The following is a 57671-nucleotide window of genomic DNA, read 5'->3' as shown; positions in this document are numbered from 1 at the left end:
CGGGTGCGCCGCTGGCTCGACGGCGAGCAGCCCCGGGAGCCCATCCCCAAGATCATGTCGGAGCTCTTCTCCGAGCGCTTCGGCTCGGTGGTCTCCATCGAGGACCTCGGCCTGCGCGCGGCGATCCCGGTCTCGACCGTGGGCGGCGGCGTCGACCTGCCGTGGAGCGCGCCGCAGACCGTCCAGCTGATCAGCGACTACTCCCGCAGCGACCTGATGCTCAACCGCCGGGGCTTCCTCGGCACCTCGCTCGCGCTGACCGCCGGCGCCGCCCTGATCGAGCCGATGCAGCGCTGGCTCGCCCCCGGCCCGACCGGCACCCCCACCCCGATCCTCGCCGCGGCCAACGGCGGCGACCCCTTCACCGGCCGGCTCTCCGAGCCGGAGCTCGAACTGCTCGAGCAGACCACCGTGATGTTCCGCCAGTGGGACGCCCAGAACGGCGGCGGGTTGCGCCGCAAGGCCGTCGTGGGCCAGCTGCACGAGGTCACCGACCTCCTCCAGGAGACGTACAACGAGAACACCACTCGGCGGCTGTTCCGGCTCACCGCGGAGCTCGCCCACCTGGCCGGGTGGATGTCCTACGACGTCGGGATGCACCCGAGCGCGCAGAAGTACTACGTGCTGGCCCTGCACGCCGCCAAGGAGGCGGGCGACCGCCCGTTCGGCGCACTGATCCTCACCGACATGAGCCGCCAGATGATCCACCTCAACCGGGGCGAGGACGCCCTGGAGCTGATCCACCTGGCGCAGTACGGCAGCCGGGACACCGCCACCGCGCGCCAGCAGTCCCTGCTGTACGCGATGGAGGCGCGCGCCTACGCCACCATCGGCGAGGTGAACCGCTGCGCCCGGGCGGTCCGGCTGTCCGAGGACACCTTCACCGACATCCGCGAGGGGGACGAGGAGCCGGACTGGCTGAAGTTCTTCTCGCCCGCCGAGCTGAACGCCGAGAACGCGCACTCCTTCCGCGACCTCGCCTACCACTCCGACAACGCCGAGCTGTACGCCTCGATGTCCGCGCCGGTGATGGAGCGGGCCGTCGACCTCTTCCGCCAGGACGGCGACCACGTGCGCTCGTACGCCTTCAACCTGATCGGCATGGCCAGCGTGCACCTGCTGCAGAAGGAGGCCGAGCAGGCCGCGGTGATGGCCGAGCAGGCCGTGGACATCGCCGCCAAGGTGCGCTCGGAGCGGCTGAACTCCCGGGTGCGCAAGACCACCGAGGCCGCCGCCGCCCGCTTCAGGGGCGTGGACGCGGTGAGCCGGCTCAAGGAGCGCGTGGTCCAGGACATCCCGGAGTACGTCTCGGTGGTCTGAGGGCTCCGCCGCCGGGCCCCCGCCGACCGTGCCGGCCCCCGCCGGCACGGTCGGCGGCGCTTTCGCGACCGGCCGTGCCGTGCGGCGGCACGGTAAGCCGTCCGGCCCGGTGACGGGGCCGTGGTTCACGCAGGTGTAACCCGCGCGTCGTATGCGTCACGGCCGCGAAACAACGGGCCGCACTGGCCGAAACCAGCCTTCGGCACGCTCCTCTGCATCGCCGACACCCCGGGGTGGCACGGGACAGGTAACCCGGGTGTGGATCGGCTTTCACGCAGAGGAGACGCCGATGCCGGACGGCTTCAGCGCGGGCGACACCGCCTTCGTGCTCATCAGTGCGGCCCTGGTCATGGTGATGACCCCGGGCCTGGCCTTCTTCTACGGGGGCATGGTCCGGGCCAAGAGCACACTGAACATGCTGGCGATGAGCTTCCTCTCGCTCGGCATCGTCAGCGTGCTCTGGGTCCTCTACGGGTACTCGCTCAGCTTCGGACCGGACTCCTTCGGCGGGCTGATCGGCAACCTGGACTTCATCGGGATGCGCGGCATCGGCCTGAACGACCTCACCGGGACCATTCCGGTCACCGCGTTCTCCGCCTTCCAGCTGATGTTCGCGATCATCACCCCGGCGCTGATCAGCGGCGCCATCGCGGACCGGGCGAGATTCGCCGCCTGGGGCCTGTTCATCGCCCTCTGGGTGAGCATCGTCTACTTCCCGGTCGCGCACTGGGTCTTCTTCTTCGACGGCGGCAACGGCGGCTGGCTGGGCGACCGCAACGGCGTGATCGACTTCGCCGGCGGGACGGCCGTCCACATCAACGCGGGCGTCGCGGGCCTCGCGCTCTGCCTGGTGCTCGGCAAGCGGGTCGGCTTCAGGAAGGACCCGATGCGCCCGCACAGCCTGCCGCTGGTGATGCTCGGCTCCGGACTGCTCTGGTTCGGCTGGTTCGGCTTCAACGCGGGCTCGGCGCTGGCCGCCAACGGCGTCGCCGCGATGGCGCTGGTCAACACCCAGGTGGCCACCGGCGCCGCGCTGGTCGGCTGGCTGGTCTTCGAGAAGTTCAAGCACGGCGCGTTCACCACGCTGGGCGCCGCCTCCGGCGCGGTGGCCGGTCTGGTCGCGATCACCCCGGCCTGCGGCTCGGTCAGCCCGCTCGGCGCGGTGGCGATCGGCCTGGTCGCCGGGGCCGTCTGCGCCGCCGCGGTCAGCCTCAAGTACCGCCTCGGCTTCGACGACTCGCTCGACGTGGTGGGCGTGCACGCGGTGGGCGGCGCGATCGGCTCGCTGCTGATCGGCCTGTTCGCCACCGGCGGTGTCGGCCAGACCGCCAAGGGCCTGTTCTACGGCGGCGGGCTCGGGCAGCTCGGCAAGCAGGCGATGGGCGTGGCCGTGGTCGCCGCGTACTCCTTCGTGCTCTCCTGGCTGCTGGCGAAGGCCGTCGACCGGACGGTCGGCTTCCGGGTCGCCGAGGAGGTCGAGGTGGCCGGCATCGACCAGGCCGAGCACGCCGAGTCGGCCTACGATTTCAGCGCCGTGGGCGGGGGCCTGGCCCGGGCCGTCACGGGTCTGGTCGGCGCCGCTCAGGCCGCTCAGGCCGCCAGGGCCGTCGAGGGCTCCGGTGACGGGCCGGCGGCCGGGTCCGCCGGGCAGCCCCCGGAGAAGTCCGCCGAGAAGTCCCCGAAGACCGCCGAGAAGACCGCCGAGAAGACCGAGGTCGACGCCTGATGAAGCTCATCACCGCCGTGATCAAGCCGTACCGCCTGGACGAGGTGAAGGCCGCCCTGCAGGCCTTCGGGGTCCACGGCCTGACCGTCACCGAGGCCAGCGGCTACGGCCGCCAGCGCGGCCACACCGAGGTCTACCGGGGCGCCGAGTACACCGTCGACCTGGTGCCCAAGATCAGGATCGAGGTGCTGGTCGAGGACGAGGACGCCGACGACCTGATCGACGTCCTGGTGAAGGCCGCCCGCACCGGCAAGATCGGCGACGGCAAGGTGTGGAGCATCCCGGTCGACACCGCCGTCCGGGTCCGCACCGGCGAGCGCGGCCCCGACGCCCTCTGAGCCCGCTCCGGGGCCACCTCCGGGGCCCCGGCCCCGACTCCCCCCGAAGGCCCTGACACGCACCGCGGGCGGGCCTGCGACCCCTCCGGGCGCAGGCCCGCCGGCGGCGTATCGGCGCCCGGCCCCGCGGGCCCTCCGGCGCCACCCGCTCAACCGCACGACGGACGGGACCACGCGATGACCACCGAGACCAGCCCGCCCTCCCCGACCGGCGACGACCGGGACGGGACCGCCCCCCACGCCGCCGCCCGGGCCGCCCTGCTCGCCGACCCCGGCCGGTCCGGCCGCCCCCGCCGCACCGCGCTCGCCCGGCTCACCGACGACTGGCTGGCCGGCCTGTTCACCGCCGCCGGCCGGCCGCCCGGCGTCGCACTCGTCGCGGTCGGCGGCTACGGGCGCGGCGAGCTCTCCCCGCGCAGCGACCTCGACGTCCTGCTGCTGCACGACGGCCGGATCGCCCGCGACCTGCCCGAGCGGATCTGGTACCCGGTCTGGGACTCGGGCTCCGCGCTCGACCACTCGGTACGCACCCTCGCCGAGGCCCGGGCGGTGGCCGCCGCCGACCTCAAGGCCCAGCTCGGCCTGCTGGACGCCCGCCACCTCGCCGGGGACCAGGCGCTCACCGCCACCCTGCGCTCGGTGGTGCTGACCGACTGGCGCGCGAGCGCCCCCGCCCGCCTGCCCGAGCTGCGCGAACTCTGCCGCGAGCGGGCCGAGCGGCACGGCGAGCTCTCCTTCCTGCTGGAGCCCGACCTCAAGGAGGCCCGCGGCGGTCTGCGCGACGTCGTCGCCCTGGACGCAGTGGCCGCCACCTGGCTCGCCGACGCCCCCCGGGACGGTCTGGACGCCGCCGCGCTGCGGCTCGCCGACGTCCGCGACGCGCTGCACCTGGCCACCGGCCGGGCCACCGAGCGGCTCAGCCTCCAGGACCAGGACCAGGTCGCCGAACGGCTCGGCGTGCTCGACGCCGACACCCTGCTGCGCGAGGTCTACGAGGCCGCCCGCACCATCGCCTACGCGAGCGACGTCACCTGGCGGGCGGTGGACCGGGTGCTCGCCGCCCGCTCCGGCCGGGGCCGCCGGAGCGCCCGGTCGGCCTTCCGCTTCGCCGGCGCCGGGCGCGGCGCCGGCGCGGTGGCCCGGGGCGCGGTCGAGCGCCGCCCGCTCGCCGAGGGCGTGGTCGAGCAGGACGGCGAGGCGGTGCTGGCCCAGGGGGCCCGCCCGGCCGCCGACCCGGTGCTGCCGCTGCGTGCCGCGGCCGCCGCCGCCCAGAACGGCCTCACCGTCTCGTACGCGACGGTGCGCCGGCTGGCCGCCGAGTGCCGGCCGCTGCCGACGCCCTGGCCGGACGAGGCCCGCGAGCAGCTGGTCACCCTGCTGGGCGCGGGCGAGGCGGCCGTCCCGGTCTGGGAGGCGCTGGAGGCGGAGGGCCTGGTCACCCGGTTGCTGCCGGACTGGGAGCGGGTGCGCTGCCGTCCGCAGCGCAACGCCGTGCACCGCTGGACGGTCGACCGGCACCTGGTGGAGACGGCGGTGCGGGCGGCCGCGATGACCCGCCGGGTGGCCCGGCCGGACCTCCTGCTGGTCGCCGCGCTGCTGCACGACATCGGCAAGGGCTGGCCCGGCGACCACAGCGAGGCCGGTGAGGTGATCGTCCGCGACGTCGCCGTCCGGATGGGCTTCGGCCCCGAGGACACCGAGACCCTGGCGGTGCTGGTCCGCCACCACCTGACCCTGGTCGACACCGCGACCCGGCGCGACCCGGACGACCCGGCCACCGTCGAGGCGGTCACCAAGGTGGTCGGCACCCCGCAGCAGCTGGAGCTGCTGCACGCGCTCACCGAGGCCGACGCGCTCGCCACCGGGCCGGCGGCCTGGAGCGCCTGGCGGGCCTCGCTGGTGGACGGCCTGGTGGCCCGGGCCGCCGCCCGGCTGGCCGGCGCCGCGACCGCCCTCGTGGAGGCCGCGCCGACCGCAGAGCAGGAGCGGCTCGCGGTCGAGGCCGCCCGGACCGGGGGGCCCGCGCTGTCGCTGCTGGCCCAGTCCGACGGGGCGGACCCGGCCACCGAGCCGATGGGCGTCGAACTGACCCTGGCCGTCCCGGACCGGCCCGGGCTGCTGGGCACCGTCGCCGGGGTGCTCGCGCTGCACCGGCTCACCGTCCGCTCGGCGGGCCTGCGCGAGCTGGACCCGATCGGCGCGGGCCCGGTGCTGCTGCTGTCCTGGCGGGTGGCCGCCGAGTTCGGCGAGCTGCCGGAGGCCGCCCGGCTCCGGGCCGACCTGCGGCGGGCCCTGGACGGCTCGCTGGACGTCGCGCGCCGACTGGCCGAGCGGGACGCCGCCGCCCCGCGCCGCCGGGGCATCCCCACCCCGCCGCCGCTCGTCGCGGTGGCGCCCGCGGTGGCCTCGGCCACCGCGACCGTGCTGGAGGTGCGCGCGCACGACGCCCCGGGGCTGCTGCACCGGATCGGCCGGGCGCTCGACGGGGCCGGCGTCCGGGTGCGCACGGCGCACGTCTCGACGCTGGGCGCGGAGGCCGTGGACTCCTTCTACCTGACCGACGAGGAGGGCCGTCCACTGGCCGCCGGGCGGGCCGCGGAGGTGGCCGCGGAGGTCCGGGCGGCCCTGGGTTGAGACCCCCGGGCACGGGGGTGGAGACCTCACCCGGGGCGGCCGGATACCCTGGGGGGCGACGACCGTACCGATACCGATGCCGCAGAGGACCCGCGACGACGTGTTCGACACCCTTTCCGATCGCCTCGCAGCGACGTTCAAGAACCTCCGGGGCAAGGGCCGCCTGAGCGAGGCGGACATCGACGCCACCGCCCGCGAGATCCGCATCGCACTGCTGGAGGCGGACGTCGCGCTGCCGGTCGTGCGGGCCTTCATCAAGCAGGTGAAGGAGCGGGCACTCGGCGTCGAGGTCTCGGGCGCGCTGAACCCGGCGCAGCAGATCATCAAGATCGTCAACGAGGAGCTCATCGCGATCCTCGGCGGCCAGACCCGACGGGTGCGGTTCGCCAAGAACGGCCCGACGGTCATCATGCTCGCCGGCCTCCAGGGCGCCGGAAAGACCACCCTCGCGGGCAAGCTCGGCCACTGGCTGAAGCAGCAGAAGCACACCCCGCTGCTGGTGGCCTGCGACCTCCAGCGCCCCAACGCGGTCAACCAGCTCCAGGTGGTCGCCGAGCGCGCCGGCGTGGCCTTCTACGGCCCGCAGCCGGGCAACGGCGTCGGCGACCCGGTGCAGGTGGCCAGGGACTCGATCGAGTACGCCAAGCAGAAGCAGTACGACGTCGTCGTCGTCGACACCGCCGGCCGTCTCGGCATCGACGCCGAGCTGATGCAGCAGGCCGCGGACATCCGCGCCGCGGTCAACCCGGACGAGGTCCTGTTCGTGGTCGACGCGATGATCGGCCAGGACGCGGTCACCACCGCGCAGGCCTTCCTCGAGGGCGTCGACTTCACCGGTGTGGTGCTCTCCAAGCTCGACGGCGACGCCCGCGGCGGCGCCGCGCTCTCGGTCGCGCACGTCACCGGCCGGCAGATCATGTTCGCCTCCAACGGCGAGAAGGTCGACGACTTCGACGCCTTCCACCCGGACCGGATGGCCTCGCGCATCCTCGGCATGGGTGACGTCCTCTCGCTGATCGAGAAGGCCGAGCAGACCTTCTCGCAGGCCGAGGCCGAGAAGATCGCCGCCAAGCTGCGCGGCGGCCCGAAGGCGTTCACCCTGGACGACTTCCTGTCGCAGCTGGAGCAGGTCCAGAAGATGGGCTCGATCTCCAAGCTGCTGGGGATGCTGCCCGGGATGGGCCAGATCCGCGAGCAGATCAACAACATCGACGACAAGGACGTCAACCGGGTCGGCGCGATCATCAAGTCGATGACCCCGACCGAGCGTGCCGAGCCGGAGCTGATCAACGGCTCCCGCCGGGCCCGCATCGCCAAGGGTTCCGGCGTCCAGGTCGGCGAGGTGAAGAACCTCGTCGAGCGGTTCTTCGAGGCCCGCAAGATGATGTCCGCGATGGCCTCCGGCAAGGGCGTGCCCGGCATGCCGGGGATCCCCGGCATGGGCGGCGGCGGCAAGAAGTCCGCCAAGAAGGCCCCGCAGGCCAAGGGCAAGCGCAAGAGCGGCAACCCGCTGAAGCGCGCGCAGGAGGAGGCCGCGGCCGCCGAGCGCCGCGCGCTCGGCCCGGGCGGTGCCCAGGGCCCGGCCGACGGCGGCGCGTTCGGCCTCGGCGCGGGCAAGGGCCCGGCCGACTTCGAGCTGCCCAAGGAGTTCAAGGACCTGCTGTAGGCCCCGGTCCGCCTCCCGACGGCCCGCCGCCCGGCACACCCCGGGCGGCGGGCCGTCGGCATGTCCGATGATGGTGGCGTGCGAGTGACGATCAGGGCCCCGCGGGGCGAGGACAAGGACCTGTACGCCGCGGCGGTCCGGCGCTCCGCCGACCACATCGGGCGGTGGAACCCGGTCGAGCCGGACGGACTGGCCGAGCTGCTGGAACGCCAGGGGCCGGGCCTGCGCACCTTCCTGATCGTCGACCGGGAGAGCGGCGGGCTGGTCGGCAAGGTCAACGTGGCCAACATCGTGATGGGCCGGTTCTGCAACGCCGCGCTGGGCTACGACTCGTACCTGCCGTTCGCCGGGACGGGGCGGATGACCGAGGGCATGCGGCTGGTCCTGGACCGCTGCTTCGCCGCCCAGACGGCCGGCGGGCTGGGGCTGCACCGGCTGGAGATCAACGTGCAGCCGGGCAACGCGCGTTCGATCGCACTGGCCGAGCGGCTGGGGTTCCGGCACGAGGGCTTCACGCCGCGGATGCTGTTCCTGAACGGGGGGTGGCGCGACCACGAGCGGTTCGCGCTGACCGCCGAGGAGTGGCCGGGCGCCGGGGCGTAGCCGGCCGCCGGGGGCGGTGGCCGGGGGCGGTGGCCGGGGGCGTCCGCGGCGCGGCGTTGCGCGTGGCCCGCCCGAGCGGCGGTCCGTATCGTCCGACGGGTGACCGAACCCGTGCCGCCGCGCCAGACCCCCGACCAGCCCTGGCGGTCCGAGGGTGCACCGCCCCCGTCGCCACCCCGCCGCCGGATGCCCGGCGGCTGGACGGGCCTCGTCCTCACCGCGCTCGTGGTGTTCCTGGTCTCCGACCTGCTGCTGTCCTTCTTCGGCAACGGCGGCGCCACCACGATCTCCTACACCGAGTTCAACGACCAGCTGAACAAGGGCAACATCACCAAGATCTACTCCAAGGGCGACGCGATCGAGGGCACCCTCAAGAGCGCCCGGCCCAAACCCGACGGCGGCGAGGGCGACTACACGGAGTTCGCCACCCAGCGGCCCTCCTTCGCCAACGACGACCTGTGGACCACCCTCCAGAAGCAGGGCGTCGAGGTCACCGCGACCTCCCCGGTGGTCCCGCAGCGCAGCTTCCTCGCCAACCTGCTGCTCTCGCTCGCCCCGATGGTGCTGCTGATCCTCATCTGGGTGCTGGTCGCCCGCCGGATGGGCGGCGGCCTCGGCGCCGGCGCGCTCGGCCGCAAGGCCCCGCCCAAGCCGGTCAGCGCCGAGCAGGGCAGGCGCACCACCTTCGCCGACGTGGCCGGCATCGACGAGGTGGAGGCCGAACTCACCGAGGTCGTCGACTTCCTGAAGAACCCGGACCGGTACCGCAGGCTCGGCGCCAAGATGCCGCGCGGCGTCCTGCTCAGCGGCCCGCCCGGGACCGGCAAGACGCTCCTCGCCCGGGCCGTCGCCGGCGAGGCGGACGTGCCGTTCTTCTCCGCCTCCGCCTCCGAGTTCATCGAGATGATCGTCGGGGTCGGCGCCAGCCGGGTCCGCGAACTGTTCGCCGAGGCCCGCAAGGTGGCCCCGGCGATCGTCTTCATCGACGAGATCGACACCATCGGGCGCCAGCGCGGCGCGGGCGGCGGCATGGGCGGGCACGACGAGCGCGAGCAGACGCTCAACCAGATCCTCACCGAGATGGACGGCTTCACCGGCTCCGAGGGCGTCATCGTGATCGCCGCGACCAACCGGGCGGACGTGCTCGACCCGGCGCTCCTGCGCCCCGGCCGCTTCGACCGGCGGATCACCGTCAGCCCGCCGGACCGGGACGGCCGCGCCGCGATCCTGGGCATCCACGCCCGGACCGTCCCGCTGTCCGGCGACGCCGACCTCGGCCGGCTGGCCAGGGCCACCCCCGGGATGACCGGCGCCGAACTCGCCAACCTGGTCAACGAGGCCGCCCTGCTGGCCGTCCGGCGCCAGCAGGACGCGGTCGGCGAGCGGGACCTCTCGGACGCCCTGGAGAAGGTCCAGCTGGGCGCCGTCCGGCCGCTGGTGATGCCCCGGGAGGAACGCGAGCGGACGGCCCACCACGAGAGCGGGCACGCGCTGCTGGGCATGCTGCAGCCCGGCGCCGACCCGGTCCGCAAGATCACCATCGTGCCGCGGGGCCGGGCGCTCGGCGTCACCCTCTCCACCCCGGAGGACGACCGCTACTCGTACACCGAGCCCTACCTGCGCGGCCGGATCATCGGTGCGCTCGGCGGGATGGCGGCCGAGCAGGTGGTCTACGGGGTGGTCACCACCGGTGCGGAGAGCGATCTGGAACAGGTCACCAACATCGCCCGGGGGATGGCCGGCCGCTGGGGGATGAGCGAACGGGTCGGACGGCTGACCGCGGTGCCCGCCGATCCGCAGGGGGCCTACGGGCTGTCCGCCGCGCCGACCACCCTCGACGCGGTCGACGAGGAGGCCCGGCGGATCGTCGCCGAGTGCTACGAGGAGGCGGTCCGGCTGCTGACCGAGCAGCGGTCCCGGCTGGACGCGCTGGCGGCGGCGCTGCTGGAGGCGGAGACGCTGGACGAGGAGGCGGCGTACCGGGCGGCGGGGGTGCCGCGCAAACCCGTCGGGGGGAAGTCGCTCGACCAGGCGTGAGGCGGCCGGCCGGGGGCGCTCGCCATGGCGGCGGGCGCCCCCGGTTTCGGTGCTCGGCGGTCCGGGCGGTCCCGGCGGTCCCGGCGGGCTCGATGGTCCCGCGGGTCCCGGCGGTCCGGCCCGCTCCGGCCGGGCCCGGCGGTCCTGCCGGTGTCCGTCGGCGGGGTCGGCGCCGTCCCCGCCGCCTCCCGGCCGTCGTCGCGTCCCCGCCGCGGTGTCCCTTCCGTCGCGTCCCCGTCGTCGCCTCCCCGTCAGCGCGGGCGCTCGGCGATCAGGTAGCGGAAGACGTTCTCCATCCGGACCGAGCCGTCGGCGCGCAGGTACGGCTGCAGCGCCTCCTCCAGCTCCTTGGCCACCAGCGAGGCGCCGGAGAACTCCTCGGCCGCCTCGAACAGGCCCGTGGAGAGCAGGCCGCGCACCGCGCTGTCCAGGTCCGCGTAGGCGAACGGGCAGCTCACCCGCCCGCTGCCGGCCGGGCGCAGGCCGGCCGGGGCCAGCAGGTCCTCCAGCGCGCCGGGCGCGCTCAGCTCGAACGGGTCGCGGGCGGTGGTCCGGCCCGCCATCCGGCGCGCCACGTCCAGCACCGGGGCGCTCGCGCAGCGCTCCGGCGGGCCCCAGGCGGCGAGCACCACGTGTCCGCCCGGGAGGGTCAGCCGGGCGGCCTCGGCCACCACCGGGCGCGGCTCGGCGCAGCCGGGCAACTGCTCGAAGACGGTCACCAGGGAATGGGCCGAGCGGGGGACGGCGGCGGCCGGCCGGGCCCCCGCGCACACCCGCAGCCGGCGGCCGCGGGCCAGCTCGCGCAGCTCGTCCCGCGGCTCCTGGCCGGAGACCTGGGCGCCCCTCCCGGCCGCGAGCAGCAGGGCCAGTCCGGACCGGCAGCCCAGTCCCAGCACGCTGGACGCCGGGCCGACCTCCAGCCGGTCGTAGACCGCCTCGTAGAGCGGTACCAGCATGCGTTCCTGGATCTCCGCCCAGTCGCGCGCCCGCGCGGGCCGGGCGGTCCCGTGCTGCGCGCGGTGTGGTCGTGCGCCTGTTGGTCGTTCGGTCGTGCCGGTCGTCCGAGCTGAAGCCATCGCGGCCTCCCATCCGGTCCTTCGGTGTCCTGCTACGGCTCCCCCAAAGTCCCGCCCCACTCCAGCGAACAGCGGGTCGGGCCCGGCGTCCAGAGGGGTGCAGGGTGGTGCGCGCGTGTCGCGGTCGTGCGCCCCCTGCTCCCGGCGGGGGCGCCGCACGGTCCGGGCCGTGCTCCGGGCCGCGCCCCGGGGCGTCCTCCGGGGCGCCTCCGGACCGCCCACCGGCCCTTCGGCGGCGCCCCGCGGCGCGGCGCGCGGGGCGGCCCCGGGAGGCGCACGAGCCGTGCGGGCGGCGGCCACGGGTGTGATACCGATTCGAAGTCAGGGGGCCGCTCCCCGTACCATTCGGGCCATGGCTAAGGCACCCGTTCTCACCCCTCAGGCGGAAGACTTCCCGCGCTGGTACCAGGACCTCATCAACAAGGCCGAGCTGGCCGACAACGGTCCGGTGCGCGGCACCATGGTCATCCGACCGTACGGCTACGGCCTGTGGGAGCGGATGCAGCAGGAGATGGACGCGCGGATCAAGAAGGCCGGCGCGCAGAACGCCTACTTCCCGATGTTCATCCCGCAGTCCTACCTGACCAAGGAAGCCGAGCACGTCGAGGGCTTCGCCCCCGAGCTCGCGGTCGTCACCCACGGCGGCGGCAAGCAGCTGGAGGAGCCGGTCGTCGTCCGGCCGACCTCCGAGACGATCATCAACGAGTACTTCTCCAAGTGGGTGCAGAGCCACCGCGACCTGCCCCTGCTGATCAACCAGTGGGCCAACGTGGTCCGTTGGGAGCTCCGCCCGCGCGTCTTCCTGCGCACCACCGAGTTCCTCTGGCAGGAGGGCCACACCGCCCACGCCACGTACGAGGACGCCCGCGAGTACGCGTCGATGATCCACACCCAGGTCTACGGCGACTTCATGACCAACGTGCTCGGCATCGACGTCGTGCTCGGCCGCAAGACCGCCAAGGAGCGCTTCGCCGGCGCCATCAACACCCTCACCCTCGAGGGCATGATGGGCGACGGCAAGGCGCTGCAGATGGGCACCAGCCACGAGCTGGGCCAGAACTTCGCCAAGGCGTTCAACACCACGTACCAGCTGCAGGGCGCCGAGCGCGAGCACGTCTGGCAGACCTCCTGGGGCGTCTCGACCCGCATGGTCGGCGGCCTGATCATGTCCCACGGCGACGACAACGGTCTGCGGGTCCCGCCGCGCCTGGCCGCCGTCCAGGCCGTCGTGCTCGCCATCAAGGGCGACGACGCGGTCATCGCCAAGGTGCGCGAGATCGGCGCCGCCCTGGAGGCCGCCGGCATCCGGGTGGTCGTCGACGACCGCACCGACACCCCGTTCGGCCGTCGTGCGGTGGACTGGGAGCTCAAGGGCGTGCCGCTGCGCATCGAGGTCGGCCCGCGCGACCTGGAGAACGGCACCGCGATGCTGGCCCGCCGCATCCCGGGCGGCAAGGAGCCGGTCTCCATCGACGGCCTGGCCGCGCTGCTCCCGGGCGTCCTGGAGGAGGACCAGGCGCTGCTGCTGCGCCAGTCCCGCGAGCGCCGCGAGGCCCGCACGGTGGACGTCAAGACCATCGACGAGGCCATCGAGGCCGCCGCCACCGGCTGGGGCCGGATCTCCTGGGCCGAGCTCGGTCCGGAGGGCGAGGCCAAGCTGGCCGAGCAGGGCGTCTCGGTGCGCTGCATCATCGCGGCCGACGGCTCCGTTCCGCAGGCGGACGACCAGGACGGCAATATCGCGATCGTCGCCCGCGCGTACTGATGCGTCTTACCGACGGGTAATGACCGTTCCCGGCGACATTTGCCCGGAATGCGGATGGGTAAGAATGCGGTAACTCTCCGCGGGGTCTCCGAACCGGTGACATCCCTACTGGCCGGTCAACTGCCGGTATTAACGGAATAGCGGTACGGTGTACGGCCCGTGGCCCTGTCAACTCGACGGGACCACGGGCCGTACGTCCTGGGTGCGACAGCCCGCCCCCGGACGGAATTCACGAGGCCCACCGACCTGCGGGGGGCCGAAACCGGCAGGGGGTTGGTCTTGCACCGCATCCGGAACGCGCAATTCGCGCGCGACCATGCATTCCTGGGAGTTCCCTGGGAATTCCCGGAGAACGGGAACACGCGGAACATCGGCTCGCACTCCATCGTTGGTCTAGCGTGAGCACGACACAGCCCCTCGTCCTCGCGGCCGAACTGGCCGCCGCCTGGAGTGACATCCAGGCCTACCACCAGGACCTCCCCGACCTGGCCTCGCCCGAGGCCCTGATCGGCGAATCCTCCTCGGCCTGTGGCACGCGGCTCGGTTTCGAGCGGCTCCTCCACGAGGCTGCCCACGGTCTGGCCGCGGCCCGGGACATCCGGGACACCTCGCGGGCCGGCCGCTACCACAACCGGCGCTTCCTGATGCTCGCCTCCGAGCTCGGTCTGGCCCACCCGGTCGAGCCGCACGCCAGCAGCGGCTTCTCCCAGGTGACCATGCTCAAGGAGACGCAGGAGCGCTACGCGGACACCATCGAACGCCTGGACCGCGCTCTCGGCGCGCACCAGGAGGCGGTGGCCGGAGACGGCGCCACGCGCGCCTTCCGCGGCCCTGCGGCCCGGCACGGCTCCTCCGGGGGCGGCGTCCGGGTCAAGGCGGTCTGCGGCTGCGGTCGCAACGTCCGGGTCGTGCCGTCGGTGCTCGCGCAGGCGTCCATCGTCTGCGGCGCGTGCCAGCAACCGTTCAAGATCGCGTAACCACTCGCTCTACCGGTTCGCCGGTTCACCGGGACCACGGGTCACGGGGTCGCGGGAACGGAACATCGGAAGACGGGGAAGTCCGGCTGGCAGCTGTGCGGGCAGCGGGTCCGGCCGGAACGAGCAGGACATCGGTGAGCGTGTGGGCTGACCGGGAGCGGGGGCTCCCGGTCGAGCCTCGCGAGCGGGTCCGAGGGGCCGCGGGGAGCGCCCCCCGGGCGGCCGGGTGAAGGCGGTTCGCGCCGGTATGGCAGAATGGACAGCTGAGTACTCGGCAGCCGGGTCAGGACCCCTCTCTCCTACGGCTGGCGTGTCCCTTGAACGGTCCACCTCGCAACCCCACGCGACGGCGAGGCCGCTCACCCACGTCAACACCAGGAGAATCCACTCCCGTGGCAGTCAAGATCAAGCTGAAGCGTCTCGGCAAGATTCGCTCCCCGCACTACCGCATCGTCGTCGCCGACTCGCGCACCAAGCGTGACGGTCGCGCCATCGAGGAGATCGGCATCTACCAGCCGACCTACAACCCCTCGAAGATCGAGGTCGACAGCGACCGCGCCCAGTACTGGCTGTCCGTCGGCGCCCAGCCGACCGAGCCCGTGCTCGCCATCCTGAAGCTGACCGGCGACTGGCAGAAGTACAAGGGCCTGCCGGCCCCCGCGCCGCTCAAGGTCGCGGAGCCGAAGGTCCAGGACTTCTCGCACCTGTTCGCGAAGGCCGTCGCCGGCTTCGAGGACGCCACCACCGGTGTCGCCATCACCCCGAAGGCCAAGAAGTCGGACAAGGTCGAGGCTGAGGCCGACGCCGCCGCCGAGGCCTGAGCGTGATCGAGGACGCCCTCGACCACCTGGTGAAGGGCATCGTCGAGCACCCCGACGAGGTGCAGGTGCGTTCGCGCAACCTGCGTCGGGGCAACACCATCGAGGTGCGAGTGCACCCCGATGACCTCGGCAAGGTGATCGGCCGGGGCGGCCGCACGGCGCGCGCTCTGCGCACCGTGGTCGGTGCCCTCGGCGGTCGCAACGTCCGGGTCGACCTGGTCGACGTGGACAACATCCGCTGACGCTGCTCGTTCAGCAGTCAGGGCTTGTGAGGCCGGTCGGGACGCACGTCGTCCCGGCCGGCCTTTCGCATTCCCCGTGCCGGTCGCAGGACCGGCACCGAACCGCAGTGCCGGCAGCCGCGCGCAGCGCCGGCAGCACGGGCAGTGCCGGCACCACCGGCAGTGCCGGCACCGCTCGCGGTGTCGGGGCCCGGCGCCACCGGCACTCCCGCACTTCCCGCATCCCGTCCCGCTCAGGAACTCCAGGAGAACGATCACCGTGCAGCTCGTCGTCGGCAAGATCGGCCGCGCCCACGGCATCAGGGGGGACGTCAGTGTCGAGGTCCGCACCGACGAGCCGGAGCTCCGGCTCGGCCCCGGTGCCGTCCTGCTCACCGACCCCGCGTCGGCGGGCCCGCTGACCGTCGAGTCCGGCAAGGTGCACAGCGGTCGGCTGCTGCTGCGCTTCGCCGGCGTGAAGGACCGCAACGCGGCGGAGGCGCTGCGGGGCACCGTGCTCATCGCCGAGGTCGACCCGGAGGAGCGCCCGGACGATCCGGAGGAGTACTACGACCACCAGCTGATCGGCCTGGACGTGGTGCTGCTCGACGGCACCCTGGTCGGTGAGCTGACCGAGGTCGTCCACCTGCCCTACCAGGACCTGCTCACGGTGAAGAAGCCCGACGGGACGGAGGTGCTGGTGCCCTTCGTCACCCAGATCGTGCCGACCATCGACCTGGAGAACCAGCGCGCCGTGATCACCCCGCCGGGCGGGCTGATCGACCCCGAGCAGGCCGAGGTCGACCGTGACGACTCCGCCGCCGAGGACGAGGGCGCGGAGGGAGCGAAGTGACCTCGCTCGAGGGCCTCGCGCCCGGTACGCCGACCGGGGCGACCGAGTCGGCTGCGGTGGCCGAGCCGGCCTCCGGGGCGCCCGCGTCCGTGGTGCAGAGCGGGATGCGGATCGACGTCGTCTCGATCTTCCCCGAGTACCTGGAACCGCTGAACATCTCCCTGGTCGGCAAGGCCCGTGCCCGCGGCCAGCTGGACGTGCACGTCCACGACCTGCGCGAGTGGACCCACGACGTGCACCGGACCGTGGACGACAGCCCGTACGGCGGCGGCCCCGGCATGGTGATGAAGCCCGAGCCGTGGGGCGAGGCGCTGGACGCCGTGGTCGCCGGCGGGCCCGAGGGCCTGCTTCCGACCCTGGTGGTGCCCACCCCGAGCGGCCGGCCGTTCACCCAGGAGCTGGCCCAGGAACTGGCGGGCCGCCCCTGGCTGGCGTTCACCCCCGCCCGGTACGAGGGCATCGACCGGCGGGTGATCGAGGAGGCGGCCACCCGGATGCCGGTGGTCGAGGCCTCCATCGGCGACTACGTGCTGGCCGGCGGCGAGGTCGCCGTCCTGGTGATGGTCGAGGCGATCGCCCGGCTGCTCCCCGGCGTGCTCGGCAACGCCGAGTCCCACCGCGACGACTCCTTCGCGCCCGGTGCGATGGCCGACCTGCTGGAGGGCCCGGTCTACACCAAGCCCGCCGAATGGCGCGGGCGCACCGTGCCGGACGTGCTGCTCAGCGGCAACCACGGCCGGATCGCCCGCTGGCGGCGGGAGCAGGCCTTCGCCCGCACCCTCGCGAACCGCCCCGACCTGGTCGAGCGCTGGCGCCACGGCTCCTTCGACAAGAAGGACCGGGAGGCGCTGAGCATCCTCGGTCTGGCCTGGGACGAGGAGCTCGGCCGATTTCGGTCCACGGCCGCCGGTGTGGAAGAATAGGCCGCTGCTGTCTGTCGCTGGATCCCTCCCGTAGGGCTCACGTGGACCGGCGCCCCCGCCACGGGGGGATCGTCGTCAGCCGATGCGGCCCGCAGCTCACCCCATTGTGACGAACTTCCGTGGGCGGCCCGTGGCGCCTGCGATGGAGAGCAACATGAGCAACAAGCTCGCTGCTGTCGACGCGGCCTCGCTGCGTAGCGACATCCCGGCCTTCCGCGCCGGTGACACCCTGAAGGTCCACGTCCGGGTCATCGAGGGCAACCGCTCCCGTGTCCAGGTCTTCCAGGGCGTCGTCATCCGCCGCCACGGCGCCGGCATCGGTGAGACCTTCACCGTTCGCAAGGTCAGCTTCAACGTCGGCGTGGAGCGCACCTTCCCGGTGCACACCCCGGTCGTCGAGAAGATCGAGGTCGTGACCCGCGGTGCGGTTCGCCGCGCCAAGCTGTACTACCTGCGTGACCTCCGCGGCAAGGCCGCGAAGATCAAGGAGAAGCGCGACCGCTGATCCACCGGCCCCCGGCGTCGCCGGGGGATCGGATCGCTCTGGGGGGCCGGGCTGCCGCAAGGTAAGCTCACCCCCCGATGAGCACGCACGAACCACCCGCGGACCGCGACGGCAGTCCCGCACCCACCGGTGCGGACCTGCTGTCGCGGTCCGCGGTCGTTTCCGCGGAGGCGGCGGGCGGTGCCGTACCGGACGGTCCGACGGTGGACCGACGGGCGTCGGAGGGCGCGGCTCAGGAGCGTGTGACGCGGGGCGGCGCCGCCTCGGCGGCAGCGGCGCACCGGCCCGAGGGCGATGCGGAGGGCGCGCTCGACGACGCGTCCCAGGGTGTCTCCGAGGACGCATCCGAGGACGCATCCGAGGGCGATGCGGAGGGCGCGCCGGAGGGCGAGGACGAAGGCCACTCGCGCTCGCGGGACCTGCTGCTGCTCGCGGGGATCTGCCTGCTGGCGCTGTTGCTGGTGAACGCCTTTGTCGCCCGGCCGTACTCGGTGCCGTCCGGGTCGATGGAGGACACCCTCCGCCCCGGCGACCGGCTGATCGCCAACCAGCTCGCCTACGCGTTCGGCGGCCACCCCCGGCGGGGCGACGTCGTGGTGTTCGACGGGACGGGCTCCTTCCTCCCGGAGGCGACCGGACCGGCCGACGCCTGGGACGGGCTGCGCTCGCTCGGCCGCGACCTCGGGCTGGTCCCGGCCGGGAACACGGTCTACGTCAAGCGGGTGATCGGCGTGGGCGGGGACCGGGTGACCAGCACCGGCCCCGGCGGGCGGATCACCGTCAACGGCGTGCCGGTGGACGAGTCCTCCTACCTCGCCCCGGGCGACCAGCCGTCGAGCGTGGCCTTCGACGTGGTCGTGCCGGCCGGGAAGCTGTGGGTGATGGGCGACCACCGCAGCGCCTCCCGCGACTCCCGCGACCACCTCGGTGAGCCCGGGGGCGGCTTCGTGCCCGAGCGCCGGGTGATCGGCCGGGCGGACTGGGTGGTCTACCCGTTCTCCCGCTGGACGAGCCTGGACCGGCCCGCGGCCTTCGCCGCGACTGCGGGGACGGGCGGTCATGGGGACCAGAGGTAGGGGACGGGTGGCCGACCGCCCGGCTCCGGAGCCGGGCGGCGGGGGAGCCGTCGGCGACGTGCCCGCGGGCCGGCGGTCCAGGAGGGGGGCGCCGGGCGGGGCCGATTCGGCCGGTTCCGGCGCGGACCGACCGCCGCGCGGCCGGGCCGAGCGCCGCCGCAGTGCCCGGAAGGCGGCCCGGCGCCGTCGGCGCTCACTGCTGCGCGAGTTCCCCCTGATCATCGTGGTGGCGCTGCTGGTCGCGTTGGTGCTGAAGACCTTCCTGATCCAGGTGTTCGTGATCCCCTCGGGCTCGATGGAGCAGACCATCCAGGTCGGGGACCGGGTGCTGGTGGACAAACTGACCCCCTGGTTCGGCAGCGAGCCGCAGCGCGGCGACGTGGTGGTGTTCAAGGATCCGGGCGGCTGGCTGGAGAGCGACCACAAGCCGTCCGACGACGGTCCGGTGCTGGGGGCGGCCAAGGACGTCCTCACCTTCGTCGGGCTGCTGCCGTCCGACAGCGAGCAGGACCTGATCAAGCGGGTGATCGGCGTCGGCGGGGACACCGTGGAGTGCTGCGACGCGCAGGGCCGGCTGAGCGTCAACGGCACGCCGGTGGACGAGTCCTCCTACCTCGCCCCGGGCAACCCGCCGTCCCAGCGGCCGTTCAAGGTGAAGGTCCCGCAGGGCCGGCTCTGGGTCATGGGCGACCACCGGGACGTGTCCGCCGACTCCCGCTTCCACATGGGGAATCCGGGGCAGGGCACCATCCCGCTGAGCGGTGTGGTCGGCCGGGCGTTCGCGATCGCCTGGCCGCTGGACCGCTTCCATCAACTCGACGCCCCGGGTTCACTCTCCTCCCTGGCACGGGCTCCGCGGGCGGACGGAACTGCGCCGGAATCGGTGGCTGTTGGGCCGGTTCCGATGGAACCTCCGCTCGTTATGGGTGTGTTGGGCATCCTTCCGATCGCCGTTCGTCGGCCCGGCCGGCCACCGAAGTGACCCGGGTCGGCCGTCGGTCGCCGGGCCGCGCGCGTGGGACCACGAGCCGGATGCCTTGGAGTGATAGAGAAGTGCAGGTGCGGCCGGGGATCGGCCCCGGTCGTGCGCCGGGGCTGTGCCGGAGTCACGGGAGCCCCGGGTGGGCGGCCCGGACCCTTGTTCACGGTCGCGGTAAGCGTGGTGCCCGCTGTGCGGCACTTTGAGCGCGGACGCGCAGGCGTCCGCACAGCAGGGAGGAGACGTTGTGGGGGATGTGGTGATCGGCGCCCGCTCCGGTGCCGGCGAGCCCGAGGGCTCCGGCGGTCGAGCGGCCCGGTCCGCTGATTCCGGTGCGTCCTCGGCCTCGGTCGAGGACGCCGCGGCCCAGACCGCCGACGGCCAGGGCGACGGGCCGGAGGACTCCGCGGGGAGCTCTCCGGAGTCCGGTCGGCCGGGGTCCGAGTCGACGGACCAGCCGGAGTCGGAGACCCCCGGCAAGCAGCGCAAGCAGCGTTCCTTCTGGAAGGAACTGCCGATCCTGGTCGGCATCGCGCTGGTCCTGGCACTGGTGATCAAGACCTTCTTCGTCCAGGCCTTCTCCATTCCGTCGGAGTCGATGCAGAACACGTTGCAGGTCGGGGACCGCGTCCTGGTGGACAAGCTGACCCCCTGGTTCGGTGCGGAGCCCGAGCGGGGCGACGTGGTGGTGTTCCACGACCCGGGCGGCTGGCTGAACGACGAGCCCACCCAGCAGAGCTCCAACTCCTTCGTCCGGGGTGTCCAGGACGTGCTGAGCTTCGTCGGTCTGATGCCCTCGGCCAACGAGAAGGACCTGATCAAGCGGGTCATCGGGGTCGGCGGGGACACCGTCGAGTGCGAGGGCGAGGGCCCGGTCAAGGTCAACGGCGTCGCGCTCAACGAGCCGTACGTCTACCCGGGCAACACCCCCTGCGGCGACCACCCGTTCGGTCCGGTCAAGGTGCCCAAGGGCCGGCTCTGGGTGATGGGCGACCACCGCGCCGACTCGCTGGACTCCCGGTTCCACATGGACCAGCCGGGCGGTGGCACCGTACCGGTGGACAACGTGATCGGGCGTGCCTTCGTGGTGGCCTGGCCGATCAGCCACTGGGCGACCCTCCCGGTGCCGAGCACCTTCGACCAGAAGGGCCTGTCGGCGGCCGCGCCGGTCGTGCCTCCCGCGGTCGGTGCGGTGGGTGCGGTCGCGGTGCTCCCGCTGGTGCGCCGGGCTCGGGGCCGGATGGACCGCCGGAAGGATTCCTGAGCTCCACCAGGTTGTCCGCAGGCCTTGCGCGGGCCGTGGTACCGACGAGTAATCTGCTCGGACGTGCCACGGCCCGTCGGCATTTCCGCCGGGGCCTCCGGCGTGCCAGTGGTGTTCTCCGGTCGGCCAGAGGTGGACGGTGTCGATGAGCAGTGTCGTGGAGCAGACGGCCGACCGCCCGACCGCGGCGGCCCGTCCGCGGCGCCGGCCCGCCGCGGTGCTGCAGGGCGTGGCGATCGCGCTCGGGCTGGTGTTGATGATCGGCGGGTTCGCCCTCATCGCGATCGACTACCGGCCGTACAAGATCCCGACCGCCTCCATGTCCCCCACGCTCCAGATCGGGGACACCGTCCTCGCCCGGAAGATCGGCGGCGGCGCCGTCGGCCGGGGCGACGTGGTGGTCTTCCGGGACCAGGACTGGGGCGGCGAGCTCATGGTCAAGCGGGTCGTCGCCGTCGGCGGGGACACCGTGGCGACCACCGGGGCGGAGCACCGGCTGACCGTCGACGGACAGCCGGTGGAGGAGCCGTACCTCGCGGCGAAGGGCCTGCAGGGCGAATCGTTCAGTGTGACGGTTCCGCCGGGCCGGCTGTTCCTGCTCGGCGACAACCGGCTGGGCTCGCTCGACTCCCGCACCCACCTGGAGGTCGACGGCGGTACCGTCCCGGCCGGCGCGGTGGAGGCCAGGGTCGAGGCCACCGTGCTGCCGTTCGGCCGGACGGGGGAGCTCGGCCGGAGCACGGCCTTCGACGCCCTGAAGGGGCCCGCGGCCAGCGAGCCGGGCCCGCTGCAGCCCGCCGCCTACGCGACCGTCGCGGGCGCGGCGCTGATCGTCGTGGTCTCGGCGGCGGGCGGGGTGGCGGGCCTGGCCCGCCGGTTCCGCCGGGGCGGCTCCTGAGCACGGCCGCCGCCGGCCGGGCCGCTCTGGCGAACATCGCCCCGGACGCCCGCGCCGGGTGGCAGGATCGGTAACGCCACCGATGCGAACGGAGGGAGCGTGGAGCGCTGCCATGACGGCACAACGCCGCAAGGCGGTCCGGATCCTGCTGCTGGACGGGCAGGACCGCATCCTCCTCTTCCTGGGCGCCGACCCGGCGACACCGGGGGAGACGTGGTGGATCACGCCCGGGGGCGGCTTGGAGCCGGGGGAGGACGTGCGGGAGGCGGCCGCGCGGGAACTCGCGGAGGAGACCGGCCTGCGGGGCGTCGACCTGGGGCCCTTGGTGGCGTACGGCACGGTGTCGTTCTCCTTTCGGGGGCAGCGCTACGAGCAGGACCAGTGGTTCCACCTCGCCCGGACCGCGGAGACGGTCGTCGACCACTCGGGGACGGGGGAGGAGGAGCACGCGCAACTGCTCGCGGCGCGCTGGTGGACGGTCGCGGAGCTGCGGGGGACCGCCGAGACGGTCTATCCGGTCGGACTGGCGGATTTCCTGGAACGACTGCTGGCCGAGGGCCCGCCGGTCGCTCCGGTACGGCTCTGAGCGTGGGTGCGGTGGTCCACAATGGGTGGACTGACAAGTTGAGGGGACGCCTGGATGAGTGCCGAAGATCTCGAGAAGTACGAGACCGAGATGGAGCTCAAGCTCTACCGGGAGTACCGGGACGTCGTCGGCCTGTTCAAGTACGTGATCGAGACCGAGCGACGTTTCTACCTCACCAACGACTACGAGCTGCAGGTGCACTCGGTCCAGGGCGAGGTGTTCTTCGAGGTGTCGATGGCGGATGCGTGGGTCTGGGACATGTACCGGCCGGCCCGGTTCGTCCGCAAGGTCCGGGTGCTGACCTTCAAGGACGTGAACATCGAGGAACTCGCGAAGAGCGATCTGGAGCTGCCCTCGGACGAGTCCGGCTTCGGGAACTGACGTTGGACCGCTCGGCCCCGGGTTGTCCAGCCGAATTCCGCACGATCGGGGCGTCTCACTCCTGAGGGTGACAAAAGTTATCCACAGGGCCGAGTTATCCACAGGGAAACGGATAACTGTGGTGCCGTCGTGCCCGGCGGTGCAACCTCCACGGCGGAGGTGGTCACCGTGCAGAACACGATCACGCAGGACCGGGCCGCACCCGACGCGGCCGAACCGGGCGGCCCCGGGCAGGGCCCGCGCCGCAGCACCAACAACGGGCTCGGGCGCTACGGGGAGCGGGTCGCCGCCCGTCGGCTGACGGAGGCCGGGCTCCGCGTACTGGACCGCAACTGGCGCTGCGCCGAGGGCGAGCTGGACATCGTCGCCCTCGACGGCGACACCGTCGCGGTCTGCGAGGTGAAGACCCGCTCCGAGCGGGGCTTCCAGCAGCCCACCGAGGCCATCGACCAGGCCAAGGCCGCCCGGCTGCAGCGCCTGGCCGAGCGCTGGATGGCCGAGCGCTGGCCCGACCACTTCGCCAGGCTGGCCGGCCCCGGGTACGACCCCGGGCCCACGGACCCGCACTGGCCGCCGGCGCCGCCGGGCGGGGTGCGGATCGACCTGGTGGCCGTCGTCAACCGGGCCCGGGGTGCGGCCCTGGTCGATCACCTGCGGGGGGTGGTCTGAGATGGCCTTCGCCCGAACCTGTTCCGTCGCGCTGGTCGGTGTCGACGGGGTGATCGTCGAGGTCCAGGCCGATCTGGAGCCCGGGGTGGCCGCGTTCACCCTGGTCGGCCTGCCCGACAAGGCGCTGTCCGAAGCCCGTGACCGGGTCCGGGCGGCCCTGGTCAACAGCGGCGAGGCCTGGCCGCAGCGCAAACTGACCGTCGGACTCAGTCCGGCCTCGGTCCCCAAGAGCGGCAGCGGCTTCGACCTCGCGGTGGCCTGTGCCGTGCTGGCCGCCGCCGAGCGGCTCGACCCCGCGTCGATCGCCGAGCTGCTGATCATCGGTGAACTCGGGCTGGACGGCCGGGTGCGGCCGGTCCGCGGGGTGCTGCCCTCGGTGCTGGCCGCGGCCGACGCCGGCTACCAGCGGGTCGTGGTCGCGGAGCAGACCGCGCCCGAGGCCTCGCTCGTTCCGGGCGTCAGCGTGATCGGGGTCCGCAGCCTGCGCCAGCTGGTCGCGGTCCTGACCGGTGCGCCTGCGCCCGAGGAGCCGCCCGACCCGTTCGGCGGGCGGCCCGACCCGCTGATGGCCGGCCTGATGCTGCCCAGCGCGGGCGTCCGGGGCCTGCCCGACGACCGGGCGGCCCGCCTGGACATGGCCGACGTCGCCGGTCAGTACGAGGCCCGGCGCGCACTGGAGATCGCCGCCGCCGGCGGACACCACCTGTACCTCAAGGGCCCGCCGGGCGCGGGGAAGACCATGCTGGCGGAGCGGCTGCCCGCGCTGCTCCCGCCGCTGACGCGGAAGGAGGCGCTGGAGGTCAGCGCCGTCCACTCAGTGGCCGGGCTGCTCCCGGCCGGGCGCCCGCTCATCGACACCGCCCCGTACTGCGCCCCGCACCACTCCACGACGATGCCCGCGATCGTCGGCGGCGGGAGCGGCCTGCCGAGGCCGGGCGCGGTCTCCCTGGCCCACCGGGGCGTGCTGTTCCTGGACGAGGCGCCGGAGTTCCCGGTCCGGGTGCTCGACGCGCTGCGCCAGCCGCTGGAGTCGGGCGAGGTGGTGATCGCCCGCTCGGCCGGATCGCTCCGGCTCCCGGCCCGGTTCCTGCTCTGCCTGGCCGCCAACCCCTGCCCGTGCGGGCGCCACTCCAGGCGCGGCGAGGGCTGCGAGTGCAGCCCCGCGATGGTCAGTCGCTACCAGGGGAGGCTCTCCGGCCCGCTGCTGGACCGGGTCGACCTCCAGGTCCAGGTGGCCCCGGTGACACGGGTCGAGCTGATGGAGCGGGACACCACGGCGGAGAGCACCGAGACCGTCGCGGCCCGGGTGCTGGCCGCACGCGAACGGGCGGCCGCCCGGCTGGCGGACACACCGTGGCGGACCAACGCGGAAGTCCCCGGGCACGAGCTGCGCACCCGCTGGCAGCTGGCCCCCGGTGCGCTGAACGACGCCGCACGCCAGCTGGAGCGGGGGATGCTGACGGCCCGGGGCCTGGACCGGGTGCTCCGGGTCGCCTGGACGGTGGCCGACCTCGCCGGTCGGGACCGGCCGGACCAGCGGGACGTGCGCACCGCACTGGTCCTGCGCACCGGTGTCGAACACGGGCTGCCGATGTCCGGTCGCGCGCCCGGTCTCCTCGGGAGCGTTCCCGCGCAGCGCGGCCCGGTGGACGAGCCACCGGAGGAGCCGGACGGGACGGACGGCCCCGCGAGACCGGACCACCCCGGCAGCCCGGCCGCCGAGCCGGCACACCCAGCCGGCCCCGGCGACCCCGGCCACCCCGGTCACCCGGAGCCCCCCGCGTGGTCGGCCCGTGCCAAGCGGACGCGCGCGCTTGACCGGCAACCGGCGAACGAGGACGGTGAGGCATGAACCCGATGATGACGCACTCTCAGCCGCCCGGCGGAGCCGGGACGCCACCCGCCCCCGAGCCCGAGCGCCTCGCCCGCGCGGTGCTCAGCCGACTGGGCGAACCGGGGGACGCGGTGATCGGCCGGTGGCTGGGCCGGCTCTCCGCAGCCGACGTGGTCCGGGCGATCCGGGCGGGCGAGGTGCCCTCGCACCCCGGGCTGGACGGCGCCCGGCTCGCCGGCTACCAGGCCCGACTCCCCGGGCTCGACCCTTCCGGGGACCTGGAACGGGTGCGAGCGGTGGGTGGACGCTTCATCATTCCGGGGGACACGGAATGGCCCAGCCAACTGGACGACCTGGGTGACGGCAGACCGGTCGGGCTCTGGACGGTCGGCACCGGCTCGCTGCGGCTGCTAGCGCTCCGCTCGGTGGCGATGGTCGGCTCCCGGTCCTGCACGGCCTACGGCGCCCACGTCGCGGGCGAGCTGGCGGCCCAACTGGCCGAACGGGGATGGGTGGTGGTGTCCGGAGCGGCCTACGGGATCGACGCGGCGGCCCACCGCGGGGCGCTCGCCGTCGGCGGGATGACGGTCGCGGTGCTCGCCAGCGGCGTCGACGTGCCCTACCCGAAGGGGAACGCCGAGCTGATCCGGCGGATCGGCGCCCAGGGGCTGCTGGTCAGTGAACTGCCGCCGGGGGAACACCCGAACCGCTTCCGCTTCGTCCTGCGCAACCGTGTCATCGCCGCACTCACCCGGGGCACCGTGGTGGTCGAGGCGGCGCTGCGCAGCGGCGCGCTGAGCACGGCCCGACGGGCCCGGGACCTCAACCGCCACACCATGGGTGTCGCCGGCCCGGTGACCTCGGAGCTCTCGGCCGGGGTGCACGCCCTGATCCGCAGCGGCGGTGCCGTGCTGGTCACCGACGCGGCCGAGATCGGCGAACTGATCGGGGCGATCGGGGACGACCTGGCTCCCCAGCGCAGCGGCCCCGTCCTGCCCCGGGACTTGCTGGAGCCGGCGGTGGCGCGGGTGCTGGAGGCCGTCCCGGCGACGGCGGAGGGCGCACCGGTCGAGCGACTGGCCCGGCAGTCCGGTCTCCCGCCGGACGAAGTTCTCCAGCGACTCTACGAGTTGGGCTCGATCGGCTACGTCGAGCGACACGGCGCGCACTGGCGCCTCGTCCGGAGGAGGTGATCACCGGGAGCGGGGAACACGCCCGAGCCGTGGGAGGCGAACCGGGATCGCCCGGCTGACCTGCTGATCCGCCCCTTTCGCTCGCCTGCCTGGATTCGGTGAAGAGAACGCCACCGGATCGAGGGACGACCGAGTGGTGGTAGCGCATTGCAGCGAGTTGGTCACGCTACGCTCCACATGCCTTCCCTATCAGCACATGACTCGGCAGAACGGCGCATACCAACGCATGCCCACACACATTCCCGGACACAGAGTGACCGGTGGCGCCCGGTCCTCGGGAGGGCCGCGGACCGAGCGGCGTCCCGTGACCGAGTTCCCGCCCAAGGCGACGGGGACGATGGGCGGCCTGTCACGCCAGGGCAACCGGCCGGCGGCGGTGCCGGGCCAGCCCGCCGACGCGGCCGGCCCCGCCGACGTCGCGCCCGACCCGCGGCTCGGCGCACCCCAGCCGCCGGACGCCGCGTCCCCGCCCGTCGGCGAGCAGAACCGCGGTGGCCGACACGCCGGTGGCCGACACGCCGGCGGCCGGGGCTCCGAGGCGCGGGAACCCGAGGCCCAGGGTCGGACCGCGCTCGAACAGCTCTGGCGCTCCTACAAGGACAGCGGTGACCAGCGGCTGCGGGAGCAGCTGATCCTGCACTACTCACCGCTCGTCAAATACGTGGCCGGCCGGGTCGGGGTCGGCCTGCCCTCCAACGTCGAACAGGCGGACTTCGTCTCTTCCGGGGTCTTCGGGCTGATCGACGCGATCGAGAAGTTCGACATCGACCGCGCCATCAAGTTCGAGACCTACGCGATCAGCCGCATCCGCGGCGCGATCATCGACGAGCTGCGCGCCCTGGACTGGATCCCCCGCTCGGTGCGGCAGAAGGCCAAGGCCGTCGAGCGGACGTACGCGACGCTGGAGGCCCGGCTGCGCCGCACGCCGCACGAGCCCGAGGTGGCGGCCGAGATGGGCATCGCGATCGAGGACCTGCACGCCATCTTCAGTCAACTCTCCCTGGCCAACGTGGTGGCCCTGGACGAACTGCTGCACCCGGTGGGGGAGGGCGGCGACCGGCTGAGCCTGATGGACACCCTGGAGGACCACGGCGCCGACAACCCGGTCGAGGTCGCCGAGGACCGGGAGCTGCGCCGACTGCTGGCCCAGGCGGTCAACACCCTCCCCGAGCGGGAGAAGACCGTGGTGACGCTCTATTACTACGAGGGGCTCACCCTCGCCGAGATCGGACAGGTCCTGGGGGTGACGGAGAGCCGGGTGAGTCAGATCCACACCAAGTCCGTCCTCCAGTTGCGTGCCAAGCTGTCGGACATCCGCTAGCGCACCGGTGGCGGGCAGCAAGGCGGCCGGCGCCAAGGCGGCAGACGGCAGGCGGCCGCGGGCGTCCCGGGCCCACCGGGCGCGCACGGGGAACGATGGGTCCGCGCCCCGCTGCGCGCGCCTGCGCTCCCCCCGATTGCGCGGCGCCGTACCGGCCGCAGGTAGGGCTCCGTACAGTGGGGGCGTGCCGAAGATCCGAGCGGCCACGGTGGCCGAGCATCGCCAGCTGCAGCGCGCAGCCCTCCTTGACGCTGCCCGCACCCTGCTCACCGAGGGCGGGATGGAGGCGCTGACCTTCCCCGCGCTCGCGGCGCGCACCGGCTTGGCGCGATCCTCGGTCTACGAGTACTTCCGCTCCCGCGCCGCCGTGGTCGAGGCGCTCTGCGAGGTGGACTTCCCGCTCTGGGCGGCCGAGATCGAGGCCGGTATGGAGAGCTGCGACACGGCCGCCGAGCGGGTCGAGGCCTATGTCCGGGGCCAGCTGGCGCTGGCCGCCGACCCGCGTCACCGGGCAGTGGTGGCGATCTCCGCGCTGGAGCTCGACGAGGCCGCTCGCGAGCGCATCCGCGCGGCGCACGGCAGGCTGGTCGGTCTGGTCGTCCGGGCCCTGGAGGACCTCGGGCACGTGCAGCCCCGGCTCGCCGCCGTGCTGCTGCAGGGTGTGGTGGAGGCGGCCGTCCGCCGGGCCGAGCAGGTGGCCGGCGGGGACCGCGCCGGGTGCGTGGCCGAGAACGCAGAGCTGATCGCGGACGCCGCCGTGGCGATGGCCCTGCACGGTCTCGTCCGCGACTGAACCGTCGAGGCCCCGTCCGACCCGCTCCGCCGGCGCCGCTACGCTGCCGCCCCGCCCCGCCCCGCCACAACCGCCGCCGCCGACCCCGCACCGCCCTCCGTCGACCCCGACGCCCCCGCGCCGGCGGAGCCGCACCCGTTCGTCAGCCGGCCTGGCCGTCCCGTCGGTCGCCGCCCAGGGGGAGCAGTCGGGCCGCCCCCGCACCGAACAGGGCCAGCGGGTCGAGGTAGCGCTCCCCGCGCAGCAGCCCCCAGTGCAGGCAGTCGCGCTCGTGGCAGTGCCGACCGCCCGGTGCGATCCGCCCGATCACGGCCCCTGCCGGGACGGTGGTGCCGACCGGAACGGTGCCGGTGACGGGCAGGTAGGTGGTGCGCAGGGGAAGGGCCCCCTGGCCCGGATGGGTGACGGTGACCACCGGCCGCCCGGCCACCGGACCGGAGAACGAGACCACCCCGGCGGCTGCCGCCCGCACCTCCGCCCCGGCATCCGCGGCGAGGTCCACACCCCGGTGCCCCGCGGCCCATGGCCTGGCCGGCGGCTCGAACCGGCCGAGCACCCCACCGCCCGGCCCGCCGGGCGCGTCCACCGGCCAGGCCCGTGTGCCGTCCGGCCCGGCGCGAACCCCGGGCCCCGCGCCGCCCTCAGCCCCCGGACCGCCGCCGACCCCACCACCCGCGCCCGAGTGCGCGGCCCGTCCGAGGGCGACGCCCGGAACCGCCCCCACGGCCACCAGCAGCACCAGCACCGCGGCCGTCACCGCCACGGGGGCCGCGCCGAGGAACGGGCCCCGCGGGCGCCGAGCACCGGAGGACGGGAGAGGGAGGCCATCGCGAGACGTCATGCCCGGAGGCTCCCGCCCTCGCCGCTCCCGCGCCACCGGCTACCGCTTTCCTGTGGACAAAAGGCCCCCGCGGTGGTCACCCCTCCCTCCGGCGGGTGTACGCACTCCGCCATCCGGTGTACAAGCGGCGTGCGGGCCGCGTACCGGCCGGGTGGCGACCGCTGCGCCGCTCCTCCACGGCACTCCCCCCGACCCGGCGACCGCCCGATGCCCGACCCGGCGCCCGACCTGGCGACAGCCCGGGCCCCGCCCGGCCCCTGGCCCTCCGCCGCTCGCGGAGTCGCTCACGCCTCGGGGCTTCCCGTACACTTCACACGCGACCCGGTCCGCCGGGTCGACTTCGCACGCCCCGCCACCGGTGGACGGACGCGGTTCGACCGCAGCCCCCGCCAGGTGCGAGTGCCGCTCGGTCCGCCGAGCCCGACCGGTCCCCGGACCGAGCGGGTTCAAGCGGCTCGGCACGTTCGGGGCGTCAGGCGTGGCTGTCACCTGGCCGCCACGGACAAAACCGAGCCCGACCCGGCCGGTACGCACCGCGCGAGCGGGGAGCGCCACCGCGCGAACCGCCTCCGCTGCGCGACCGCTGGGCCGTAACACCTGAGGAGCACGGCTATGGCCGTCGTCACGATGCGGGAGCTGCTGGAGAGCGGCGTCCACTTCGGTCACCAGACCCGCCGCTGGAACCCGAAGATGAAGCGCTTCATCATCACCGAGCGCAACGGCATCTACATCATCGACCTCCTGCAGTCGCTGAACTACATCGACCGCGCCTTCGAGTTCATCAAGGAGACCGTTGCCCACGGCGGCAGCGTCCTCTTCGTCGGCACGAAGAAGCAGGCCCAGGAGGCCATCGCCGAGCAGGCCACCCGCGTGGGCATGCCCTACGTGAACCAGCGCTGGCTCGGCGGCATGCTGACCAACTTCTCGACCGTCTACAAGCGTCTGCAGCGCCTCAAGGAGCTCGGCGAGCTGGACTTCTCGGACGTGGCCGGCTCCGGTCTCACCAAGAAGGAGCTCCTGGTCCTCCAGCGCGAGCACGACAAGCTGGAGAAGACCCTCGGCGGTATCCGCGACATGCAGCGCGTTCCCAGCGCCGTCTGGATCGTGGACACCAAGAAGGAGCACATCGCGGTCGGCGAGGCCCGGAAGCTCAACATCCCGGTCGTCGCCATCCTCGACACCAACTGTGACCCCGACGAGGTCGACTACAAGATCCCGGGCAACGACGACGCGATCCGCTCCGTCACCCTGCTGACCCGCGTGATCGCCGACGCCGTGGCCGAGGGTCTGAAGTCCCGCGCCGGTGTCGCCAAGGGCGACGCCAAGGCCGAGCCGGGTGCCGACCAGCCGCTGGCCGACTGGGAGAAGGACCTGATCGAGGGCGAGAAGAAGGCCGAGGAGGCCCCCGCCGCCGCCGAGGCTCCCGCCGCCGAGGCCGAGGCCGTCGAGGCCCCCGCCACCGAGGCGCCGGCCGAGCAGGCCTGACGTACCACGGGTGAGGGGCACCCACCGGTACGACGCCGGTAGGTGCCCCTCTCTCCCGCGCCGGGGCCGAACCATCGGTCCCGGCGCATCCCCACGCAGACACGCGAGACGCGAGAAGAGATTCACACCATGGCGAACTTCACCGCCGCGGACGTCAAGAAGCTCCGTGAGCTCACCGGCGCCGGCATGATGGACTGCAAGAAGGCCCTGGACGAGGCCGAGGGCAACGTCGAGAAGGCCGTCGAGCTCCTGCGCATCAAGGGCCAGAAGGGCGTTGCCAAGCGCGAGGGCCGTGACGCCTCCAACGGCGCCGTCGCCGCGCTGATCGCCGAGGACAAGAAGTCCGGCGTTCTGGTCGAGCTGAACTGCGAGACCGACTTCGTCGCCAAGGGTGACAACTTCGTCAAGGTCGCCGACGCGATCGCCGCCCACGTCGCCGCCACCGCCCCGGCCGACCTGGACGCCGCCCTGGCCTCCGAGATCGAGGCCGGCAAGACCGTCCAGCAGTTCGTCGACGAGGCCAACGCGACCCTGGGCGAGAAGATCGTCTTCCGTCGCTTCGCCCAGTTCGGCGGCGACGGCTTCGTCGCGGTCTACCTGCACAAGACCAGCCCCGACCTCCCGCCGGCCGTCGGCGTCCTGGTCGAGCTGGACAAGGAGAACGCCGAGGTCGCCAAGGACGTCGCGCAGCACATCGCCGCCTTCGCGCCGAAGTACCTGTCCCGCGAGGACATCCCGGCCGAGGACATCGAGAACGAGCGCCGCGTCGCCGAGGCCACCGCTCGCGAGGAGGGCAAGCCGGAGGCCGCCCTGCCGAAGATCGTCGAGGGTCGCGTCACCGGCTTCGTGAAGGAGAACTCCGTCCTGGAGCAGGCCTTCGCGAAGGACAACAAGAAGTCCGTCGCCAAGGTCCTCGAGGAGAACGGCGTCGCCCTCAAGCGCTTCGCCCGCTTCCGCGTCGGCGCCTGAGCCACGTTCCCCCTGGTCCCCGGCACCCTTACGCTGGGAACCGCCCCCGCCCGCTGAGCAGGGCGGGCGGAACGCCGAACGGGCTCACCCAGCGCCATCCGTCCACGGGCGGGCCGCGTCGGCACCATGAACGACGAGGAGGCCATTGCCGTGCAGGACACCGAACCGGTTCCCGCGGCAGTGGCCTCCTCGCGTGTACGCGCAGGCCGGGCATCCGCACACCCGCGCCTGTGAGCCAGTAGGTGCAAAAAGGAGAAGTCCATGCAGGAGACGCAGGAGACCGCGCAGGACCCCAAGGCCGGCTCGCGCCGCCGGGTGCTGCTCAAGCTGTCCGGTGAAGCCTTCGCCGGTGGTGGCGGACTCGGCGTCGACCCGGACGTCGTGCACGCGATCGCCCGGGAGATCGCCACCGTCGTCCGCGCCGGTACCGAGGTCGCGGTGGTCATCGGCGGCGGCAACTTCTTCCGGGGCGCCGAGCTCCAGGTGCGCGGCATGGACCGGGCGCGCTCGGACTACATGGGCATGCTCGGCACCGTGATGAACTGCCTGGCGCTGCAGGACTTCCTGGTCAAGGAGGGCATCGAGACCCGGGTCCAGACCGCGATCACGATGGGCCAGGTCGCCGAGCCGTACCTGCCGCTGCGGGCCGTCCGGCACCTGGAGAAGGGCCGCGTGGTGATCTTCGGCGCGGGTATGGGCATGCCGTACTTCTCGACCGACACCACGGCCGTGCAGCGTGCGCTGGAGATCCACGCCGACGTCCTGCTGATGGGCAAGAACGGTGTGGACGGCGTCTACGACTCCGACCCCCGGACCAACCCGGACGCGGTGAAGTTCGACGCCCTGGAGTACTCCGAGGTCATCGCGCGCGACCTCAAGGTGGCCGACCTCACCGCGATCACGCTGTGCAAGGACAACAACCTGCCGATGCTGGTCTTCGAGCTGCTGGCGGAGGGCAATATCGCGCGTGCGGTGAAGAGTGAGAAGATCGGCACACTCATCAGCCAGGATTCCGTCCGGGCCTGAGCAGCAACCAGCAGTACGGGGCGGCGCCGTCGCCGTGACCGGCCTCGACGCCGACACCGGTCGGGACAACCGCAGATGAACCGGACAGGGAGACCACAGTGATCGAAGAGACCCTCCTCGAGGCCGAGGAGAAGATGGAGAAGGCCGTCGCCGTCGCCAAGGACGACTTCGCCGCCATCCGCACCGGCCGTGCCCACCCGGCGATGTTCGCCAAGATCGCGGCCGAGTACTACGGCGCCGTGACGCCGATCAACCAGCTGGCCTCGTTCTCGGTGCCGGAGCCGCGCATGGCCGTCGTGTCGCCGTTCGACAAGACCGCGCTGAAGGCCATCGAGCAGGCGATCCGCGACTCCGACCTGGGCGTCAACCCGTCCAACGACGGTTCCATCATCCGGGTGGTGCTTCCCGAGCTGACCGAGGAGCGCCGCCGGGAGTTCATCAAGGTCGCCCGCGGCAAGGGCGAGGACGCCAAGGTCTCGATCCGCGCCGTGCGCCGCAAGGCCAAGGACGCGATCGACAAGCTGGTCAAGGACGGCGAGGTCGGTGAGGACGACGGCCGCCGCGCCGAGAAGGAGCTCGACGACACCACGGCCAAGTACGTGGCCGCCGTCGACGAGCTGCTGAAGCACAAGGAAGCCGAGCTGCTCGAGGTCTGATGAACGACGCCCCTGACGCCCCTGGCTACTGGGGCCCGTCCGACCAGCAGTTCCAGCCGTACCGCCCGGCGCCGCAGCCGCAGCCGCAGGCCCACCTGCAGCAGCCGCACCCGGCGCCGGGACACGGCGGGCCCCCGGCGCCGCCGTTCCAGGGGCTCCCCGGTCACCCGGGCGGCGAGGCCGCCCACCCCGGCGCGCCCGGTGCCGCCCCGGGTGATCCCGGCCTCCGTTCGGATCACTCGCAGCAGCCTCCGGTGTACTGGGGCGGCGACGCGGAGGAGACTCGGGTCATGCCTCCCGTACCGGCCGATCCCGGTCCGCTCCCCGGTGCGCCGGGTCAGGGCGGCCAGGACCTCCCACCGGCGCCCGGCCGACCGGGCGACCCCGCGGCCGGCCCGGCCCGGGAGGCCGGCCGGCTGAGCGGCCCGCTGTTCCGGGACGAGCCCGCCGGGCCGGCGGTGCCGGGCGTGACGGAGACGGTCGTGCTGCGCGCCGTGACCGGTGACGCCGCCCCCGCTCCCGGCCACGGCCTCCCGCCGCACCCGGGGGCTCCGGCGCACCCCGCGCCGCCGCCGGGCCACCCGGCGGCCGGGCAGCCCCCCATCGTGCCGTCGTCCCATCCAGGGCAGGAGACTCCCGTGGCCGCCCAGCCCGCCCCGCCGCCGTCGCAGCCGCGCAAGCAGCGCGGTGGCCGTAACCTCCAGGCCGCGATAGGCGTGGGCGTCGGCCTCGGCGCGGTGATCATCGCCTCGCTGTTCGTGGTGAAGGCGCTGTTCCTGGTCGTCGTGATGGCCGCGGCGTCGGTCGGCGTCTGGGAGCTGACCAGCCGGCTGGCCGAGCGCAAGCAGATCAAGGCGCCGCTGGTCCCGCTGGTCGCGGGCGGCATCGCGATGATCGCCACCGGCTACTGGGCGGGCGTCCAGTGGGCGGCGGCCTCGCTGGCGCTGACCGGGCTCGCGGTGATGGTCTGGCGGATGGCGGAGCCGCCGGAGAACTACCTGAGGGACATAACGGCCGGCGTGTTCACCGCCTTCTACGTGCCGTTCCTGGCGACGTTCGTGGCGATGATGCTCGCGGCCGACGACGGTCCGCAGCGGATCGTGCTGTTCCTGATCGTCACGATCTGCAGCGACACCGGCGCCTACGCCGTGGGCTACAAGTTCGGCAAGCACAAGCTGGCCCCGACGATCAGCCCCGGCAAGACCCGTGAGGGCCTGGCCGGCGGCATCGGCCTGTCGATGCTGGCGGGTGCCCTGCTGATGCAGCTGATCATCGACGGCGGCAGCTGGTGGCAGGGCCTGATCCTGGGCGGCTGCGCGGCGGTCACCGCGACCCTGGGCGACCTGGGCGAGTCGATGATCAAGCGCGACCTCGGGATCAAGGACATGGGCACGCTGCTGCCGGGCCACGGGGGCATCATGGACCGGCTGGACTCCCTCCTGCCGACCGCGCCGGTGGTCTGGCTGCTGCTGGCGGCCTTCGTCGGCAGCTAGGGCTGCGGCCGGTCCGGCGGGATCCGCCGGGCATGACCCGGCCGCGCCGACCGTGCGAAGGGGCTCCGGAGTTCCGGGGCCCCTTCGCCGTGTCCGGCCCGCTCCGGGCGTCTGCGACACTGGAACAACCATGCCTAAGCCCGGAGAACTCACGTTTGTCGCGCCGCGCGGCGCCAAGCCCCCGCGACACCTCGCCGATCTGAGCCCCGCCGAGCGCAAGGAGGCCGTCGCCGAGCTGGGCGAGCAGCCGTTCCGCGCCAAGCAGCTCTCCAACCACTACTTCGGCCGGATGTCGAACGACCCGGCGACCTGGACGGACATCCCCGCCGCCAGCCGGGAGAAGCTCACCGAGAGCCTGTTGCCCGAGCTGATGTCGGTGGTCCGGCACGTCTCGTGCGACGACGACACCACCCGCAAGACGCTCTGGAAGCTCTTCGACGGCACGCTCGTCGAGTCGGTGCTGATGCGCTACCCGGACCGGGTCACCATGTGCATCAGCTCGCAGGCCGGCTGCGGCATGAACTGCCCGTTCTGCGCGACCGGCCAGGCCGGGCTGACCCGTAACCTGTCCACCGCCGAGATCGTCGAGCAGATCGCCGCCGGGATGCGCGCGCTCAAGGACGGCGAGATCCCCGGCGGGGAGGCGCGGCTGTCCAACGTGGTCTTCATGGGCATGGGCGAGCCGCTGGCCAACTACAACCGGGTGCTGGCCGCGATCCGTCGGCTGACCGACCCGGCGCCGGACGGCTTCGGCCTGTCCCAGCGGGGCATCACGGTGTCCACCGTCGGTCTCGTCCCGGCGATGAACCGGCTCGCCGACGAGGGCCTGAGCTGCCGCCTGGCGCTGTCGCTGCACGCCCCGGACGACGAGCTGCGCGACGAGCTGGTGCCGGTGAACACCCGGTGGAAGGTCGCCGAGGTGCTGGACGCGGCCTGGAACTACGCGGAGAAGTCGGGCCGCCGGATCTCCATCGAGTACGCGCTGATCAAGGACATCAACGACCAGGCGTGGCGGGCGGACCTGCTCGGCCGGCTGATCCGCAACCACCGGGTGCACGTGAACCTGATCCCGCTGAACCCGACCCCGGGCTCCAAGTGGACCGCCTCCCGGCCCGAGGACGAGCGCGAGTTCGTCCGCCGGCTCCAGTCGCACGGCGTGCCGACGACCGTCCGCGACACCCGCGGCCAGGAGATCGACGGCGCCTGCGGCCAGCTCGCCGCGGCCGGATAGCTAGCGCAGGCCGGCGGCCGCCAGTGCGGCGGTCGCCCCGCCGGTCACCAGCAGGGTGGTGCCCACCGCCAGCGTGCGCAGCACGATCGCGCCGAACAGCAGCCGGGGCGGGGTGCCGAGGCGCAGCAGCGCGTCGGTGACGTCCCGGCGGTCGGTGCGGACCTCGGCCAGCCGGGCGGCCACCGCGGCGCCCGCGCAGCCGAGCACCAGGCAGGCCTCGACGGCGGGCAGCGCGTCGGCGCTCCCGGGCGTGCCGATCCAGTAGCGGATGGTGGTGAGCACCAGCGCGAGCGCGAGGGTGAGCACGGCCAGCGGCGGGCCGAGCCGGCGGGCCTGGGCGGTGAGCCCGCGGCCGGCCAGCAGTCGCAGCGGGGTGGGGCGGCCGGCGGCGAGCAGCCGGCCGGTCCAGGACAGCAGCGGGCCGGTGAGCAGGGCGAGGCCGAGGGCGCTGGCGGCCCAGCCGCCGAGCGCGGCGGTGCTGGTGGTGCCGAGCCCGGCGGGCAGGTGGATCGGCCGGCCGTCGGCGGCGGCGCCGGGCCGCAGCGCGATGAGTTCGAGGGCGAGGCCGATCACGGCCAGGCCGATCGGCAGGGCGATCCGCAGCGCGCCGAAGCCGGTGCGGGGGCCGGTCCGGCGGCCGGGCAGGGTCTCGTCGAGCGGGACGGCGCAGGCGGCGGCGATGCCGGCGGTGAGCGGCACCAGGGCGAGCAGGGTGACGGGCGCCGCCGCGGGCAGCGGTACGCCCATGCCCAGGTCGGGGGCGAGCGACGGCCCGGCGATGTCGTTGCGCAGCACCAGGAAGAGCAGCAGGGTGAGCACGCTGCCGAGGGTGCAGGCGAGCGCGACCTCGCCGCCGATCAGGGCGCGGATCCGTCCGGACCCGGCCCCGGCGGTCCGCAGGCCGGTGATCCGCTCGGGCCGCCGGGCGGGCACCGCGCGGGCGGCGACGGCGGCGAACCAGCCGACGGCGGCGAGCGGGGGCAGGCACCAGAGCAGGCGGGCCAGCGCGTCGGTGCCGCCGTCCGGGTCGCTCATCGCCCGGCCGAGGGAGCGCAGCAGGAAGGCGGCGACCACGCCGGCGGCGAGCGCGGTGAGCAGCCAGCGGCCGAGGTCGGGCGCCCGGTAGCCCCGGGCCAGACGGAGATAGAACACGTCGACTCTTTCAGCGGCTCGGCGTCGTCAGCGGCGGGTGGCCGAGACGGCGGACGCACCGGCCGCGCCCGGGGCGCTGCCGGTGGTGCCGCGCGGGACGGGCGCGGCGGGGGCGGTGAGCCGTCCGTCGACGAGGGCGACGGCGCGGTCCGCGAACCGGACGAGCTCGGGGTCGTGGGTGGCCAGGACGAGGGTGAGCTGGTGCGAGCGGGCCGCGCTGGTCAGTATCCGCAGGACCTGGTCGGCGGCCTCGCGGTGCAGCGGGGCGGTGGGGTCGTCGGCGAAGACGACCGTCGGCAGCGGGGAGAGGGCGCGGGCGACGGCGATCCGCTGGCGCTGGCTCTGGAGCAGCCGGTCGGGGCGCCGGCGGCCGATCTCGCCGACGTCGAGGCGCTCCAGCCACTCGTCGGCGGCGGTGTAGGCGGCCTTGTTGCCGGCTCCGGCGAGCAGCAGGGGCAGGGCGACGTTCTCCCGGGCGGTCAGCTCGGGCACCAGGTGCGGTTCGGAGCCGACGAAGCCGAACCGGTCGCGGCGCAGCCGTTCGCGGCCGGCCCGGCCGAGGGTGTGGACGGGGGCGCTGTTGAACCAGACCTCGCCGTCGTCGACCGGGAGGAGCGCGGAGAGGCAGCCGAGCAGGGTGCTCTTCCCGGAGCCGCGGGGGCCGGTGACGGCGAGCACCTCCCCCTCGCGCACGCCGATCGAGATGCCGCGCAGGGCGGGGGTGCCGTGATGGGACTTGACGATCCCCCGGGCCCACAGCACGTCGTTGTCAGGCGGTGCCGCTGACATGAGGTTCCATCCTGGGTGGCTGCAGGGATATGACAGTCGTCAGATTAGAACGACCGGGACCTCGTGCGGTTGCGGCGCTCTGGTCCATCGCGGGCAAATCACCCGCAATCAGGCATGTTTGTTCGCCGCCTGGTGGCGGAAAGTCGGCCCGGAGGCCCGGAGGCCCCGACGCCCCGCGGGGCGGCTGCGGAAACACCGCAGGGCGGTCCCGGGGAGGGACCGCCCTGCGGCGGAGGGTGGGGAAGGTGGCTCAGCCGGTCAGATCTTCGCCCACGCGTCGGTCAGGCTGGTCCGCAGGATCTGCTCGATCTCGTCGAAGGTCGACTGGTCGGAGATCAGCGGCGGGGCCAGCTGGACGACCGGGTCGCCACGGTCGTCGGCGCGGCAGTACAGGCCGTTGTCGAAGAGGGCCTTCGACAGGAAGCCGTAGAGGACGCGCTCGACCTCGTCGTCGTTGAACGACTCCTTGGTGACCTTGTCCTTCACGAGCTCGATGCCGTAGAAGTACCCGTTGCCGCGGACGTCGCCGACGATCGGCAGGTCGCGCAGCTTGTTCAGGGTGCCCAGGAAGGCGGCCTCGTTGTCGAGGACGTGCTGGTTCAGGCCCTCGCGCTCGAAGATGTCGAGGTTGGCCAGCGCCACGGCGGAGGAGACCGGGTGGCCGCCGAAGGTGTAGCCGTGCAGGAAGGTGTTGTCGCCCTTGTAGAACGGCTCGGCGATGCGGTCCGAGATGATCGTGGCGCCGATCGGGGAGTAGCCCGAGGTCATGCCCTTGGCGCAGGTGATCATGTCGGGCTGGTAGCCGAACTTGTCGGCGCCGAACATGGTGCCCAGGCGGCCGAAGGCGCAGATGACCTCGTCCGAGACGAGCAGCACGTCGTGGCGGTCGCAGATCTCGCGCAGGCGCTGGAAGTACCCGGGCGGCGGCGGGAAGCAGCCACCGGCGTTCTGCACCGGCTCGACGAAGACGGCGGCGACGGTCTCGGCGCCCTCGTTGAGGATGGCCACCTCGATCTCGTCGGCGCACCAGCGGCCGTAGGCCTCGGGGTCGACCGTGCCGTCGGGGCCGGCGAGGAAGGCCGGGGCGCGGTAGATGTTGGTGTTCGGGGCCTTGTGGGTGCCCGGCACCAGCGGCTCGAACGGGGCCTTCAGGCCCGGCAGGCCGGTGATGGACAGGGCGCCCTGGGGGGTGCCGTGGTAGGCGACGGCGCGCGAGATGACCTTGTACTTGGTCGGCTTGCCGGTCAGCTTGAAGTACTGCTTGGCGAGCTTCCAGGCGGTCTCGACGGCTTCGCCGCCACCGGTGGAGAAGAAGACCTTGTTCAGGTCGCCCGGGGCGTAGTTGGCCAGGCGCTCGGCCAGCTCGACGGCCTTCGGGTGGGCGTAGCTCCACACCGGGAAGAAGGCGAGCTCCTTGGCCTGCTTGGCGGCGGCCTCGGCGAGCTCCTCGCGGCCGTGGCCGGCCTGGACGACGAACAGGCCGGCGAGGCCGTCGAGGTACTTGCGGCCCTTGTCGTCCCAGACGTAGGTGCCTTCGCCCTTGACGATCGTCGGTACGGGGGAGTTCTCGTACGACGACATGCGGGTGAAGTGCATCCACAGGTGGTCGTAGGCGGTCTTGGAAAGGTCCTTCTGCGCCGGGTCGGCTGTCATCGGGTGCCCCAGGTGTAGGTCTGTTTCCGGAGCTTCAGGTACACGAAGCTCTCGGTGCTCCGCACGCCGGGAAGCGCGCGGATGCGCTTGTTGATCAGTTCGAGCAGGTGCTCGTCGTCCTCGCAGACCAGTTCGGCCAGGAGGTCGAACGAGCCTGCGGTGCAGACGACGTAGTCGACCTCGTCGAGGGCGGCCAGCGCGTCGGCGACGGGCTCGATGTCACCCTCGACCCGGATCCCGACCATCGCCTGGCGGGTGAAGCCGACGGTGAGCGGGTCCGTGACGGCGACGATCTGCATCACGCCCTGGTCGAGCAGCTTCTGGACGCGCTGACGCACGGCCGCCTCGGACAGGCCCACGGCCTTGCCGATGGCGGCGTACGGGCGGCGTCCGTCCTCCTGGAGCTGCTCGATGATCGCCTTGGAGGCGGCGTCGAGGGGAACGCTCGCGTTTCGGTCGCGGTTGGCCACGCCGCCACTGTGCCTGATCGTTCCCTTGTTCGCAAGCGCGGAAACTGCTGATTTCGTCGTGATCTTGGAAAACGCATGCGGATTTCATCGCCTACATGCGCCCGGCCTGTCGATAACGGCAGTCGTGCGGCTACCCTGGCACGGTACGCGCGCGGCTCCGCAGCGCAGCGCGCGTTCCCCCAACCAGTGGACCGCGCCGCCCAGGGCCCGGCCACTCGGCACCCTTCGTACGCAGGTCCCGCCGACGTACCATGGCGCCGGAATCTGCAACGCCGCAGGCCCAGACCGAGGAGAGACCCCGTGAGCGACCTTCGCACGCTGCGCAACTACATCAACGGTGAGTTCGTCGATGCGGCGGACGGCCGTACGCTCGACATCGTCGACCCCACCACCGGCGAGGTCTACGCGACGTCCCCGCTGTCCGGCGCCTCCGACGTGGACGCGGCGATGGCCTCCGCCGCCGCCGCCTTCCCGGCCTGGCGCGACGCCACCCCGAGCACCCGCCAGAAGCTGCTGCTGAAGATCGCGGACGCGGTCGAGGCCCGCGCCGACGAGGTCGTCGACACCGAGGTGCGCAACACCGGCAAGCCCCGCGCGCTGACCCTCTCCGAGGAGATCGGCCCGATGGTGGACCAGATCCGCTTCTTCGCCGGCGCGGCCCGCCTGCTGGAGGGCAAGGCCGCGGGCGAGTACATGGACGGGATGACCTCGATCATCCGCCGCGAGCCGGTCGGCGTCTGTGCCCAGGTCGCGCCGTGGAACTACCCGATGATGATGGCCGTCTGGAAGTTCGCCCCGGCCATCGCCGCCGGCAACACCGTCGTCCTGAAGCCCTCGGACACCACCCCGGCCTCCACCGTGCTGCTGGCCGAGATCATCGGCGGCGTGCTCAAGGAGCTGGAGCTGCCGGCCGGCGTCTTCAACGTGATCTGCGGCGACCGCGAGAGCGGCAAGCTGATGGTCGAGCACCGCACCCCGGCGATGGCCTCCATCACCGGTTCGGTCCGGGCCGGCATCCAGGTCGCCGAGTCCGCCTCCAAGGACGTCAAGCGCGTCCACCTGGAGCTGGGCGGCAAGGCCCCGGTCGTGGTCTTCGAGGACGCCGACATCGCCGAGGCCGTCGAGGGCATCTCGGTGGCGGGCTTCTTCAACGCCGGCCAGGACTGCACCGCCGCCACCCGCGTGCTGGTGCACGAGTCGATCCACGACGCCTTCGTCGAGGCGCTGGCCAAGGCCGCGGCCGAGACCAAGACCGGTGGCGTGGACGACGAGGACGTGCTCTACGGCCCGCTGAACAACGCCAACCAGCTGAAGCAGGTGGCCGGCTTCATCGAGCGGCTGCCCGCCCACGCCAAGGTCGAGGCCGGTGGCCACCAGGTCGGCGAGAAGGGCTACTTCTACGCCCCGACCGTCGTCTCCGGCCTGCAGCAGGACGACGAGATCATCCAGAACGAGGTCTTCGGCCCGGTCATCACCGTGCAGAAGTTCACCGACGAGGACCAGGCCGTCGACTACGCCAACGGCGTCGAGTTCGCGCTGGCCTCCTCGGTGTGGACCAAGGACCACGCCCGCGCCATGCGGATGTCCCGCCGCCTGGACTTCGGCTGCGTCTGGATCAACACCCACATCCCGCTGGTCGCCGAGATGCCGCACGGCGGCTTCAAGAAGTCCGGCTACGGCAAGGACCTCTCCTCCTACGGCTTCGAGGACTACACCCGCGTGAAGCACGTGATGACCGCGATCTAGTGGTTCACGGCCGTCGCCGCGGCGGGACCGCCGAGCGGCGAGGGTCCGGTCGTACGAACTGACGACGGGCCCGGGTCTTTTCGACCCGGGCCCGGTGTCTTTGCACCCTGTCGGCCGTTCGGGTGACCGACTGACAAGATGAAACTGCATTTCGCGGGCGGGACTCCCTAGCCTTACCGGCATGAGCATCCCCACCGCTGACTCAGCCGCCGGCCAGGCAGTCAAGGCCGCCGACCGCGCGCACGTCTTCCACTCGTGGTCCGCCCAGGCGCTGATCGACCCCCTCGCGGTGGCCGGCGCCGAGGGCTCGTACTTCTGGGACTACGACGGGAACCGCTACCTCGACTTCTCGTCCCAGCTGGTCAACACCAACATCGGCCACCAGCACCCGAAGGTGGTCGCGGCCATCCAGGAGCAGGCGGCGAAGCTCTGCACCATCGCCCCCGGCTTCGCCGTCGAGTCGCGCAGCGAGGCCGCCCGGCTGATCGCCGAGCGCACCCCCGGTGACCTCGACAAGATCTTCTTCACCAACGGCGGCGCCGAGGCCGTCGAGAACGCCGTTCGGCTCGCCCGGCTGCACACCGGCCGGCAGAAGGTGATGTCCGCCTACCGCTCGTACCACGGCGCCACCGCCAACGCGATCGCCCTCACCGGCGACCCGCGCCGCTGGGCCAACGAGACCGGCGTCTCCGGCACGGTGCACTTCTGGGGCCCGTACGCCTACCGCTCCAACTTCCACGCCGAGAACGAGGCGCAGGAGTGCGAGCGCGCGCTGCAGCACCTCGAGCAGGTGGTCGCGTTCGAGGGGCCCGGCACCGTCGCGGCGATCATCCTGGAGACCGTGGTCGGCACCGCCGGCATCCTGATCCCGCCGGCCGGCTACCTGGCCGGGGTGCGGGAGATCTGCGACCGCCACGGCATCGTGTTCATCCTCGACGAGGTGATGGCCGGCTTCGGCCGCACCGGCGAGTGGTTCGCCGCCGACCACTGGGGCGTCGTGCCCGACCTGCTGACCTTCGCCAAGGGCGTCAACTCCGGCTACGTCCCGCTCGGCGGCGTGGCCATCAACGCCGAGATCGCCGCCACCTTCGCCGAGCGGCCGTTCCCCGGCGGACTCACCTACTCCGGCCACCCGCTGGCATGCGCCTCCGCCGTCGCCACCATCAACGCCATGGCGGAGGAGGGCATCGTCGAGAACGCCAAGCACATCGGCGAGACCGTGCTCGGCCCCGGCCTGCGCGAGCTGGCCGAGCGGCACCCCTCGATCGGCGAGGTCCGCGGCCTCGGCGTGTTCTGGGCGCTCGACCTGGTGCGGAACCGCGAGACCCGCGAGCCGCTGGTCCCGTACAACGCCGCCGGCGCCGCCAACGCGCCGATGGCCGAGCTGGCCGCCGCCTGCAAGCAGCGCGGGCTCTGGCCGTTCGTCAACATGAACCGCTTCCACGTCGTCCCGCCGTGCACCGTCACCGAGGAGGAGGCCAAGACCGGCCTCGCGGTGCTCGACGAGGTGCTGTCGCTCACCGACGCGCACACTGTCTGACGTACCGTTCGGACGGCCCCGGGTGTGTTGCCTGCGCCCGGGGCCGTCCCATGCTCCGGAGGCCTCCACCCATGCCCAGCACCACCACCCCGATCCGCCCCCGTGCCCCCCGCCCGTTGCGCCGCCGTTCGGTGCTCGGCGGGGCCGCGCTGCTCGGCGCGGGCACGCTCACCGGCTGCGGCATCCCGTCCGCGTACGTCGCCGAGGACCGCCGCTCGGCCCCGGACCGCTCGGACCGCGAGAAGCGGCTCACCTTCTCCAACTGGACGCAGTACATCGACACCGACGAGCAGGGCGGTCGCCCGACGCTGGACGGCTTCGCCGAGAAGACCGGCGTCGAGGTCACCTACACCGAGGACATCAACGACAACGACGAGTTCTTCGGCAAGATCAGCCCGGTGCTCACCCAGGGCGCCGACCCCGGCCGGGACCTGATGGTGATCAGCGACTGGATGGCCGGGCGGTACGTCTCGCTGGGCTGGGTGCAGGCCATGGACCGGGACAACCTGCCGAACGTCACCGCCAACCTGGACCCGCAGCTCGCGAACCCGGCCTTCGACCCCGGGCGCCGGCGCAGCGTGCCGTGGCAGTCCGGGATCACCGGCATCGCCTACAACCGCAAGGCGCTCGGCCGGGAGATCAGGTCCACCGCCGACCTGTGGGCGCCCGACCTCAAGGGCCGGGTCACGCTGTTCGCCGGGCTCGACGAGGCGCTCGGACTGCTGATGCTCGCCCAGGGCGCCGACATCGCCGCGTTCACCGACGACGACGCGAACAAGGCGATGGACCTGGTGCAGAAGATGGTCGACACCGGCCACGTCCGCCGCTTCACCGGCAACGACTACACCAGCGACCTCGCCTCCGGCGCGGCGCTCGCCTGTCAGGCCTACTCCGGCGACGCCGTCCAGCTCACCGCAGAGAACCCGGACATCGAGTTCGTGGTCCCGGAGGAGGGCGGCGAGCTGTGGGCGGAGAGCCTGATGATCCCCAACCGGGCCACCCACAAGCGCAACGCCGAGGCGCTGATCGACTACTACTACCAGCCGGAGGTGGCCGCCGAGCTCGCCGCGTTCGTCCAGTACATCTGCCCGGTGCCGGCCGCCCGCGAGGTGCTGGCGGCCAGCGGCGACAAGGAGAAGGCCGAGATCGCCGAGAACCCGCTGGTCTTCCCGACCGACGAGATGCGCGCCCGGCTGCGCACCATGCGCGACGTCGGCTCGGCCGAGCGGCCCGGGCTGCACAAGGTCTGGGGGCGCATCACCGGGGTGTGAGCCCCGGGGCTCAGCGGCGGACGGCGTCCAGGGCGAGCAGCGCCACGTGCAGGGAGAGGCAGGACTCCACCTGGTCGAGGTCGACGCCGAGGATCCGTTCGACCTTGTGCAGGCGGTCGTAGAAGGACGGCCGGGACAGGTGCGCGGCGTCGGCCGCCGCGGACTTGTTCCGGCCCTGCTCCAGGTAGATCCGCAGCATCTGCACCAACTGGCCGTTGTGCTCGGCGTCGTGGGCCAGCAGCGGGCCCAGCTCGCGCTCCACGTAGGTCTGCAGCCGGGCGTCGTCGCGCAGCAGGTGGAGCAGGCCGCGCAGCCGCACGTCCGGCAGCCGGTAGTAGGAGGCGGTCCGGCCGCCGGGCGCGTCGTGCAGGGCCGCCTCGGAGACCTGGGTGGCCTCCAGCAGGGTCCGGCGGGCGTCCCGGACGGAGCCGACCGAGGAGCCCACCGCGACCACCGGGTCCGGAGCGGCGGCGCCCTCCCGCCCGGCCTCCGCCGACATCCGGCGCAGCGTCGCCGAGAAGGCGTCCAGCGCGGCGTGCTCGTCCTGCTGGGTGCCGAGCGCGATCAGCACGCCGACGCCCTCGTCGTCCAGCGCGCCCACCAGTGCCGGGAGCCGGCAGGCCCGCACCGCGCCGGCGGCCAGCTCGGTGAAGTCGCGCAGCCGGGCCTGCGCCTCCAGCGCGGCCGGGATCGGCCCGCGCCGCTGGCGCAGCACCACCCCCACCAGCCGCCGGCCCTCCAACGGGACGCCGAGGGCCTGGGCGCGCAGGGCGACCTCGGAGACGGTCAGCGAGTGGGTGAGGATGCCGGACAGCAGGGTGCGGTGGGTCTGCCGCTCCAGGCTCTCCCGGTCGCGCACCACCAGGCGGTTGAGCGCCAGCGCGGAGGCCCCGCGCTCCAGCAGCATGCTGTGCGGGTGCGCCGCGCCCTCCGGAAGCGCGCCCGGCTCCTGCACCAGCACCAGCCGCCCCCAGTCCTGGCCGCGGGCGCCGACGGTGGTCACCAGCCAGCCGCTGCGCGGGTCGTGGCCGGTGCGGCCGGGCGGGCGGACCCCGCGGGAGCGGCGCTCCCAGTCCTCCAGCAGCTCGTTCTCCGGGCGGCCGGCGCTCTCGTGGGCGAGCACCTGGTGCGCCAGGTTCTCCAGCACGACGGGCGCGCCCGCCATCCGGGCCACCTGGCGGATCACCTCGGGCGGCTCGGCGCCCTCCACGACCAGCTCGTTGAACACCTGGTGGACGGCCTCGGAGGCGCGCAGCTGGTCCAGCTGGGCGTTGACCACCAGTGCGTGCACGGCCTCGGTCACGGCGACGAAGCGCAGCTCGCGGCGGAGCGTGACCAGCGGCAGGCCGCGCTGCTCGGCGGCGTGCACCAGGGCGCGGGGGAGCGAGTCGAAGTAGCGCCGGCCGAACTCGACGACCAGGCCGGCCACCCCCACCTCGTCCAGCTCGCGGACGTAGCGGGCCAGCCCCTCGCGGTCCTCGGGCAGGGCGATCCCGGTGGTGAGCACCAGCTCGCCGCCGCGGAGCATCCCGGCGACGTCGGGCAGCTCGCTCACGTGCACCCAGCGGACCGGCCGCTCCAGGTGGTCGGCGCCGGCCACGACCTGGGGGAGGCCGCGCCGCATCACCTCCAGGTCGAGCACGCGGGCGACGGTGGGGAGCATCGCAGGCCTCCAGGGCCGTGGGGGACCAGAGTGTCAGGTAAATCATCCATCGCGGCGACGACCTGTCGCCCTCCGTGCACCCTTGCACCCTGTAAGGCCCTTCGGGTCGAGGTTGTCGCAGTGACCCTTGTCACGCCGGTGCGGCAACGGGCATGGTCAGCGGACGGCCGTGGCGAGAAACAGTCACCACGCCGGAATCCGTCGCGTTAACCGGACAGCAACAGTGGAATCCCTTGTCGGGTCGGCAGGGCTGCCAGGATCGCGCAACCCCGGTGGTCGACGAGCGGATCCCCCCACGCGGAGGCGCGATTCCGCCGCCCGCCGTCGAACCACCGGCACTTGGAGGAACCAGATGGACCTGACGGACTTCGGCCCGGGCGCGCAGTACGTCGCGGGCCGCCTGATCCAGGGGGGTGGCGAGCCCTTCCAGGTCGTCAACCCCGCGGACGGCAGCGTGGTCGAGCAGGTCGCGCTGGCCGACACCGCGGACGTCGACGCGGCCGTCGCCGCCGCGCGGGCGGCGCTGCCCGGCTGGTCCTCCGCCACCCCCGGCGCCCGGTCCGAGGCGCTGACCCGGCTCGCCGCCGTCCTGACCGACGCCTGCGCGGACCTCGCCCGGGTGGAGACCGCGCAGACCGGCAAGCCGGTCAAGCTGGCCACCGAGTTCGACGTCCCCGGCACCATCGACAACACCGCGTTCTTCGCCGGGGCCGCCCGCAACCTGGAGGGCAAGGCGGCCGGCGAGTACTCCGGCGACCACACCTCCTACGTGCGGCGCGAGGCGATCGGCGTGGTCGGCTCGATCTCGCCGTGGAACTACCCGCTGCAGATGGCCGCCTGGAAGATCCTGCCGGCGATCGCCGCGGGCAACACCATCGTGCTCAAGCCGGCCGAGCTGACCCCGCTGACCTCGCTGATGTTCGCCGGGGCCTGCACCGCGGCGGGCATCCCGGACGGCGTGGTCAACGTCGTCACCGGCGCCGGCCGCACGGCGGGCGAGCACCTGGTCGCGCACCCCGACGTCGCGATGGTCTCCTTCACCGGCTCCACCCCGGTCGGCAAGCGCGTCGCCGAGCTCGCCACCGCGGGCGTCAAGCGCACCCACCTGGAGCTCGGCGGCAAGGCCCCCTTCGTGGTCTTCGACGACGCCGACCTCGACGCCGCCGTGCACGGCGCCGTCGCCGCCTCGCTGATCAACGGCGGCCAGGACTGCACCGCCGCCACCCGGGCGTACGTCCAGCGGCCGCTGTACGACGCCTTCGTGGCCGGGGTGGCCGAGCTGTACGCCGCGATCCGGGTCGGCGACCCGCTCGACCCGCGCACCGACCTCGGCCCGCTGGTCTCGTACACCCACCGGGACCGGGTGGCCGGCTTCGTCGAGCGGGCCCGCTCCTACGCCACCGTCGTCACCGGCGGGCGCGCGCCGGAGAAGGGCCACGACGGCAGCGACCTCACCCGCGGCGCCTACTACCTGCCGACCCTGGTCACCGGGGCCGCCCAGGACAGCGAGGTGGTGCAGGGCGAGGTCTTCGGCCCGGTGCTGGTGGTCCTGCCGTTCGACTCCGACGACGAGGGCCTGCGGCTGGCCAACGACACCCCGTACGGCCTGGCCGCCTCCGCCTGGACGAGCAACGTGCACCGCTCGCTGCGCGCCACCCGGGAGATCGCGGCCGGGTGCGTCTGGGTCAACGACCACATCCCGATCATCAGCGAGATGCCGCACGGCGGCTACAAGGCCTCCGGCTACGGCAAGGACATGTCCCAGTACTCGCTGGATGAGTACACCCAGGTCAAGCACGTCATGTTCGACACCACCGCGGTCGCCCGCAAGGACTGGCACCGCACCGTCTTCGGAGACAGATAACCCCTGCCAGGGGCGCCTCCCCCCGGGCGCCCCGATCCGACCTCTTACCCCCAGGAGGCCCGTTCCATGGCGTTCAACGAGCTCACCGACGGTCTGCCCGAACCGGTCCGCAGGGCCTGGGAGCGCAGTCTCACCAGCGGCCGGGCGGCGATCGGCCGCCGAGCCCTGCTGCGGGCCGCCGCGCTGACCGCGGGCGCGGGCACGCTGGCCGCCTGCGGCATCCCGGCGGCCAAGACCTCCGGCGGCGACTCGGCGGCGGGCGCCGCGAAGGACCTCTCGGAGACCGAGAAGGAGGTGAACTTCTCCAACTGGCCGCTCTACGTCGACACCGACGAGAAGGACAAGGAGAAGCACGGCACCCTGGACGCCTTCACCGCGGCCACCGGCATCAAGGTGAAGTACAACGAGGACGTCAACGACAACGTCGAGTTCTTCGGCAAGATCAAGCCGCAGCTCGCGGCCGGCCAGGACACCGGCCGCGACCTGATGGTGCTGACCGACTGGATGGCGGCCCGGCTGATCCGGCTCGGCTGGGTGCAGAAGCTCGACCAGGCGAACGTCACCACGGCGATCACCACCATCGACTCCCGCTTCCGCGCCCCGGACTGGGACCCGGGCCGGCTCTACTCCTACCCGTGGGCCGGGATCCAGGTCGTGGTGGCCTACAACCGGAAGGCCACCAAGGGCAAGGAGGTCGCCAGCGTCTCCCAGCTGCTGGACGACCCGGACCTCAAGGGCCGGGTGACCTTCCTCTCCGAGATGCGCGACAGCATCGGGATGGTCCTGCTGGACATGGGCAAGGACCCGGCGAAGTTCACCGCCGACGACTACGACGCCGCGATCGCACGGCTGCAGAAGGCCGTGGACAGCAAGCAGATCCGCCGCTTCACCGGCAACGACTACGGCCAGGAGCTCTCCTCCGGGGACATCGCGGCCTGCGTCGCCTGGGGCGGTGACCTGATCCAGCTGCGCGCGGACAACCCGGACATCGAGTTCGTGATCCCGGAGAAGGGCTACGTCTCCTCGACGGACAACATGCTGGTCCCGGCCAGGGCGCAGCACAAGGCGAACGCGGAGAAGCTGATCGACTTCTACTATCAGCCGAAGATCGCGGCGCAGCTGGTCGCGGGCATCGGCTTCGTCTCCGCCGTCACCGGGATGAAGGACGAGCTCGCCACGCTCGCCCCGGACATCGCGGCCAACCCGCTGGTCGTACCCACCCCCGAGATGGCGGCCAAGGCGCACGTGTTCCGCACCCTCACCGAGACCGAGGAGAGCGACTTCGAGGAGAAGTTCTCCAAGCTCATCGGCGCCTGACCCCCGCTCACGGCAGAGACAAACCAGGAAGACACCCCCATGACAGACCAGCAGCGCGCCGCGGCCGCCGGCGGCGACGTCCGGCTCACCGGCATAGGCAAGACCTACGGCTCCTTCACCGCCGTCCACCCGCTCGACCTCACCGTCCCCCAGGGCTCCTTCTTCGCCCTCCTCGGCGCCTCCGGCTGCGGCAAGACCACCACCCTGCGCATGATCGCCGGCCTGGAGGAGCCCACCAGCGGCACCGTCCTGATCGGCGGCCAGGACGTCACCGCCCTGCCCCCGTACAAGCGGCCGGTGAACACCGTCTTCCAGAGCTACGCGCTCTTCCCGCACCTGGACATCTTCGAGAACGTCGCCTTCGGCCTGCGCCGGCGCGGGAAGAAGGAGGTCAGGAAGCAGGTCGACGACATGCTGGAGCTGGTCGAACTCGGCCAGTACGCCCGGCGCAAGCCGCACCAGCTCTCCGGCGGCCAGCAGCAGCGCGTCGCCGTCGCCCGCGCCCTGATCAACCACCCCCAGGTGCTGCTCCTCGACGAGCCGCTCGGCGCGCTCGACCTCAAGCTCCGCCGCCAGATGCAGCTGGAGCTCAAGCGGATCCAGACCGAGGTCGGCATCACCTTCGTGCACGTCACCCACGACCAGGAGGAGGCCATGACCATGGCCGACACCATCGCGGTGATGAACGGCGGCCGGGTCGAGCAGCTGGGCGCCCCCGCCGAGCTGTACGAGAACCCCGCCACCACCTTCGTGGCCAACTTCCTCGGCCAGTCGAACCTGCTGCCCGCCGAGGTCACCGGCACCGACGGCGGCGACCTGCTGCTCACCGCGGCCGGCGCCCGCCTCGCCGTCCCGAAGGCGCGCTGCGCCACCGACGCCCGGAAGGTCCACCTGGGCGTGCGCCCGGAGAAGATCACCATCGTGCACGCCTCCGCCGAGGTCGCCGACGGGCGCAACCGGCTCGCCGGCACCGTCCTCGACTCCAGCTTCATCGGCGTCTCCACCCAGTACGTGGTGCGCACCGACGGCGGCCAGGAGGTCACCGTCTTCGAGCAGAACATGGAGCGCGACGCCCGGATCGTCCCCGGCGCCGACGTCCTGCTGCACTGGAACCCGGCGCACTCCTTCGCCCTGGACGCCTCCCAGGCGATCGACGCGGGCACCGCGGAGGAGGCCGCATGACCACCACCACCGCGGCCGCACCGCCGCAGGCCGTGCCCCCGGACGGCGGCGCGCCCGCCCCGGCGGCCCCCGGGGCCAGGCGCCGGCTCACCCCCTACTGGCTGCTGCTGCCCGGCATCGCCTGGCTGGTCGTCTTCTTCGCCGTCCCGATGGTCTACCAGGCGTCCACCTCGCTGCAGACCGGCTCGCTCGAGCAGGGCTTCAAGGTCACCTGGCACCTCGCCACCTACTGGGACGCCCTGGTCGAGTACAAGTGGCACTTCGTCCGCTCGTTCTCCTACGCGGCCATCGCCACCGTGCTCTGCCTGGCCGTCGGCTACCCGCTCGCCTACACGATCGCTTTCAAGGCGAGCAAGCGCTGGCGCAACGTCATCCTGATCCTCGTGATCGCGCCCTTCTTCACCAGCTTCCTGATCCGCACGCTGGCCTGGAAGACCATCCTGTCCGACGGCGGTCCGGTGGTCGGCGCGCTCAACACCCTGCACGTCCTGGACGTGACCAACGCGATCGGCCTCACCTCCGGCGACCGGGTGCTCGCCACGCCGCTCGCCGTGGTCTGCGGTCTGACCTACAACTTCCTGCCGTTCATGATCCTGCCGCTGTACACCTCGCTGGAGCGGATCGACCCCCGCCTGCACGAGGCGGCCGGCGACCTCTACGCCCGGCCGTTCACCACCTTCCGCAAGGTCACCTTCCCGATCTCGCTCCCGGGCGTCGTCGCCGGCACCCTGCTCACCTTCATCCCGGCCTCCGGCGACTACATCAACGCCCAGCTGCTGGGCTCGCCGAGCGAGCAGATGGTCGGCAACGGCATCCAGAAGCAGTTCCTGAACGTACTCGACTACCCCACGGCCGCCGCGCTGAGCTTCATCCTGATGGCCCTGATCCTGGGCATGGTGACGGTCTACATGCGCAAGGCCGGGACGGAGGAACTGGTCTGATGTCCCGGATCGTCAAGTGGGTCCGTGCCCACCTGGTGGTGCTGGCGGGCCTGCTGGCCCTCGCCTACCTCGTGCTGCCCAACCTGGTCGTGCTGGCCTTCTCGTTCAACAAGCCGGTCGGCAAGTTCAACTACGAGTGGAACGAGTTCTCCACCGACGCGTGGACCAACCCCTGCGGCGTGGCCGACATGTGCCAGTCGCTCTCGCTCAGCCTGCAGATCGCGGTGCTCGCCACCATCGGCGCCACCGTCCTCGGCACCATGGTCGCCTTCGCACTGGCCCGCCACCGCTTCCGCGGCCGCTCCGCCACCACCGCGATGATCTTCCTGCCGATGGCCATGCCCGAGGTGGTCATGGCCGCCTCGCTGGGCACGCTCTTCCTCAACATGCGCATCCCGTTCGGCTTCACCACCATCCTCATCGCGCACATCATGTTCTGCCTCAGCTTCGTGGTGACGGCCGTCAAGGCGCGCGTGATGAGCATGGACCCGAGGCTCGAACAGGCCGCCCAGGACCTCTACGCCACCCCCGTCCAGACCTTCCTGCGGGTCACCCTGCCGCTCGCCGCCCCCGGCATCGCCGCCGGAGCGCTGCTCAGCTTCGCGCTCTCCTTCGACGACTTCATCATCACCCAGTTCAACTCGGGCCCGACCACGGTCACCTTCCCGATGTTCGTCTGGGGCGCGTCGCAACGCGGCATCCCGGTCCAGGTCAACGTCATCGGCACCGCGATGTTCGCCGCCGCCGTGGCGCTGACCGTCGCCGGCCAGTGGCTCGGCAACCGCCGGAAGGCCACCGCCTGACGTACCGTCGGCCGTGGCCGAACACATCGTCGCCCAAGTACAGAAAGTGGCTGATAATGCATGGACTCCGCCCGCGCGCTCAGTGACGCCAGGCCCACCCCCTTCTGGCTGGAGGACCCGGGCCGGCCGGCGGCACTGCCCGCCCTGGTCGGCGACACCACCTGCGACCTGCTGGTCGTCGGCGGCGGCTACTCCGGCCTCTGGACCGCCCTCATCGCCAAGGAACGCGACCCCTCGCTGGACGTCGTGCTGGTCGAGGGCAACGAGGTCGGGTGGGCCGCGTCCGGGCGCAACGGCGGGTTCTGCGCCGCCAGCCTCACCCACGGCTTCGGCAACGGCCTGCAGCGCTGGCCCGCCGAACTCGCCCAGCTGGAACGCCTCGGTGCCGCCAACCTGGACGGCATCGAGGCCACCCTCAAACGCTACGGCATCGACGCCGAATGGGAGCGCACCGGCGAGATCGACGTCGCCACCCAGCCCCACCAGCTGGAGGAGCTCCACGAGATCGCCGAGGCCGTGACCCGCTACGGCTTCGAGCTCACCGTCCTGGACGCCGACGCGCTGCGCGCCGAGGTGAACTCGCCGACCTTCCTCGGCGGCCTCTGGGACAAGGAGGGCGTGGCCATGGTCCACCCCGCCAAGCTCGCCTGGGGCCTCAAGGAGGCCTGCCTCGGCCAGGGCGTGCGGATCTTCGAGCACACCCGGGCCACCGACCTGCGGGAGTACGGCAGCGGCACCGCCGTCCGCACCCCGTACGGGCGGGTCTTCGCCCGCCGCGTGGCGCTCGGCACCAACGTCTTCCCGTCCCTGGTCAAGCGCGTCCGCCCGTACGTCGTCCCGGTGTACGACTACGCGCTGATGACCGAGCCGCTGAACGACGAGCAGCTCGCCGCGATCGGCTGGCGCGGCCGGCAGGGGCTCGGCGACAGCGCCAACAAGTTCCACTACTTCCGGCTCTCCGCCGACAACCGGATCCTCTGGGGCGGCTACGACGCGGTCTACCACTACGGCGGCCACGTCCGGCACGAGTACGACCAGCGGCCGGAGACCTTCCGGACCCTCGCCACCCACTTCTTCCGCTGCTTCCCGCAGCTGGAGGGGCTGCGCTTCACCAACGCCTGGGGCGGGGCCATCGACACCTGCAGCCGCTTCTCCGCCTTCTTCGACACCGCCTACCGTGGCAAGGTCGCCTACGCGGCCGGCTACACCGGGCTCGGCGTCGGCGCGACCCGCTTCGGCGCCGAGGTGATGCTCGACCTGCTCTCCGGGGAGCGCACCGAGCGCACCTCGCTGGACATGGTCCGCAGCAAGCCGATGCCGTTCCCGCCCGAGCCGGTTCGCTGGGCCGGGATCGAGATCACCACCCGGTCGTTGGAGCGCGCCGACCGCAACGGCGGCCACCGCAACCTCTGGCTGCGCACGCTCGACCGGCTGGGGCTCGGCTTCGACAGCTGAGCCGGCGGCCGGCCCGGGCCGGGGATTTCCGGGGTGCCGGACACGTGTAAGAGAGACCCGCCGTCCGCCTCTCCCTGGTGGACGGCGGGTCTCGTTCCCCCGCCGCGCCCTGACCACCGACGAGCGGCAAGAAGCGGGGACAGACATGGAGAGCACCGGACTGCACTGGCTCGCCCAGGCCACACCGGACCCGGCGGCGTTCCGGGCGCAGTGGGAACGCACCGGACTGGGACTGATGCTGTTGCCGGCCGGCCGCCGCTGGGACGTCCTCGCCGTCCCCGGACGACTCGGGCACCCCGCCCTGGACATCCTGAACACCGGCTCCTGCGGCCCGGTCCTCGCCGACTTCGCGGACGAGCACGTCAGCTTCCTGGTGCCGGTCGGCACCGCCGCCCGCTGGGTCGGCACCGGAGTGCGGGGTGCGGGGGAGGGCACCTGGGTCGTCGTCCCGCACCCCGGGCGCAGTGGCGGCGGCGTCCGCTGGCTGGTCCCGCCGGACGGGTCCGGTCGGCTCAACGACCCGGTGCTGCTGGAGCTGGCGCTGCACGAGGCCGCGGCCGGGCTCAGCGACCGGTGACCCCGCCGCCCCGGCACCGGGGCCCGGGACGGCGGGGCGGTGGATGGCAGGTGGCTCCGGCGGTGAGTGCTCCCGCGGTGGGGCGCTCCCGCGGTGGGGCGCGCCCGCGGCCGACGGTGGCGCGCGGCCCGGGCGATCGCGGCAGACTGGAGGCGTGACCACCGCGCCGGACACCGTCGACGCGCCCCTGCGACCGGGCGCGGCCCAGCTGCGCCTCGCCGCGCCCGCCGCCCCCGTCTGCGACCGGTACGGGCTGGCCCTGGCCGGCGGGCACGCGCTGCGCGCCCACGGCGTCGCGGCCTGCCCGCAGGACGGGCTCACCCTGGTCACCGGTGACGCCGACCTCCCGGAGGTCGCGGCCGCGCTGGCCGAGGCGTACCGCGCGGCCGGTGGCGGGGTCGTCGAACGGCCCGGCACGCCGCGCCTGGAGCAGCTGACCGTGCGGCTCGCGCTCGGCGGGCGGTCGCACTCGGTGGAGCTGCGCAAGGAGCCGCTCGGCCACCGGCCGGTCCGGCTCGAGCTCTCCGCGCCGCAGACCGGCGAGCCGTCCGTGCTGCTGCCCGTCGTCGCCCTGGAGGACGCGGCCGCGCTGGCCACGGCCCTGCTGGTCGACCGGGGCATGCCGCGCGACCTGGTCGACGTGCACGCCCTCACCGCCTGCTACCGGGAGGGCGAGCTCCTCGCCCTCGCCGGGGAGCTCGACGCGGACCTGCAGCCCGCCGTGCTCGCCGACCGGCTGGAGACGCTGGCCGAGGCGGCGGACGGCCGGTTCCGGGCCCGTGGCGTCGCACCGGGGGCGGTGGACGGGCTGAAGCGGTGGGCGCTGGCCTGGGCCCAGGACCTGCGGCTCGACCTGCTGGAGACCCAGGAGGCCGCCGACGGCCTGCACGACCCGTACCTGGAGGACGGCGAAGCCTGAGCCGTCCGGGGGCCGACCCGGACGCACTCACCCGTCCGGCCGAGCGATCGGACGACCTGTAAGGCTGAATCCGCGATCCCCGTCAGCCTGTTCGTTGAGGCCTGGCACGACGGAGACCAGACTGGGGAGAAGAGCGCGGTAGCCCCGTGAACCCGTCGCCCGGCCCACTCGCGGGCGGCGCCAGACAGGACCGGCGGCAGGACGCCGCCCGGGACTTCGGAGGCAGACGGACTTGAGCAAGCACATCATTCACTGGATCGACGGCGAGCCGGTCGCCACCGCCGGCGCGGCGCCCCGCCGCGGCGACCTCTTCGACCCGGCCACCGGCCAGGTCTCCGGCCAGGTCGACTTCGCCGGCATCGCCGAGGTCGACCAGGCGGTGGCCGCCGCGGCCGCGGCCTTCGCCGACTGGCGCACCGCCTCGGTCGCCAGGCGCAGCACGGTGCTCTTCGCCTTCCGCGAGCTGCTGAACGCCCGCCGTGACGAGCTGGCCGCGATCATCGTGTCCGAGCACGGCAAGGTGCACTCCGACGCGCTGGGCGAGATCGCCCGCGGCCTGGAGGTCGTCGAGTACGCCTGCGGCATCCCGCAGCTCCTCAAGGGCGGCTTCACCGAGCAGGCGTCCACCGGCATCGACGTCTACTCGATCCGCCAGCCGCTCGGCCCGGTCGCGGTCATCTCGCCGTTCAACTTCCCGGCCATGGTGCCGATGTGGTTCTTCCCGATCGCCATCGCGGCCGGCAACACCGTCGTGCTCAAGCCCTCGGAGAAGGACCCGTCCGCCGCGAACTTCCTCGCCGGGCTGTGGAAGGAGGCCGGTCTGCCGGACGGCGTCTTCAACGTCGTGCACGGCGACAAGACCGCCGTGGACCGCCTGCTGGAGCACCCGGACATCAAGTCCGTCAGCTTCGTCGGCTCCACCCCGATCGCGCGCTACGTCTACGAGACCGGCACCCGCTACGGCAAGCGCGTGCAGGCCCTGGGCGGCGCCAAGAACCACATGCTGGTCCTGCCGGACGCCGACCTGGACCTCGCGGCCGACGCCGCCGTCAACGCCGGCTTCGGCGCGGCGGGCGAGCGCTGCATGGCCGTGTCCGTCCTGGTCGCGGTCGACCCGATCGGCGACGAGCTGGTCGACAAGATCAAGCAGCGCGTCGCCACCCTGAAGGTCGGCCCGGGCTGCAACGGCGATTCCGAGATGGGGCCGCTGGTCACCGGCCAGCACCGCGACAAGGTCACCTCCTACGTCGAGTCCGGTCTCGCCGACGGCGCCGAGCTCGCCGTCGACGGCCGCAAGCACCCGATCACCGCCGAGGACGCCAACGGCGCCCCGACCTCGGACGGCTTCTGGCTCGGCCCCACCCTGTTCGACCACGTGAAGCCGGGCATGTCCGTCTACAACGACGAGATCTTCGGCCCGATCCTCTCGGTCGTGCGGGTCTCCTCCTACGAGGAGGGCCTGGCGCTGATCAACAGCAACCCCTACGGCAACGGCACCGCCCTCTTCACCAACGACGGCGGCGCCGCGCGGCGCTTCCAGTTCGAGGTGGAGGTCGGGATGGTCGGCATCAACGTGCCGATCCCCGTCCCCGTCGCCTACTACTCCTTCGGCGGCTGGAAGGCCTCGCTGTTCGGCGACGCCCACGCGTACGGCCCGGACGGAGTCCAGTTCTTCACCCGCGGCAAGGCCGTCACCCAGCGCTGGCTGGACCCCTCGCACGGCGGAATCAACCTCGGTTTCCCCACCAACAGCTGAGCCCCCGCCCCGCGATCGAGCCGGCCGGACCCCTCTCCCCGGGGCCCGGCCGGCTCTTTGCGCGACGTTTGCATCCGGCCCCGAAGACGCGTAGTGTTCTTCGAGTTGCCTGGCAGGGAGCACCGGACACGCATCAGCGCGGACGGTCCCGGGGCGGCCAATCCTTCGAAACACCACTTCCCGGCTCGGGCTGGGTCGCGCTTTGTCGCGGCTCGGTGCGTATTCGGCGTGATCGTTTTATTGGATTGCGGTCGGATTCGCTTTTCGGAGCGGGGATCGGCTAGAGTTTGAAACGTCGGACGGGGCGTCAAACCCCGGAAGGCGCCGGCGAGTTGGATGACGAAGCCCCCGGAAAACGGAGCGGAAAACATCTGATAAGCTGGGAACACGAAAGAACGAAGCGCCCGGAGGGC

The 57671-nt window shown here is 72.9% G+C and carries 50 protein-coding genes (1 of these 50 running past the window's edge); 43 read left to right on the top strand and 7 right to left on the bottom strand.

Annotated features, from left to right (window positions below):
- The 7 genes from ACIRS1_RS31930 to ftsH all read left to right on the top strand — a co-directional run.
- Positions 1-1320, top strand: partial view of a hypothetical protein gene (locus ACIRS1_RS31930; RefSeq protein WP_360220928.1) — the 3' portion only. 135 nt of this gene lie to the left of the window's left edge; only the last 1320 of its 1455 coding nucleotides appear in the window; its start codon lies beyond the left edge, outside the window; it ends in the stop codon at positions 1318-1320.
- A gap of 289 nt (positions 1321-1609) precedes the next feature.
- Positions 1610-3046 carry an ammonium transporter gene (locus ACIRS1_RS31925; RefSeq protein WP_402845651.1) on the top strand — a complete coding sequence of 479 codons (1437 nt, stop codon included), beginning with the start codon at positions 1610-1612 and terminating at the stop codon, positions 3044-3046.
- Positions 3046-3384: a P-II family nitrogen regulator gene (locus ACIRS1_RS31920; RefSeq protein WP_270143771.1), complete on the top strand. Its 339-nt coding sequence runs from the start codon at positions 3046-3048 to the stop codon at positions 3382-3384. Before ACIRS1_RS31925 ends, ACIRS1_RS31920 begins: the two co-directional genes overlap by 1 nt.
- 177 nt (positions 3385-3561) lie before the next feature.
- Entirely contained in the window at positions 3562-6018 is a 2457-nt protein-coding gene (locus ACIRS1_RS31915) for a [protein-PII] uridylyltransferase (RefSeq protein WP_402845650.1), read from the top strand.
- 100 nt (positions 6019-6118) lie between these two features.
- Positions 6119-7684 (top strand): signal recognition particle protein, encoded by a 1566-nt coding sequence (gene ffh, locus ACIRS1_RS31910; RefSeq protein WP_402845668.1) that lies wholly within the window; start codon positions 6119-6121, stop codon positions 7682-7684.
- A gap of 60 nt (positions 7685-7744) precedes the next feature.
- Positions 7745-8287, top strand: a complete 543-nt coding sequence (locus ACIRS1_RS31905; protein ID WP_402845648.1) for a GNAT family N-acetyltransferase — start codon at positions 7745-7747, stop codon at positions 8285-8287.
- 99 nt (positions 8288-8386) lie between these two features.
- The gene (gene ftsH, locus ACIRS1_RS31900) at positions 8387-10324 is read left to right on the top strand and encodes an ATP-dependent zinc metalloprotease FtsH (protein ID WP_387906119.1); all 1938 of its coding nucleotides are present in this window, start codon (positions 8387-8389) and stop codon (positions 10322-10324) included.
- A gap of 251 nt (positions 10325-10575) precedes the next feature.
- Here ftsH and ACIRS1_RS31895 read toward each other — a convergent pair whose 3' ends face one another.
- Complete coding sequence (locus tag ACIRS1_RS31895) at positions 10576-11400, bottom strand: class I SAM-dependent methyltransferase (protein ID WP_402845646.1); 825 nt, start codon at positions 11398-11400, stop codon at positions 10576-10578.
- A gap of 352 nt (positions 11401-11752) precedes the next feature.
- On the opposite strand from ACIRS1_RS31895, the gene proS reads away from it, so the two are divergent.
- The 18 genes from proS (at position 11753) to ACIRS1_RS31805 (ending at position 28459) form a co-directional block, all read left to right on the top strand.
- The gene (gene proS, locus ACIRS1_RS31890) at positions 11753-13165 is read left to right on the top strand and encodes a proline--tRNA ligase (protein WP_360217687.1); all 1413 of its coding nucleotides are present in this window, start codon (positions 11753-11755) and stop codon (positions 13163-13165) included.
- A 398-nt stretch (positions 13166-13563) separates the two neighbouring features.
- Positions 13564-14142 (top strand): hypothetical protein, encoded by a 579-nt coding sequence (locus tag ACIRS1_RS31885; RefSeq protein WP_359822362.1) that lies wholly within the window; start codon positions 13564-13566, stop codon positions 14140-14142.
- A gap of 392 nt (positions 14143-14534) precedes the next feature.
- A complete protein-coding gene (rpsP, locus tag ACIRS1_RS31880; protein ID WP_360217684.1) occupies positions 14535-14963 on the top strand; it encodes a 30S ribosomal protein S16 in 429 nt (142 codons plus the stop codon).
- 2 nt (positions 14964-14965) lie between these two features.
- Complete coding sequence (locus tag ACIRS1_RS31875) at positions 14966-15205, top strand: RNA-binding protein (RefSeq protein WP_030056773.1); 240 nt, start codon at positions 14966-14968, stop codon at positions 15203-15205.
- Between the two features lie 259 nt (positions 15206-15464).
- The gene (gene rimM / locus ACIRS1_RS31870; RefSeq protein WP_396317962.1) at positions 15465-16037 is read left to right on the top strand and encodes a ribosome maturation factor RimM; all 573 of its coding nucleotides are present in this window, start codon (positions 15465-15467) and stop codon (positions 16035-16037) included.
- A gap of 104 nt (positions 16038-16141) precedes the next feature.
- Positions 16142-16960 carry a tRNA (guanosine(37)-N1)-methyltransferase TrmD gene (trmD, locus tag ACIRS1_RS31865; RefSeq protein WP_360217705.1) on the top strand — a complete coding sequence of 273 codons (819 nt, stop codon included), beginning with the start codon at positions 16142-16144 and terminating at the stop codon, positions 16958-16960.
- Between the two features lie 154 nt (positions 16961-17114).
- On the top strand, positions 17115-17465 hold the full coding sequence (rplS, locus tag ACIRS1_RS31860; RefSeq protein ID WP_030306736.1) for a 50S ribosomal protein L19: 351 nt from the start codon (positions 17115-17117) through the stop codon (positions 17463-17465).
- 242 nt (positions 17466-17707) lie between these two features.
- On the top strand, positions 17708-18541 hold the full coding sequence (lepB, locus tag ACIRS1_RS31855; RefSeq protein ID WP_402845644.1) for a signal peptidase I: 834 nt from the start codon (positions 17708-17710) through the stop codon (positions 18539-18541).
- Positions 18542-18548: 7 nt separating this feature from the next.
- Complete coding sequence (gene lepB / locus ACIRS1_RS31850) at positions 18549-19523, top strand: signal peptidase I (protein WP_360217675.1); 975 nt, start codon at positions 18549-18551, stop codon at positions 19521-19523.
- Between the two features lie 244 nt (positions 19524-19767).
- Positions 19768-20784, top strand: coding sequence for a signal peptidase I (gene lepB, locus ACIRS1_RS31845; RefSeq protein ID WP_402845643.1), 1017 nt, complete (start codon positions 19768-19770; stop codon positions 20782-20784).
- Between the two features lie 145 nt (positions 20785-20929).
- Positions 20930-21682, top strand: a complete 753-nt coding sequence (gene lepB / locus ACIRS1_RS31840) for a signal peptidase I (RefSeq protein ID WP_402845642.1) — start codon at positions 20930-20932, stop codon at positions 21680-21682.
- Between the two features lie 112 nt (positions 21683-21794).
- A complete protein-coding gene (locus tag ACIRS1_RS31835) occupies positions 21795-22268 on the top strand; it encodes an NUDIX hydrolase (protein WP_402845641.1) in 474 nt (157 codons plus the stop codon).
- Positions 22269-22322: 54 nt separating this feature from the next.
- A complete protein-coding gene (locus tag ACIRS1_RS31830) occupies positions 22323-22649 on the top strand; it encodes a DUF2469 domain-containing protein (protein ID WP_030056781.1) in 327 nt (108 codons plus the stop codon).
- A 168-nt stretch (positions 22650-22817) separates the two neighbouring features.
- The gene (locus tag ACIRS1_RS31825; RefSeq protein WP_360217663.1) at positions 22818-23318 is read left to right on the top strand and encodes a YraN family protein; all 501 of its coding nucleotides are present in this window, start codon (positions 22818-22820) and stop codon (positions 23316-23318) included.
- Position 23319: 1 nt separating this feature from the next.
- The gene (locus ACIRS1_RS31820) at positions 23320-25170 is read left to right on the top strand and encodes a YifB family Mg chelatase-like AAA ATPase (RefSeq protein ID WP_402845640.1); all 1851 of its coding nucleotides are present in this window, start codon (positions 23320-23322) and stop codon (positions 25168-25170) included.
- 5 nt (positions 25171-25175) lie between these two features.
- Entirely contained in the window at positions 25176-26345 is a 1170-nt protein-coding gene (gene dprA / locus ACIRS1_RS31815) for a DNA-processing protein DprA (protein WP_402845667.1), read from the top strand.
- A 304-nt stretch (positions 26346-26649) separates the two neighbouring features.
- The gene (whiG, locus tag ACIRS1_RS31810; protein WP_387906102.1) at positions 26650-27666 is read left to right on the top strand and encodes an RNA polymerase sigma factor WhiG; all 1017 of its coding nucleotides are present in this window, start codon (positions 26650-26652) and stop codon (positions 27664-27666) included.
- Between the two features lie 208 nt (positions 27667-27874).
- Positions 27875-28459 carry a helix-turn-helix domain-containing protein gene (locus tag ACIRS1_RS31805; protein ID WP_360217699.1) on the top strand — a complete coding sequence of 195 codons (585 nt, stop codon included), beginning with the start codon at positions 27875-27877 and terminating at the stop codon, positions 28457-28459.
- Positions 28460-28601: 142 nt separating this feature from the next.
- Here ACIRS1_RS31805 and ACIRS1_RS31800 read toward each other — a convergent pair whose 3' ends face one another.
- Entirely contained in the window at positions 28602-29300 is a 699-nt protein-coding gene (locus tag ACIRS1_RS31800; protein ID WP_402845637.1) for a peptidoglycan DD-metalloendopeptidase family protein, read from the bottom strand.
- A 612-nt stretch (positions 29301-29912) separates the two neighbouring features.
- On the opposite strand from ACIRS1_RS31800, the gene rpsB reads away from it, so the two are divergent.
- The 6 genes from rpsB to rlmN all read left to right on the top strand — a co-directional run bounded on the left by rpsB (position 29913) and on the right by rlmN (position 36160).
- Entirely contained in the window at positions 29913-30785 is an 873-nt protein-coding gene (gene rpsB, locus ACIRS1_RS31795) for a 30S ribosomal protein S2 (protein WP_387906098.1), read from the top strand.
- 129 nt (positions 30786-30914) lie between these two features.
- On the top strand, positions 30915-31754 hold the full coding sequence (gene tsf, locus ACIRS1_RS31790) for a translation elongation factor Ts (RefSeq protein WP_360217651.1): 840 nt from the start codon (positions 30915-30917) through the stop codon (positions 31752-31754).
- A gap of 261 nt (positions 31755-32015) precedes the next feature.
- A complete protein-coding gene (gene pyrH, locus ACIRS1_RS31785) occupies positions 32016-32780 on the top strand; it encodes a UMP kinase (RefSeq protein WP_030056790.1) in 765 nt (254 codons plus the stop codon).
- Positions 32781-32878: 98 nt separating this feature from the next.
- Positions 32879-33436 (top strand): ribosome recycling factor, encoded by a 558-nt coding sequence (gene frr, locus ACIRS1_RS31780; RefSeq protein WP_360217648.1) that lies wholly within the window; start codon positions 32879-32881, stop codon positions 33434-33436.
- Positions 33437-33726: 290 nt separating this feature from the next.
- A complete protein-coding gene (locus tag ACIRS1_RS31775) occupies positions 33727-34929 on the top strand; it encodes a phosphatidate cytidylyltransferase (RefSeq protein ID WP_402845634.1) in 1203 nt (400 codons plus the stop codon).
- 130 nt (positions 34930-35059) lie between these two features.
- Entirely contained in the window at positions 35060-36160 is a 1101-nt protein-coding gene (gene rlmN, locus ACIRS1_RS31770) for a 23S rRNA (adenine(2503)-C(2))-methyltransferase RlmN (protein ID WP_402845632.1), read from the top strand.
- On the opposite strand, the gene ACIRS1_RS31765 is transcribed toward rlmN, so the two are convergent.
- The 4 genes from ACIRS1_RS31765 to ACIRS1_RS31750 all read right to left on the bottom strand — a co-directional run bounded on the left by ACIRS1_RS31765 (position 36161) and on the right by ACIRS1_RS31750 (position 40224).
- Entirely contained in the window at positions 36161-37312 is a 1152-nt protein-coding gene (locus tag ACIRS1_RS31765; protein ID WP_402845630.1) for a hypothetical protein, read from the bottom strand. It lies immediately after the preceding gene.
- 27 nt (positions 37313-37339) lie between these two features.
- Positions 37340-38101: an ABC transporter ATP-binding protein gene (locus ACIRS1_RS31760; RefSeq protein WP_402845628.1), complete on the bottom strand. Its 762-nt coding sequence runs from the start codon at positions 38099-38101 to the stop codon at positions 37340-37342.
- A 258-nt stretch (positions 38102-38359) separates the two neighbouring features.
- Entirely contained in the window at positions 38360-39754 is a 1395-nt protein-coding gene (locus ACIRS1_RS31755) for an aspartate aminotransferase family protein (RefSeq protein WP_360217633.1), read from the bottom strand.
- Entirely contained in the window at positions 39751-40224 is a 474-nt protein-coding gene (locus tag ACIRS1_RS31750; RefSeq protein ID WP_030243538.1) for an Lrp/AsnC family transcriptional regulator, read from the bottom strand. Before ACIRS1_RS31750 ends, ACIRS1_RS31755 begins: the two co-directional genes overlap by 4 nt.
- A 300-nt stretch (positions 40225-40524) precedes the next feature.
- Here ACIRS1_RS31750 and ACIRS1_RS31745 point away from each other — a divergent pair, with 300 nt between their 5' ends.
- From ACIRS1_RS31745 to ACIRS1_RS31735, 3 genes are all read left to right on the top strand, one after another.
- Positions 40525-41970 carry a gamma-aminobutyraldehyde dehydrogenase gene (locus ACIRS1_RS31745; protein WP_402845626.1) on the top strand — a complete coding sequence of 482 codons (1446 nt, stop codon included), beginning with the start codon at positions 40525-40527 and terminating at the stop codon, positions 41968-41970.
- Positions 41971-42151: 181 nt separating this feature from the next.
- Complete coding sequence (locus ACIRS1_RS31740) at positions 42152-43510, top strand: aspartate aminotransferase family protein (protein WP_360217627.1); 1359 nt, start codon at positions 42152-42154, stop codon at positions 43508-43510.
- Between the two features lie 71 nt (positions 43511-43581).
- Positions 43582-44781: a spermidine/putrescine ABC transporter substrate-binding protein gene (locus ACIRS1_RS31735; RefSeq protein WP_402845624.1), complete on the top strand. Its 1200-nt coding sequence runs from the start codon at positions 43582-43584 to the stop codon at positions 44779-44781.
- 10 nt (positions 44782-44791) lie between these two features.
- Here ACIRS1_RS31735 and ACIRS1_RS31730 read toward each other — a convergent pair whose 3' ends face one another.
- The gene (locus ACIRS1_RS31730; RefSeq protein WP_360217621.1) at positions 44792-46444 is read right to left on the bottom strand and encodes a PucR family transcriptional regulator ligand-binding domain-containing protein; all 1653 of its coding nucleotides are present in this window, start codon (positions 46442-46444) and stop codon (positions 44792-44794) included.
- 352 nt (positions 46445-46796) lie between these two features.
- Between ACIRS1_RS31730 and ACIRS1_RS31725 the strand changes: the two genes are divergently transcribed.
- The 9 genes from ACIRS1_RS31725 (at position 46797) to ACIRS1_RS31685 (ending at position 57258) form a co-directional block, all read left to right on the top strand.
- On the top strand, positions 46797-48308 hold the full coding sequence (locus ACIRS1_RS31725; RefSeq protein WP_360217618.1) for a gamma-aminobutyraldehyde dehydrogenase: 1512 nt from the start codon (positions 46797-46799) through the stop codon (positions 48306-48308).
- A 66-nt stretch (positions 48309-48374) separates the two neighbouring features.
- Complete coding sequence (locus ACIRS1_RS31720) at positions 48375-49625, top strand: spermidine/putrescine ABC transporter substrate-binding protein (protein ID WP_360217615.1); 1251 nt, start codon at positions 48375-48377, stop codon at positions 49623-49625.
- 39 nt (positions 49626-49664) lie between these two features.
- On the top strand, positions 49665-50807 hold the full coding sequence (locus ACIRS1_RS31715; protein ID WP_360217612.1) for an ABC transporter ATP-binding protein: 1143 nt from the start codon (positions 49665-49667) through the stop codon (positions 50805-50807).
- Positions 50804-51748, top strand: a complete 945-nt coding sequence (locus tag ACIRS1_RS31710) for an ABC transporter permease (RefSeq protein ID WP_360217609.1) — start codon at positions 50804-50806, stop codon at positions 51746-51748. Before ACIRS1_RS31715 ends, ACIRS1_RS31710 begins: the two co-directional genes overlap by 4 nt.
- The gene (locus ACIRS1_RS31705; protein ID WP_360217606.1) at positions 51748-52551 is read left to right on the top strand and encodes an ABC transporter permease; all 804 of its coding nucleotides are present in this window, start codon (positions 51748-51750) and stop codon (positions 52549-52551) included. Before ACIRS1_RS31710 ends, ACIRS1_RS31705 begins: the two co-directional genes overlap by 1 nt.
- Before the next feature lie 60 nt (positions 52552-52611).
- Complete coding sequence (locus ACIRS1_RS31700) at positions 52612-54006, top strand: FAD-dependent oxidoreductase (protein WP_360217603.1); 1395 nt, start codon at positions 52612-52614, stop codon at positions 54004-54006.
- A 145-nt stretch (positions 54007-54151) separates the two neighbouring features.
- Positions 54152-54583, top strand: a complete 432-nt coding sequence (locus ACIRS1_RS31695; RefSeq protein WP_360217600.1) for a hypothetical protein — start codon at positions 54152-54154, stop codon at positions 54581-54583.
- A 154-nt stretch (positions 54584-54737) separates the two neighbouring features.
- Positions 54738-55502 (top strand): hypothetical protein, encoded by a 765-nt coding sequence (locus ACIRS1_RS31690; protein WP_402845622.1) that lies wholly within the window; start codon positions 54738-54740, stop codon positions 55500-55502.
- Between the two features lie 232 nt (positions 55503-55734).
- Positions 55735-57258 carry a CoA-acylating methylmalonate-semialdehyde dehydrogenase gene (locus ACIRS1_RS31685; RefSeq protein ID WP_360217594.1) on the top strand — a complete coding sequence of 508 codons (1524 nt, stop codon included), beginning with the start codon at positions 55735-55737 and terminating at the stop codon, positions 57256-57258.
- The last annotated feature ends 413 nt before the right edge of the window (positions 57259-57671 follow it).

The organism is Kitasatospora sp. NPDC101176 (assembly GCF_044768035.1).
Classification (GTDB): Bacteria; Actinomycetota; Actinomycetes; order Streptomycetales; family Streptomycetaceae; genus Kitasatospora.
The sequence above is the reverse complement of the archived record's forward strand: the minus strand, read 5'-3'. Positions and strand labels throughout refer to the sequence as shown.

Coding starts and splice junctions, on each gene's coding strand:
- ACIRS1_RS31925 (WP_402845651.1), top strand. CDS start 1,610: ATGCCGGACGGCTTCAGCGCGGGCGACACCGCCTTCGTGCTCATCAGT.
- ACIRS1_RS31920 (WP_270143771.1), top strand. CDS start 3,046: ATGAAGCTCATCACCGCCGTGATCAAGCCGTACCGCCTGGACGAGGTG.
- ACIRS1_RS31915 (WP_402845650.1), top strand. CDS start 3,562: ATGACCACCGAGACCAGCCCGCCCTCCCCGACCGGCGACGACCGGGAC.
- ACIRS1_RS31905 (WP_402845648.1), top strand. CDS start 7,745: ATGTCCGATGATGGTGGCGTGCGAGTGACGATCAGGGCCCCGCGGGGC.
- ACIRS1_RS31895 (WP_402845646.1), bottom strand. CDS start 11,400: ATGGCTTCAGCTCGGACGACCGGCACGACCGAACGACCAACAGGCGCA.
- proS (WP_360217687.1), top strand. CDS start 11,753: ATGGCTAAGGCACCCGTTCTCACCCCTCAGGCGGAAGACTTCCCGCGC.
- trmD (WP_360217705.1), top strand. CDS start 16,142: ATGCGGATCGACGTCGTCTCGATCTTCCCCGAGTACCTGGAACCGCTG.
- rplS (WP_030306736.1), top strand. CDS start 17,115: ATGAGCAACAAGCTCGCTGCTGTCGACGCGGCCTCGCTGCGTAGCGAC.
- lepB (WP_402845642.1), top strand. CDS start 20,930: ATGAGCAGTGTCGTGGAGCAGACGGCCGACCGCCCGACCGCGGCGGCC.
- ACIRS1_RS31835 (WP_402845641.1), top strand. CDS start 21,795: ATGACGGCACAACGCCGCAAGGCGGTCCGGATCCTGCTGCTGGACGGG.
- ACIRS1_RS31830 (WP_030056781.1), top strand. CDS start 22,323: ATGAGTGCCGAAGATCTCGAGAAGTACGAGACCGAGATGGAGCTCAAG.
- ACIRS1_RS31820 (WP_402845640.1), top strand. CDS start 23,320: ATGGCCTTCGCCCGAACCTGTTCCGTCGCGCTGGTCGGTGTCGACGGG.
- dprA (WP_402845667.1), top strand. CDS start 25,176: ATGATGACGCACTCTCAGCCGCCCGGCGGAGCCGGGACGCCACCCGCC.
- ACIRS1_RS31800 (WP_402845637.1), bottom strand. CDS start 29,300: ATGACGTCTCGCGATGGCCTCCCTCTCCCGTCCTCCGGTGCTCGGCGC.
- rpsB (WP_387906098.1), top strand. CDS start 29,913: ATGGCCGTCGTCACGATGCGGGAGCTGCTGGAGAGCGGCGTCCACTTC.
- tsf (WP_360217651.1), top strand. CDS start 30,915: ATGGCGAACTTCACCGCCGCGGACGTCAAGAAGCTCCGTGAGCTCACC.
- pyrH (WP_030056790.1), top strand. CDS start 32,016: ATGCAGGAGACGCAGGAGACCGCGCAGGACCCCAAGGCCGGCTCGCGC.
- ACIRS1_RS31775 (WP_402845634.1), top strand. CDS start 33,727: ATGCCTCCCGTACCGGCCGATCCCGGTCCGCTCCCCGGTGCGCCGGGT.
- rlmN (WP_402845632.1), top strand. CDS start 35,060: ATGCCTAAGCCCGGAGAACTCACGTTTGTCGCGCCGCGCGGCGCCAAG.
- ACIRS1_RS31760 (WP_402845628.1), bottom strand. CDS start 38,101: ATGTCAGCGGCACCGCCTGACAACGACGTGCTGTGGGCCCGGGGGATC.
- ACIRS1_RS31755 (WP_360217633.1), bottom strand. CDS start 39,754: ATGACAGCCGACCCGGCGCAGAAGGACCTTTCCAAGACCGCCTACGAC.
- ACIRS1_RS31740 (WP_360217627.1), top strand. CDS start 42,152: ATGAGCATCCCCACCGCTGACTCAGCCGCCGGCCAGGCAGTCAAGGCC.
- ACIRS1_RS31735 (WP_402845624.1), top strand. CDS start 43,582: ATGCCCAGCACCACCACCCCGATCCGCCCCCGTGCCCCCCGCCCGTTG.
- ACIRS1_RS31730 (WP_360217621.1), bottom strand. CDS start 46,444: ATGCTCCCCACCGTCGCCCGCGTGCTCGACCTGGAGGTGATGCGGCGC.
- ACIRS1_RS31725 (WP_360217618.1), top strand. CDS start 46,797: ATGGACCTGACGGACTTCGGCCCGGGCGCGCAGTACGTCGCGGGCCGC.
- ACIRS1_RS31720 (WP_360217615.1), top strand. CDS start 48,375: ATGGCGTTCAACGAGCTCACCGACGGTCTGCCCGAACCGGTCCGCAGG.
- ACIRS1_RS31715 (WP_360217612.1), top strand. CDS start 49,665: ATGACAGACCAGCAGCGCGCCGCGGCCGCCGGCGGCGACGTCCGGCTC.
- ACIRS1_RS31710 (WP_360217609.1), top strand. CDS start 50,804: ATGACCACCACCACCGCGGCCGCACCGCCGCAGGCCGTGCCCCCGGAC.
- ACIRS1_RS31705 (WP_360217606.1), top strand. CDS start 51,748: ATGTCCCGGATCGTCAAGTGGGTCCGTGCCCACCTGGTGGTGCTGGCG.
- ACIRS1_RS31700 (WP_360217603.1), top strand. CDS start 52,612: ATGGACTCCGCCCGCGCGCTCAGTGACGCCAGGCCCACCCCCTTCTGG.
- ACIRS1_RS31695 (WP_360217600.1), top strand. CDS start 54,152: ATGGAGAGCACCGGACTGCACTGGCTCGCCCAGGCCACACCGGACCCG.